The following is a 55802-nucleotide window of genomic DNA, read 5'->3' as shown; positions in this document are numbered from 1 at the left end:
TTGAACTCAAATAGGCCTGAATAATAAGATGCTTGTCACTTTCCAGATAGTAACCGTTCTTAAGTTTGACGATTTTCTTCATTTTTTACATTTTTTGTGTAAACCTATTTCAGGACAAGACACAGAGCGCAGGCCCTGGAGCGCAGCGGAAGGGCCAAGCGAGGGCGAGCCGCAGCAGGCCGCGCCTTCGGCCTTTGTCTCGCCGGGAGCGCCAGCGGACGGCAAAATCAAAAATGGAAGGCCAGGGGGGAGCGGGGGGCGGACAAAAATGGACAGCAAAGGGATGGCGGGCACAAAGGCCACCATGATTAAAAACAGCCCTTAGCCAGACCGGGAGCTGGACGAACGACGCAGGAGCGCAAAAAGACGTGACAGGCCGCAGCGCAGCCCCTGTAGCGCAGCGGAAGGGGCAAGCGTAGGACTGGCGCGTCTTTTTGCCGACTAAGCCCGCAGTGAGACCGCTTTACCTGCCAGGGCTTTATACTCATGCGTATAATTATATTATCCCGCCAGAACCTCCACTGTTACCTATTCTACGGCCTCATCATGCCGTGTAAACCCTATTCTTACCCGTGGTTCCTGTGGAGAGCTTAACAACTGTTTCAGATATTCAAAAACAAGCTCTATCTGCTCATCATGACCGGATACACGCTTTTCCATCTGTTCCAGTTTTAATAATATATCCTTATGCGTTAGTATCATTTCCCGCATCCGGGTAAAGATGCGGACGATTTGGATATTTACGGCGATGGCTCTGTCGCTGTTCAACACACTGGCCAGCATTACAGCGCCATGCTCTGTAAAGACATACGGCAGATTTGCGGAGAACTTCAGGTTTTTAAGGTGGTCGCATTTTGCGACCACCTCCTCCTTTTCCTCTGTGGTCAACTGGAACATAAAGTCCTCCGGGAAGCGTTTAAGATTACGTTTTACCTGCTCATTCAGCCGCTTTGTAGGAACACTATACAACTCCGCAAGATCTTTATCAACCATCACCCTTTTGCCTCTGATAAGCAGTATTTTGCTCATAATAGATTCGTCCGGTAACATTACCTCCTTGTCTGTTTTACTCATTACTGGTAACTTTTATGTTTAAAATAGATTTACTTACAACGGATGGAACCTGTTTACAGCTTCCTGTAGCCCTTCCAGCACATTCTGTTTATATGCTTCCGTAGAACTTACATATTTATGCCCTGCCAGATGCTGCACCTTTCTAAGATCATGCTGTTTCAGCCACTGTGTGATAACGCTGGTCCTTATCTGATCAAGGTTCTTTATCCTGCCGTTGATCTGCCGTAGCTGTTTTAACAGCGTTTGAGTAACACTATAAAAATTATGACCACCATCCCGCTGTACAAAAAGCTGATCCGTGATTACTCCTTCCGGTAAAAGCTGTTTTCTCACTTCATGCAGGTAGTCCATTATCTCATACACCTGGAAGCTCTCTAAGGTCATATTCCTGGCCGCAGTTCTTCGTTTGGCATGTATCATAATCTTACCTTCCCGTAACTGTAAATCAGATGTTTTTAGCGCTGCCACTTCCTCTACACGCAAGCCCTGATACACCAACAGGCTTAATATTACCCGGTTGCGCCTCCTGGATAAAATATTCATTTCCTGCGGTGGCAGCATCTTTCCGGGTTCATGAGTGATATTGATAGTGTAATGCTGATAAAGTTCTTCCAACTGTGTAGCGCTTAAAATATCATAATAAGCGCGGCGCTTAATACCCTGTACTTTAATACTACTGACGGGATTTTCTTTGACCATGCCTTCACTGATCAGCCACTCATAATACTTACGTACATGCGTTAGATATCCGGATACAGTTCTCTGTGATGCGCCACCCCTACTGCTCCATTTCATAATGTCCAGCATGTCACTATAGCTTATATCTTCCAGTTCCGGTATATTCTCCTTATCTGCCCACTGGCGCAGGTAATTAACTGCCCGGATAACCGTTTCAATGGTAGCAGTACTGTAACGCTTTATAACCAGGTATTCCCGGAACTTACTATAATCAGGTAGCATGTATATGAGGATTTTGCTGTTCTAAGAAGTGGGTGTATATCTGTGTGCTTTCAAGACTGGTATGACCTAAAAAGTCTTTGATACGCTCCAGTGTCATACCATTTTGTAGCAGATGTGTAGCAATGCTATGCCGCAGCGTATGCAGGTGTACATCTTTTAACTGTAGTTCCAGATTGCCAGATAAAGCGATCAGTAATTTCAGCCGCACCAACAATGCCTGGCCACCTAGCCGCCTGCCGCTATAAGTAACAAAAAGCGCATCCTGTTTCCCTGTAATAAAGTAAGGACGGGCATCATACAGGTATTGTTCCAGGTATTTAATACCCTGCTTTGTAACCGGAACAAAACGTTCACGGTAGCCTTTTCCCTTACGAACATGCAGCAGGGAGCTATAGAAGTGGATATCACCGGTATCAAGATGATAACCTTCGTTCCTTCTTAACCCGCAGCCATAGAACACTGCCAGCATTGCCCGGTCACGCTTCTGCATCGTTTCATAAAACTGGGCGCCTTTATCATGTTTACTGGATTCATAGGGCTGGTAAGTAGTTTCAAAAAGCAGCCTGATTTCTTCCTGTGTTAATACATCGGTGATAACACCTTCACCACTTTCAGTACGTATATCCAATCTGGGAAGCAGCAGCCTGCCACTCTGACGTAGATAGTCGCTGAACTTTTGTAATGCCTGTAAGTGTTTGTTCAGATAGCTATTACTCAACCCTCCACCACGGCGCTGATTAGACCGCCCTTTCAACTTATAATAATGATCTTTAAACAAGTGTATATCCAGCTGATGTAAACCTGCATAGCCTTTACTCTCCGCGTAGTAAAGCAGCTCCTGTACGTGATTAGGTAACTGATAAACAGTTTGATCATTATAACCCAACGCACTTAGCCACTCCCCGTAACTTTGGACAATATAACGGTAGGCCTCACTTTTTAAGTCAAGCTGTTTCATGATACAATAAGTTTTTGTGTGCGGTATGTATGCTCCGTATAGCGTGCGCCGTTAGGCTAACTGCTTCTTTCTCTTTCGTTTATCCGGCTCACTTATCTGATGGGCTGTTACTGAACTATTGAGCCCTTCCGTTACTTCATCCAGTACGGTAATAATACGTTGCTGTAATTGCTGGTATTCTTCATAGCTCAATACTTCATAATGATATGCCTTTGTGTAGCGGCTTTCCACCTGCCGTATATACCCCACTTGCAGCAGCGCTGCATGGTGCCGCTTTACCGTACTTAGTGGGATACGCATCATGGTACGGATGCCACTATTGGTAAAAGCCTTTTCACCATTGGACTCCAGACAGACTTTAAGCTGTTCAAAATAATGACGGGTAGCACCGCCCAACTCATCACTTTTACGCAACAATATGCCTTTCATCAGCTCATTAGCCTCTCTTATATCATCTATCGTAGTGGTAATATAGCGTTCGCCTGTAGCTTCATCTGTCTGTATATCCCGCTGGTACTGCTTATAAAAGGTAATCACTTCTATAAAGGCCAGGTAATGCGCATTAGTCCGGCGCTGTTTAAAAACCTCCTTCGGTATCTTTAACAGCTCTGCATAAGGGTTACGGACGGTAACAGGTTTTAATATACGCTGCACGTTCTGTAACAGGTAGCGGGCCTGTTGTTCTGCTGCACTGTTTACCCTACCTGCACTTAGTTTCCGCTGGTAATCCATGATCCTATCATCCTGTTCACTGCTTTCATCAAGATATAACAGGAAGCAGCGGTTAGCATTATCTTCATACAGGCTCTCATGGGTGGTGCAACCAGCAATACTAACAGGGCCATGTACTTTCAGGTGGATGGTTTTAGTATTACCGTTACGGTCTTTGATGGTAACGGTTTTACTGATACGCTGCTTACTTTGCAGCTCACGCAAGGGATACAGGGCAGACCATATACCGTCCAGATCTTCTATTAATATCAGTTTATGACCCAGCTCCCCTTTATCAAAATAATAAAAAGCATTCTCTGTTAAAGCGGTGATCTCGATCTTATCTTCATCAGGCATCAGGTCTCCGATCTTTTCCTGTAGATGGCTTTTACCGGTACCACTGCTGCCGAAGCTGATCACATGCAGCGGGCGGGTGGTTTTACGGCTGGTGAAGATCAGGTACATAATTAACCGGTTCAGTTCTTCACCTACCATGCCGCTGCTGCCGATCATTTCGTTGGTACGTTCCAGTAAGCCTGGCTGTTGTAAAAACTCCATAGCCTGCTGCTGCTCTGCTTCAGTAAGCACTTTCAGCGGCTTTACCTGTTCCTGCTTCCGGACTTCTATCTGTTGCAGGCGATAGCCTTCCAACTGATCCGTGATTTCTCCCAATGCCTGTACTACAGGACTGCTGCCAACTTCCAGCCGGTCGGCTATCAACCTGGATAGCTTTTCCACCTGGTGATGGTTATAAAGATCAAGGTTCTGGCGGATGGCAAGATTTGCAATATCAGGATGATCAAGATAGTGGTTGAACTTACGGTTCAACACTTCCACCTTCAACGTTACCCGCATCCGGTCTAAACCATCCAACCGGATACCACCCAGGATAGTAAACCCCAGTTCCTCCGTTTGGTAAGTAATGGCATCCTGATTGTCGATATTGATCTTAGCCATAAAAAATATTTTTTCTTCACCTATTGGTGACAAATATAATTGATAGGTAAATTAAAAACAAACTTTTCATTGTTGTTTTTCACCTATCAATAAACTAATTTTATTAAAACGCCGATCAATCAGGCATTTTCATCACTTATTAGGTATGGATTTAGGTAATAAAATAGTACAACTGCGTAAAGAGAAGGATCTTAACCGGGACGAACTCGGTAAGGCTGTAGGCACCTCCGGTGCTATCATTGGCCGTTATGAACGTAATGAGATTACGCCATCCGTAGAAGTGGCCGCAAAAATTGCGGACGCACTGGACGTTAGCCTGGATTATTTGGTGGGTAACACGACCTTTTTAGTGAAGGATAAAAAAATGCTCTATCGATTGGAACTGCTGGATAAAATCTCTGAAGAGGATCGCAATACTATTCTACGGGTGGTTGATGCGTTTCTAAAAGAAGCCCAGCTCACCACTACAGCTAAAAAATTAAAAGCATAAACATAAATAGCCGCAGGCATTGCCTGCGGCTATTTATGTTTATGCGCATTATCCTTTCTCGACGTTAGAAAAATCTAAAGATGCTCCTTATAATCTTTACAATTATCTTTTCCATTTTCCTCATTTTGGGGCTCTCATCAGGAATAATTATCAATAATACTATCAATAATCGTATTAATAAGATTTTGAAAAAGCATAACTATACCCTGATTTCCATTACAAATACTCGTAAAACTTTCAAATACAATAAGGAACAGTCAAAACTAACCTGGAAGAACTTCGCGATAATGGGATATTCAACAGCTAAATCAACCATATTCAAAGAAGTAAATTTCAATACTACTGATAATAAAAAAATCACCTCTTTAGTTGCCATAGATAGCCTATTTCTAATATCTCATAAAATATTCTTCGAAGTTAACTTAGACACTTTATTGTGTGATTCATAGACATCGTTTCAATTTTTCAGACCTCTGATCTGATGCATAATGTTGTATTCTAATTCTCTCTTTTAGTGGATCATAAGATGTTTCAACTTCATCCCAATAGGGCGTTTTGGGTGAAAGGGAAACCACTACTTCAACAGGTGTTTTGTCACGTAGAGAACTATGAGCTCTGTACCAGTTATAGTAGTGTTGCCAGTCCTTCAGCAGTTCTTTTAATTTAGGATCCTTTAGGGATACCGTAGAGTAAAATTCATCCAGATCGGTTCTTTGAGTTCGCTCCACTTTCCCATTTAAGTATGGCGAGTATGGCTTGATTGGTCGGAACTTTATGCCATATTCCATAAGCGTTTCCTGAAACTTATAGGAGAAAAACTCACGACCGCGATCTGTTTGTATTCTCTGGATTGGAAATGGCATTTGCTCTAGCATCACCTCTAAAAAGAACAAAGTGTTGGTTGCTGTTCGTCTTGAATAAAGCTCTATAACCTTATACCTACTGCAGTCATCTATGGCAGTGTATTGATATAGGCCAGGAGCTATTTTGCAAACATCTACCAAAACCCGGTCACCAGGTGTGGGACGATTATATCTGGTTATTTTCTTTCGGTAGATTCGCTTGAGCGAAAGGTATTTTTTATTATGCTTTTGGAGAACCTTATGAATAGATGCTAAAGAAAGATGGATACTATGAAGCCGTTTGAGTTCACTGGCAATTCTACGATGCCCCAACTTACGGTCATTACGCAGGCTTAATATGATTCCTTCATGGTATGCAGTAATTTTCTTGCCTGGAGAGTTTAAGGGCTTACGGCTAAGTTCTGTTAATCCATCCTCTCCGAACAATTCAAATCGCGTTAACCATTTCCGAAGTGTTGGCCTTGAAATACCACATTTCAAACAGGTTTTTCCTGCATTTTGACACTGCTGATATAACTTGATCCATCCTAGTCGTTTGCGAACTAATTCATCCATAATAAATGACTATTACAACGAGTATGGCATAACTACCATGTTACCAATATTCCATACAAATATATTGAAACGATGTCTATGAATCACACATTTTTTTAGTCAATTTAAAAAATGTTTAACAGTATCCGGCTCCAACGTTACAATCCTACGTGAATTCTCAATGGGTATGTATCCGAATTTATATGGTACTTTTAATTTCTTAAGCGAATCTTCTGATATATTAGAGGGGAAAGGTGCCGATAGCTGTAATATATATTTTTCAAAGCCAGGAATAACTTTTATACTTGTATCAATAATAGGTTTACCATGAAAGATTGTCTTTAATGATACCACTCCTCCGTTTTTTATTCTGGCTTTTAGGTATTTTTCGTAGTTATATTTTTCTTTATTTTGATAGGCCGAGTCAGAAAATATTAATTCATTATTGAACGTTATTAAAAGTTTTTCCCTTGGATACAACAAATATATACGGAGGTTAATATTGGCATGCCTCCCGTATATTGGTCCTTTCATTTTGCAAAATAAGAGGGGTCTTTAATCTCAATTAAATGTTCATTGCTTTTAAGATCATCCATAGAACTTATCTGCCGCAAATTCATAGTTGCTGTCACATTGTTTTTTCCAAAAAGCTTCTCGAACATCTTCGTCTCATGTGTGATCAACCCTTTCATATTAATATTACTACTGGAACTATTCATTATGGCTCCCTGGAATACTATATTATAGTGTAAACTGCCATCTTTATTTTTAGTAGTAGAAATGATCCAATCCCTTCCATCAGGGTCTATTTTTAATATGGGATTATTATCAACAAAAACATAAGGGGAGACGCTGGCATACTTTTCGGCGAAGGGATCAATAGAATGCCATCGACTGGACGATGAGTTATCACTCACTGCTTTATAAATACTATCACTATCAAGAAGTAGTATAATTTGTTTTGTTTTAATGTTCATTAATACAGTTCCGATCCGTTGAATAGTATCATTATCGAACGATTCAATATACTTTCCACCAGACAAGGTGTGGATGAGTACATCTTTTCCGATACTTTTAAAGGGGGTGTCTTGCTGTGCTTTTAGAGAGTAGCAGATAAGACATAACAGAATAGAGATTATAGATTTCATTTACTCAATTCTTTGATTGATGATTTACTGAATGATTATTGATCTGAATATGATACTGTAAGCTTTCCCGGAGTTCCTTATTAAACTGTTTGGTTTTCTCCTTTTCAACTGATTTAACCATGACTGATAGGCTTCGGGCGGCATAGCCTGAAATCCGAGATCATCAATCTGATTATATATATCCAGCATCTTTTGGTATTGATCATATATTTGTGGATACTGGTACAGTTTCTGGGGTGGAGGGTTGCCGGCTGCTTTTAGCATTGCCATTGTCTGATATGTTATCATGTTAGATTCGAGTAGGAGTGCATTCAAGTTCTGTGGATGCAGCTCTTTTACTTTGTTCATGGCCTGCAACACAAAATCGTCAAAACCGAATTTCTGCATATAACCCATAGTTAGGTCCATAACAATAAAGGCCATCAATTTTTTGCGATCCAGTGTGTCCATGTAGGTGCGTTGCTTGATGGAGCTCGTATTCATAAATCCAGACTGCATGATCCAGTTGTTTGATACTAATATGTCACTGGTTGTTTCAAAATTATAGGCTTTACCATTGCCATCTAAAAATTGTATGTAAGAATGTTCAGGTGCTATAGAAAGGTATGCTTTAGCTCCGAGTTCTTCTGCCAGCATAAGGTATACTAAGGGTAGCGAATGACATTGCCCCTTACCAGTATAAAGTAATTTGGATACAAACATATTCTCCCAATGATTTTCTCCTTTGTAGTCCTCGAAATCATAACGGAATGGAAGAATCTTTTTTAATTGGTTGGTCTTTTTGTCAAAGTATAACACTGTATCCGAAAAAATCTTCTGTATTGCATAATTCTTAGCCAGATTGTCTGTACTATCCAGCTTTTCCTTTCTAATTATGTACTTACACAGATCCGCTTTGGCTTTTATAAGGCTTCTGAACGTACCGAAAGGTATTCGCTGATCTAAATAGGCATTTTCTACAGTATACACTGCTTGGATTAGGGAAAATGTGTTGTCTGGAAGTGTCAACATTGATTCAAGCACACTGAGGGCGTCCCAATAACTCCGAGTAATGGCGTATGATGATATGACTTCATCTCTTTTGTTCTCAGTTTGCAGCTCTTTTAAAGCCTGTTGCACTTGGAAGGTGCTTTGAGTCTTTTCTTTTAAATTATTTACTTCGTGAATCAAGTGAACAGTGGTCGTCTGTTGAGCTTTGACTCCGGTAGTTAAAAAGTTGATGTTGTTAAATTGTGGCGTAAAAGGTAATCGTGATGAAGTGTCAATTGATTGCGCAGAAGATATCTTTACACATAATAAGGGTATGCTAACGATATAGGGCAAACAATATCTGGTTTTTAAGTTCATATACTTTGAGGGGCATCAAAATTATAATTGGATAAATATAAATATTATTTCAACTATTTAAAAGAAATTATCATATTGTATTGTTATTTGAAGATAGAAATAAGTATTTATAAAATCATATTGATAATCAATTGATTTATCGTATGGTCTTTGTATCTTATTAAGATTGGAGTAGTGCGACGCACTATGCCTAAGTTCTCTTTCCCGGTGGGTTTAATTATTCCAGAGTTAGACTTAAAAAGTCTTATAAATTGTTAAATATGAAATAGTTACGATGTTATTTGATGATTATGTGGGAATATCCCCTCTAGTTCAAAACAATTAATATCTATTTATGAAAGATTTATTAAGCATTTTAAAAACTGTAACTGCTACCTTTGTGTGGACATATAGTTAAGCTCTTTCCTTAACTTTGATTACAACGAGTAAAAAAGAAAGAAGGGGTTATGATAAATCCCTCAAATTGATGGCAGTAGAATTGCACAGAAGTGGCAAGGCAGCCGTAACTGTAGCAAAAGAATTGGGTAGAATGCTTCGTCGCTGGACCAGAGAGTTCAGTATGCATGATACCTGTAGTTTTCCTGGTAATGGGAAACAGGATCTGACGCCACAGCAGAAGGAAATCCAAGCCCTTAAGAAAGCACTCCAGGAAGCGGAAATGGAAAATCGGATACTAAAAAAGGCAGTGAGCATTTTCTCCAGGGAAGACAACAAATATTCAGGTTCATAAAGGACCATCAGGCAGAATTTGATGTCGAGAAGATGTGTAAAGTGTTCAAAGTAAGCCGTAGTGGTTATTATGCCTGGTCTACGAGAAAACCATCAAAACTTTGCATGGACAGGCAAGTGCTTTGCAAAAGAGTTAAAGATATCTACCTCAAAAGCAAAGGCCGATATGGCAGCCCAAAAATAGTTGCCGAACTTAAGTCTATGAGATTGCGTGCCTCCAGACCCAGAGTGGCCAGGATCATGAAGGACAAAGGGTTTCGCAGTATTATTACAGGTAAGTTCAAAGTATGCACGACAGATTCCAACCATACACTCGAAGTGTCTGCCAATATCCTCAATAGAGAATTCACTGCCACGGCACCCTCAGAGAAATGGGTTTCTGATCTGACTTACATCCGGACAAAAAACGGATGGCTTTACTTAACAGCAATCATGGACCTGTTTGACAGAAGGATTGTTGGATGGTCAATGAGTACAGGTATGACAGCCAGGGAGACTATTGTTACTGCCTGGAATATGGCGATTATAAATAGATCCGTGGCTCCAAATATGGTTTTTCACTCAGACAGAGGTGTACAGTATGCCAGTGAGGAGTTCAGAGATCTGCTAAAAGGTAACTCGGTACAACAGAGTATGAGCAGAAAGGGCAACTGTTGGGATAACGCAGTAATGGAGAATTTCTTCAAGATCCTTAAATCAGAAACCGGGCACCATACAGTATATGATTCAATAGATGTCGCAAAAAAAGAGCTGTTTGAGTTCATCGAAATATGGTACAACAGGCAGCGAAGACATTCAATATTAGGGTATTTACCACCCGAAGAATTTAGTAAATCTATTCTAAAAAAAGCAGCTTAATAAGTTGTCCATTTTTTTGTTGCAAATCCAGGTTACGTTTTTTTGAATATAATATTAAGGCCTACTAGCACTAGGTTCTTAAAATATAATTATAATATTAATTTTTTTTAATTATATTTGTTGATATCAATAAATATATAATGAATCAAGGAACAGTAAAGTTTTTTAATGAAGAGAAAGGTTTTGGTTTTATCGTACCAGTAAATGGTGATAGCGAAATCTTTGTTCATTCTTCCGGATTAATGGATAACATCTATGAGAATGATTCAGTAACCTACGACATCGAGCAAGGGAGAAAAGGTCTGAATGCGGTTAACGTTAAAAGAAGATAATTAGATTTATTTATAAATTAGTAATGCCTCTATCTTGCAAGGATAGAGGTTTTCTTTTTATAAGAGGAATTGTAAAGTTTTACCGCACCCATGTACAGGTATGCACTCTGGCAAATTTAAAGGGTGTCACCAAAGTTATCATTGAAGCTACGCTTATCGTTAAAAGTGAGCAGAAACTCGCCTATACCGGCAATGTTGTTTTTCTGTATCATTTTGTGTAATCTTCGGACGGACTTTGTAAAATTACGATTTCTGATTAATGACGTAATTCGGCATTTGGATTGCTTGGTTAATTTTCTCGTCGCGTGAAACCTTCACGGTTAATTTACATAATAAGTGGTTAGAAGTGTATTATGGCTTTAAAGTAGCTCTATAAGGTTAATAAGTTCCTTTATTACAGGAACAACCGGCGAATGTTTCATGCTTCGCCCTATTATGCCTGATGCCAGCATCGTATATCTTTTATTCAGTCTCTTTAATTGAGTAAAAACACTTGACCAAGGCTAGCCTATTTCGTATTGTGTTTTGGAAAAAAACGCAAAAAAAATATATTCGGATATATTACTTTTGCCGGAATGTTAGGTTGTAAGCAAATAGCCAGTCATTGATAGCAGACACTATGGACACAAATCTTTTTACGGTAATTATCGGTAGCGGAAGCTATATTCCTACCAAACGGATCTTAAATGATCATTTTTTAAATCATGCTTTTTATAATAAAGACGGCACCATACTATCTAAGACGAATACAGATATTGTCAAGCAGTTCGGTAAAATCACCGGCATACAAGAGCGACGATACGTTTCGGATGATCTGGTTGCTTCTGACATCGCAGGAGTCGCTGCAGAAGATGCCTTAAAATCATCCGGCATTAACCCTGAAAGCCTCGACTATATTATTGTTGCCCATAACTTTGGAGACGTGAAGGTAGAAAATCGCCGCAGTGATTTCGTTCCTGCATTGGCCTCAAGGGTAAAGCATAACCTGGGTATTATTAATCCCCTTACCGTTGCATATGATTTGACTTGGGGGTGTGCAGGATGGCTCCAGGGTATCATTCAGGCTGACTATTTCCTAAAATCAGGAAATGCGAAACGAGTGATGGTCATTGGTACAGAAACTTTATCCCGGATCTGCGATCCTCATGATAGGGATAGTATGATTTATGCAGATGGTGCAGGGGCTGTTATTTTGGAGGCCCAACATAGCTCGACACCTATTGGTATTCTTTCCCATGTGTCAAAATCTTATACAGATGACCTTGCTTACGTTTTACAAATGGGTTGCTCTTACAATCCCAATTTCGAAGGTGATGCAATGTTCCTAAAAATGAATGGACGTAAATTGTACGAGAATGTTTTAAAAACTGTTCCATTGACAATTAAGGATTGTCTTGATAAAGCCTCGCTCTCAATTTCTGATGTTAATAAGTTGCTTATCCACCAAGCTAATGAAAAAATGGATGAAGCGATATTCAGGGAACTTTTCAATCTATATGGGGTAGAGCAGGTGTCATCTACGGACATAATGCCGATGACAATTTCCTGGTTGGGTAATAGCTCTGTGGCAACCCTGCCTACGCTTTTTGATTTGATGAATAAGGGTAAGTTTGTTAATCAGCAGTTTACTAAAGGAACAAATATTGTATTTGCGTCCGTAGGGGCAGGAGTCAATATGAACGCTGTAACATACCGTGTTCCTTTTTAAACATTGCCATGACCTGTATCTCGGAGGCTATATCAAGCAATTTAATATTCAAATAATTTCAGCTAGTTTCTTGAGAGCAAAGATAAAAAGGTTCGAGTTTTGTACCATAGGGCTCACTATAAAGAGTAAAAGTAAATACTCTGACGTAATTAAAACCTTGTAGAAGCTGATTCTACAAAGTTTTTTTTGTTTTTAGTGGTAAAGTTGTGAAAAGATAGGGATCAAGTTGAAAAGTTGGGAGATAGGATAAATTGTGTGATTCATAGACATCATTTCAATTTTACTGACATCTGATCTGATGCATAATGTTGGATTCTAATTCTCTCTTTCAGTGGATCATAAGATGATTCAACCTCATCCCAATAGGGCGTTTGGGGCGAAAGAGAAACCACTACCTTGTAGTTTTTCCGAATTGTACATTGGTATTTAGTGAAGATACTTTTTACGATCATAATATATCTATGAGTTTTTCAATGGAGGGTACACATACAAAACCTCCGTTAACATTATTTGATGCCATACACGATGTATTGAGATTATTTTCCTTAGCTTTTACGTAGCAATTATGCTGATTCGAATGATTTCACAGGATACCTGGAAGTTTCTGACTACTACGGAGGCAGTACAATAAAAGTGTTCACCTAAAAAATGGTCCTTTGCATATGCATTTAAAAAAACGCTGTTTTCTTTACGTATTTATTTTTTTGACTTCTTGCTGCTTCGTTATCTACCAGGGTTGAGGAGGGAGTCGAAATATCCGCGAATCCTAGGGAAGAGAGGTATTTGTTTCCGAGTATGTTGCTCCGGAAAACCCTGTTAACGTCAACGATAATATATCCATCATATTCTATCTCTAAAGATGATTATTAAAATCATTATACGTTGAGCTGAGAAAAACGAACTGTAAGCAGGTGAATTCCTTTTTTATATTTGAACACCCTCACTAATTATATTTATATCTATCCGCGATTTTGCAACCGATATCCTGATCAGGATGGGTTGAGTTAAGTAATATATATCATGACAAGAGGAATATAAAAAAATTGATCCTTAATTTTAGGAGCTATACATTTGCTTTTATAGTTATACTTTTTTTAATTTATATTCGAGCGTTGAAAGAAGTCAGAACTCAATTATATTGTTAACTTTCTATTTGTTGTTTTTGATCTACATTTTAAAAAGATGTGGATTTTTCATCTTGATCTATAACTATGAAGCTATCATTTATCCTACTTGTAGTACCAGCAGCATTATGTTTACGCGCGAATGCGCAAACAGGCACCTTTGATAAGATTAACCTGAACTTGAATGGGAGTAGCAGTTTAATGACACTGGAGACAAAAGGTAAAGCCAGAATTGGCGGATTATTGGAAATTAAACCTGACGGAGATGAGTCAGGAGGCAATTGTTACGTCCGTTTTATTCCTACCTCAAAGATTTCCAATAATCCAAAAAAGTTTAACATGGTGTTTGACTGTTATGAAAATGTGGATATCAACAATTCCGCTATGGTTATGTTTGGAATGGATAATGACCAAATGCCAATCCCACAAAAATGGTTGCCTGGCTCTAATTCAGCTATTCTGCTCTCTACAAAAAATGGTAGCGGACAAACAAAGGATATTAAAATTTTTGCTGTCGATAACATCCAGGTGAATAACCTGATACCAGCCCTGACTGTTAAGGCTAATTCCCAGAATATCGGGATTGGTACTACAGATCCGATGGGATATAAATTAGCCGTTGCAGGAAAAATTCTCAGTGAGGAAGTACGAGTGAAATTGCAAGCCAACTGGCCTGACTTTGTATTTGCCAAAGATTATCAACTGCCCTCTCTTGCAGATGTAGCAGCCTATGTAAATAAGAACGGACATCTGGAAGGAGTACCTTCCGCAGAGGAGTTTGGTAAACAAGGAATAGAATTGGGTAAAATGAATACTATACTGCTGCAGAAGATTGAAGAAATGACCCTTTACCTGATTGATATGAAACAGCAGCAGGATAAGCTATCTGCGGAGAACAAATCCCTGAAGGAACGCCTGGAAGTACTGGAATGTAGCAACGGAAAATAATTAAAACTGCTGAAATACGTAATTGAACAATCGCTGCCGTAAACCCCCGGCAGCTCATTGTCTCGTGAATAATATTATTAATCCATAACATTATGTAAGAAGTATGGTACAAGGCCCCCAACCTTAAACAATAGGTTACAGTAATTAAAATTATATAAAGTGAGAGAATTTTTCGGTGACGCAAATATTATGATGGTCGAATATCCCAATAGTAGATACATTGTGAAATATATTCCATGGTTTCCCTTTGGTAGCAAAATGTTATCTCGATACAAGGTGACTGATTCTACCATAGTGCCCCCCTCCGGATGGATGGGATGAAATACCTGAACAGTTTAAAAAGAAAGATTAAATACAAGAAGCCGTTTAACCAAAGCCCGAAAGGTCTCTAATTGATATCAGAGACACCCTGTTTTTATTTAATAATCGGCCATCTATACACGGTGAATTTCTGTTAAGTCCTTCATGCATAGGAGACGATTCCATTATCTTTTTTTGTAACATGTGTTTGAAAGTAATAAGCGAAAATAAAATCATAATATAAATTTAATAAATAGCATTTTACAGATTAGTAATTTGCGATATGAAAAAGCCAACTTTACTAGGCCTTATGGCCATATTGACGTTATTATTAACTTCCTGGGGAAACGTCGGACACCAGACCGTCGGTAAAATCGCAGATGACCATTTGTCTAAAAAGGCAAGAAATGCTGTTCAACAGCTTTTAGGCGATAAGACATTAGCAGATGTGGCAACCTGGGCAGATGAGGTGCGTAATCAGGAAGAATTCAAGGAGACTGCCCCCTGGCACTTTTTAAATTTGCCATTGGGATTAGACCGCAACGCTTTCGAAGCGCAGGTTTTAGCAACAACTGAACAGAATGTATATAGCGCCCTCACACAATTGGAAAAAGAATTGGCAGATCCAGCTACCCCACAGGAGAAAAAGGTCACAGATTTAAAATTTATTGTACACCTAGTAGGGGATTTGCATCAGCCAATGCATATTAGCAGAAAAGAGGATAAGGGGGGTAATACTATCCAGCTCAATTATGAAGGTAAGGGAATCAATCTGCACAGTCTTTGGGATAGTAAACTGATCGGAACCCAGGGCTTAAGCTACCAACAGCTTGTAGAAGAACTTGATCACATTCGGACTGGTAAAATCAAAAGATGGCAGCGTGACCCAGCCATGGAATGGCTATGGGAAAGCTACCAGATCAGCAGTGAACTTTATGCCGAAGTTGATGCCTTGAACGGTCGTAGTATTGGTAATGAATATTATCAGCGACATATTCCTGTTATCAATGAGCGCATACAGCAGGCAGGTATACGTTTGGCCGGTATTTTGAACAGGCTGTTCAAATAATATTCATTAATAAAACTCATTCATACTGTCGGTTGCAGGTAACCTTAGCCGTCACAAACAAAGCAGCCTTCAGGTCGTTAGATCTGAAGGCTGCTTTGTTTACAGATTTTAATATCGATTATACTAAGTTGAATATACAGGTATGAATATTTTCGTCTGCTAATATCATGCAACAGCGATTATACTTTCATTAGAAGCATAAGCCCCAACAGCATTAATTGCCATTTGGGAAAAGGAAGGATGGGCATTTATTAAATCTTATGAATTTAAAGCTATTCTTATTATTAAAGCGTTTGGCTATCCTATTCAAAAGCTGTCATTAAAATAATAGGCGATAGATTTCTCCCGGTGAAGAATCGCCGTTTTAAAATTTTCAGATAAATAAAAAGCAGAATTTTTCAGATATTTTTTTCCAAAAACTTAATGCAATTGATTAAAACTAGATAAAACTTTTTTTTCTGTGACTAAGTCCTCCTGATTAAATTTAGGAAAAGGAACTGAATACATCTTGATAGTATCCGAAATGCCTGAAACATAATCATAGTACATACTAAGTTCGGCTGCTAAATCTGTTTTTTCAACAATTTTCCCTTCTAACGAATTAAAACTTTCTTCATTCGGAGAATCGGATTTTTTCACAAAAAGAATACGTCGGGCAATTGGGTTGCGATTATAATCCAATGCCATATATATGCCTCTTAAAAGTTGAGCGTTTTGATAAAAAGGTAGATGTAGGTATATGGTAACCAAGGCTAACTGTGATTCATCCGACTCATTAAGCATAATGTATAAATTTTGTCCATTAGCTATTATCGCAACACCTGTATTAACGAGGTTATATGCGCTTTTACGCATAACTTTTATTGATTTATTTTCTCCATTCGTTAAAATAAACGGTTCAATTTTTAAAGTATCACGAGCGGAAGATATGCTATAACTATCGTATAGCCCTAAATAACTGCAAGCAGCTTCATCTGTTTTCTGGGTAAAATTTTCCAGTGATTGGATGAATGTTTCTCCTGAAACTGTTTTTTTATCAAGGCTAAATAATTTCAGACTCTCATGTATCTGGGGAATAGATTTCAAAAGTCGTTTTCTGGAAATATTATTTACCTGAGAAAGTGCATAATTTAATGCTTCTTCATCGCCAAGTTCTTTTTGCTTGTTACCAAATGTCGGTAAAACGGTTGAGTATAGAGCTGACAAAACACTTGGCTGTAAATTGACATGGCCTGCAATGTCTTTCATTTTAACTCCTTTTTGACGCAAGACGTTTATCAGTTCATATACTTCCTCAAAAAATTCAACAGCCATAAACATTATTTAAGCTGGCAAAAGTATTTATTTATTGCTAAGAAATTCTTTTATTTATATGACCTAAGATGCTGGTAAACTCCATATTGACGATATTTTTCATATAACTTTTGTTAATGCAATAATGTGTATATCAAATAAATATTAAATAAATATTAACTTAATATTAAATGAATGTCAAATAATAAAATAACCAGAAATGTTCATACATTATTCATAATGCATTCATTCTTTAAATCTCATAATCTAGATACTTTCGAATCCGATAAACTTCAATAGTTATTATATAAATGTGTGTTTGCTTATGCGGCAATAGCGCCAAACTCAAAGGGTTCTTTGACTAGGTTATCGTAAGCCAGAAGTAATCAGCATGTTGCTTGAGCAATTACTATGGGTTCTTTTAGAAGCTCAGAGCTTAAGCTTCACCAAGCTACTCATATAATTGATGATTTAAAGGAAGTGCCGAGCATTATTGAAAACTAATAAATCTCCCATGAAATTATCTGCCAACCTCAGAAACCGGGCAGCAAACTGGCATCCCGGCTGGATTGCATTACTAGGTGGTCTTTCCGCTTTTGGATGCTATGCTTGTATGTACGCTTTCAGGAAAGCCTTCTCTGCCGGCACTTTTGACCGGGATCCCTTTTTTGGGATTAATTATAAAGTTTGCCTCGTGATAGCACAAATGATCGGATACATTTTCAGTAAACTTTACGGCATTAAGTTCATTTCACAAAGAGGGAAAAACAACCGGGCTAAATACATTCTTTTACTTATCGGTATTTCCTGGTTGTCGTTATGGGGATTCGCAATAATTCCGGCACCTTATAACATAATTTTTCTGCTGCTTAATGGTTTCCCTTTAGGTTTAGTTTGGGGACTGGTATTCAGTTATCTTGAAGGAAGGCAGACAACAGAATTTATGGGCGCCATGATGTCTGTCAGCCTGATTTTTGCTTCGGGTTTTGTTAAAACCGTTGCCCGAAATTTAATGCAGCATACCGGTATTAGTGAATATTGGATGCCCGTGTTTACCGGGGCCATTTTTATCATTCCTTTACTATTGTTCGTTTTCTGCCTGGAAATGATGCCGGAACCGAGTAAAGAAGATAAAATGCTTAGAACTGAACGTGTGCCTATGAACTTGGCCGAAAGGACTTCCTTCGTTTTAACTTTCTTACCCGGGATAATTTTAACCCTGGCAATTTATGTACTACTTACCTGCATGCGTGACATACGCGATAATTTTGAAGTGGAAATATGGGATGGACTTGGTATTCACAACAATAGTATTTACACGAAAATAGACACGTTTATCTCAATAGCTGTTCTGGTGATGATGGCTTTCCTGATTTTGATAAAAGACAACTTTAAAGCGTTTAGCATTATTCATGGAATGATAATAACCGGATGCCTGCTAATAGGTCTGGGCACTCTGTTGTTTAACAAGGCATATATAGGTCCCGTTGCCTGGATGGGATTGTTGGGGCTGGGACTTTACATGGCCTACGTTCCATATAACGCAATTTTTTTCGAAAGAATGATTGCTTGTTTTAATTATAAAAGCAACATTGGCTTTTTGATGTATCTGGCAGATTCAATTGGTTACCTCGGTAGCTTCTCTATTTTGCTGTTTCATGAATTTGGAAGTACAGCAATAGGCTGGACAATCTTTTTTAAAGACTCACTTATGGTAGTATCATGCTTAGGTGCATTATTAGGTTTGCTATCGTTGTTTTATTTCAGGAATAAGGCATATTTAACAACTACAAAAAGATCATTAACAGTCGAAAAATGAAAAACAATATCAAAGCAGCTTAACACACAAAGTGACAACTAAATAAAATTGCACAAAGCCGGGCCGGGTGCTGTTCCCATCACGTTTACACCTTTAATAATTTAACTGGCAACTTAAATTCATTACAAAGAAATTCAGGTTATTAATAAAACCACAGGAATATTCATACATTATTTATAACGTATTCATAATTCATGCTGATCCGGCAACATACTTTTGTGATGAATTGATATAATTCAGTATGGTCTACCCTTTGAAAAAGCAGGTAAAAGTAGATGATATCTTATGAGCAGAATGAACAAAAGAAAAAAGTTAAATAAGAAAAAAATATATTGAATATGAAAAAAGTAGAAGGTGTAATTATGGATTGGGCCGGAACGGCAATTGATTTCGGATGCTTTGCTCCCGTTGATGCGTTTGCCAAAGCTTTTGGTGACATTCAAATACCGATATCGGTAGAGGAAATTCGCATTCCTATGGGATTGTCAAAAAAAGAGCATATCAGGCAATTGTTGCAAATGCCACGCATTGGTGGCTTATTTGCAGAAAAGCAACAAAGGATGTGGAATGAAGAGGATGTGCTCAGTTTGAATCAGGCTTTTGAAAAACATTTATTTAGCCAACTATCTTGTTACACTACTCCTATACCTGGCGTAATAGAAATAATGAATCAATTAAGAGCGGATGATATAAAAATAGGTTCAACCACAGGCTATACGGCGGCTATGATGGAAATCGTTCGCCCTGAAGCTTTATTAAAAGGCTATCACGTGGATAGTTGCGTAACTCCAGACCTTTATCCGGCAGGACGTCCGGCTCCTTTCATGATTTTTCAAAACATGATAAATCTTAATGTACAATATTTGGATCGGGTAGTAAAAGTGGGTGATACGATAGAAGATATAAAAGAAGGAGTAAGAGCGGGGGTGTGGACCGTAGGTATTATTGTAGGTGGAAATATATTGGGCCTCACGGAAGAAGAAATGAAGCGTATACCCGAAAATGATTTGAAAGAAAGAATTAATACTATCAAAAAAGATATGCTGCAGGCAGGAGCAGACTATGTCATTAACACAATTGCAGAATTGCCGGAGATTATTCATTCAATAAACACTAAACTTTAAAATGGAACAACCTTATATTCTTCTTACTCCGGGTCCTTTGATGACATCCGAAACCGTAAAAAAAACGATGCTTCGTGATTGGTGTACGTGGGACGACGATTATAACATAAATATCGTTCAAGATATTCGGGCGAGATTGGTGAGTTTGGCTACTAAACAAACGAGCGATTATACCAGCGTATTATTGCAAGGCAGCGGAACTTTTTCGGTAGAAGGAACCCTAATCAGTACAATTCCTGCTAATGGAAAATTATTGATACTAAGCAACGGAGCTTATGGCGATCGTATGCAACAAATTGCGGAATATGCCAATATTCCTCATGATAAAATCACCTGGATCGAATCTGAAACAGTGTCTCCATCTAAAGTGGATGATTATTTAAGTTGCCACACCGATATTACACATGTTTCGTTTGTACATTGTGAAACAACTACGGGCATCTTGAATCCGCTCCAAGAAATATGTTCTGTGGTAAAAAAACATAATAAATGCCTGATCGTAGATGCGATTAGTAGTTTTGGTGGAATTCCCTATGACATCGGAGAATTGAAAATTGATTTTCTGATCGGAAGCTCTAATAAATGTTTACAAGGGGTTCCCGGATTTGGCTTTATCCTCGTCAGGAAAGAAGCCCTCCTTCAATGTAAAGGTAATGCCCGTAGTTTGTCTCTTGATATTTTCGCTCAGTGGGATACTATGGAAAAACAATCGGGAAAATGGCGGTTTACATCGCCCACCCATGTCGTTAGGGCGTTTAAGCAGGCATTGGATGAATTAGATGAAGAAGGTGGAATATCCGAACGCCATCGCCGCTATCAGGAAAATCATAAAATTTTAATGGAAGGCATGCAGGCCATCGGTTTTGAGCCCTTGCTTGATACGTTCTTGCAATCACCAATAATTAGTTCATTTCTCTATCCAACTCCTTCATTCTCTTTCAACTCGTTTTATAAGGAGTTAAAAGAAAAAGGATTCGTTATATATCCTGGAAAGATTTCAGAAAAAGAAACATTCAGAATCGGCACAATCGGAGAAGTTTACCCCGATGATTTTAAGAGATTAATAGCGGCAATTGCGACGATTGATGTATCTAAAAATCTTAAAGGTAATGGTAGTCAAAAATAGCTGGGTGATTTTAAAAAAATAATTGCATAACGTCATTGTTCATCTGAAGAGGAAAGCCCTGGAAGCCAACTTTTCAAGCAAAGCTGGATATTGATATGATAAAAAAGAGGTCGTCTCCATGTTTTCGCAAACATAAGAGACGACCTCTTTTTTATACATTTTTTGATATGCTTAACTAAAAGCATCTTCCATTAGAAAAAATGTATCATTTGATGAAGTTGAGCCTTTCCAAAATCCATCTCCAGAACCAGATAAAACTACTTTAGATTCTTTTGTTTCGACCGATGGGTATATAAAATATCAAAAGAGGCTGGCTCAAAAATATGAGCAGCCTCTTTTTCCATCGATGACTTATAAAATAATGCTTGAAATAAAGGTTTATTATGCCTTCTATGTCTTCAACTATTTCATTTCTCTCTAATAAATCACCTCATGGACATGATTCAGATTCTCTTCTTCGTCGCCATCGCCGAAGTCGATGCCAGGGACGAAATTATGAATGGCATTTAGCATATCCTTCGGTGCCTGCCAAACTTTGTTTCCCCCCACATAAGTGGCGTCAATAATAATGTCCTTAATTGCATCGGGCGAAACTTTGCGCGGGTCTTTCCGCAGTACCACAAAATCGGCTAGTTTGCCGGGAGTGATGGAGCCTTTTTCTTTCTCTTCGAAAGTAGTATAAGCACCGTCGATAGTCCATACTTTAATTGCTTCTTCAACAGTAACACGCTGATTACCTCCGTACACGATGCCGTTTTCGCCTTTGCGGGTAACCATATCCTGAATACGCAACATCGGATTGGCTGCAGATACAGTGGCATCAGAATGGCCGGCTACCGAAATGCCCATGTCAATTGCGGTACGGAAAGCATGCGTCATCTGAAGCCGTTTTTCACCATAAGACGCCAACTTATCCCCATGCTCCCACATATAGGAGTGGAAGACAAGGATGACGCCGGCTTTCCTGGCTCGTTCAAGAAGCGGTAAGGTGATGATGCTCGCGTGCTCAATGCGGTGGCGCGCATCAGGCCGTGGATTCTTAGCCTGGGCATGTTCTATGGCAGTAAGCACCATGTCGATTTCACGATCGCCATTCGAGTGGGTGGCTGTCTGGAATCCCGCGTCGTGCATGGCTTGAAATGCTGAATCGAGCCTTTCCTGAGAGCGGGCAGGCGGAATACCGTAGTAGTCTGCCCTGTCGGAATATGGCTCTGAGAGCCAGCAGGTACGGCCGCTAAGCGAGTTGCCGTGAAAAACCTTGATCGATGTTATGCGCAGATGATCATCGCCGAAGCCGCTTTTTATACCAGCAGCTTTAAGTGAAGGAACGTTGGACTCAGAAAACATGAAGGCCATACGGATGGGGGCACCAGCAGCGCGCACGGCATCATACAATCGGAACGATTGAGGGCTTCCACCGGCTATACCGATGCTGGTAATACCTACTCTCGCATAGTTGCGGAAACACTCGAGATAACCCTCTACCTGGGCATCAAACGGAATACGCGGTTCGGAACCGTTACCCATACCTCTCAACAACCGACTCGCAGATTCCTCGATGATGCCATTTGGCGTGCCATCGGGATCGCGGCCTAAAGAACCGCCGGGAGGGTCCTGTGTGTCTTTGGTGATACCTGAAGCCTTCAGGATATACGAATTGACAACGGTGATGTGCCCTGACGAGTGGGAAATTGAGATAGGGTGCTCAGTGGAAACCTTGTCAAGATCATACCGGGTTGGGTGTCGGCCTAACTTAGTATCCTGATAGCGCACACCTCTTACCAACTGGCCGGGAGGCGTCTTGTCTGCCTTAGCTTTTAATACGGCAATAAGCTCATCCATGTTATGGACTTTCTCAGGACCAAGCCAGGGAACGTAATAAGGTGAGTTTTCGTCGTAGACACCGGAGGGGTGGAGGTGAGTATCGTTGAATCCGGGAGTAACTGTCATCCCTTTAAGATCGATAATCTTCGTGGATGGCTTAGCCATACGGCGGATTTCGGCGTTCGTCCCAATCGCAGAGAAGCGGCCGTTAGTGACAGCGAAAGCTTCTGCATAGGGACGAGCGGGATCCATAGTAATTACTGTCCCGTTAATATAGATTACGTCATCACCGCCGAAACGCACTACGCTTGTTGCCCATGAGTTGTGGCTTAACAAGAATACTGCTAGCGTGAATAGTACGAATTGAGTTATGCTTTTCATTTATCTGATATCTGTTTATTTTATTATTAATTGCCCCATGGATTTGGTACTATATTAGAGTTCGCGTCTATTTCCACGATCGGAATCGGCAATATGCACCTGAAGTTATTCCAGTCAATTACTTTTGCGTAATCTGGCAAAAACATTTTGCTTTCTGCATCATCCGCCCTGAAAATTGTCAGGCCATTTCTCAACAGATCGAATGCACGATGCCCCTCACCGAAAAGTTCTTTTCGTCTTTCTTCCAATACTTTTTCCAGCGTAACCACGTCTGTAATGCTTTTCGCGGGATTTTCCCTCTTAACGATTGCATTAAGATAGCTCACAGCTTTATCGTTCTGATCACCCAGTTTCGCAGCTGCTTCGGCAGCATTAAGATATGCTTCCGAAAGACGGTAAAGCGTTACATTCGATTCTGTTGGTGCGCTGCCACCATTGGTATATTTAAGTATAAACGCTGGAAAAGCACTTGCATAATTAACTCCTTTACGCAGCATGGTGAGTCTCACATCATTCGGATCAGCACTCAACAGGTTGTAGAACGACTGTGTCAGTCCGATTTCGTGATATGCATTCGATGTATTTGCTGCACACCAGTTGGGGATGCCATCTGAACCGGTATTTTGCGCGGCGTTGTTAACAATTTCAAAAAGGCTCTCGGTAGAATACTTTGTTTGCCATTGCGTCGGGTAATTGGTGTTTGTATAGAGGGCATAACCTGCTGCCTGTGCTCCAGTGATGCATTCTTCTGCTTCACGCAGCGCATTTACATTGTCACCCTTGTAGAGGTACACCCTGCTGAGCAATAATTTTGCTGCCCATCTGTTGAAACGCGCACGGGAAGCGGTTCTGTCTGTTGATAATAACGGAATGGCAGCCACTAAATCGGGAATTATCACTTGTTCATAACACTCGGCAACAGTGCTCCTTACAGGTTTAGCGTCAGCTGCCAGGGGGCTTGTTACGATGCAGGCGCCCAGGGAAGCTCCGTTGTTTTTCAAATAAGGATATCCGTATACCCTGCAAATATCGAAATGTGCCAGCGCCCGCGCCATAAGCGCTTCGCCCTTAATATAATTGCGCTCTGTCGTTTGTGCCGGCGTAACTTCAATATGGTCTATCAACGAAAGGAGATTGTTGGCAAGACGTATCACCGCATATGGTTGACTCCATAACTCTGAGGGAGCATTTTGCGGGTTATAATCATAACGATAGGTTGCACCACTACGCGTACTGCTATTTCCCCATGTCCGTATATCGTCGCCGCAGATGTCGGCATGCCACATCATTCTTCCCCCATAATAACTGGAACGTTGCATCTGATAATATACGCCGTTAATTGCCGAACGGGCATCTGTAACAGTTTTAATAGCGACACTCGATTCTATTTTGTTGCTGGGGAGCAAGTCCAGCCAATTCTTTCCACAGGATGAAAGAATAATCATCATCACTGCGATCAATAGTTTATTATAAATCGTTTTCATCTGTGTATATTTTAAAGAGTTAGATTGATACCAAAAGAATAAGATTTTAAAGGCGGAGTATTGTACCACATTGATCCATCATCTGGTACTTCAGGATCATACCCCTTGTATGCAGCGAGTGTCCAAAGGTTTTGTCCGGTGAAATAAACACGCAGTTGGTTTACCTTCATTGCATTGGTCCATTCCTTAGGCATGCTGATACCTGCAGACAAATTTTTTAGCCTGATATGGTCAGTAGAGTGGATTCGACGGGAATTGTGATACGCTCCCATACTGTAGGTGGTTGAAGTGCCGGGTATCCATGCTTCATATTGGGCATTGTCGCCTGGTTTTTTCCAGCTATCTCTGTAAAACGTTGGAATCTGATTGATGAGCGCATCTGCAGCTCCGCTGTTCTCTGTTTTATCGCCAGCCCTGTCATACGAATATCCTCCCAGTGTAGATGAAAAAGTAAAACTGAGGTCTAATAACTTCCACTTGAAATTGTTCGAGAATCCTATAATAGCTGTAGGGAACGGCGATTTGTAAGGAATACGGGTCGCTTTACTGCCATCGTCTGTCACGGCACGATTAATTGTCCCGTCCGGAAGTTTATTGTTCATGAAAAACATGGCACGGCCATTTTCCGGGTTAATATGCGAGAACTCAATCACATAGTATTGATACAGCGGAAGCCCTTTTCTTCGAATCGTATAGGAACTTATTACATCTGCATCAGTACCATCCATTTCTAGTATCGCATTTTTATTGTGCGAGATATTGAACTGCGTATTCCATGTCAAATCTTTCCTTTTGATATTCTGCGTATTTACGGTAAATTCAACACCCCTGTTTCTCATACTGCCGATATTGGTTGTGTAGGAAGAGAAACCAGTTGTCCGTGAAACTGGGAGATTCATAAACAAGTTCTTCGTGGTTCTGTCATAAAGTTCAACAGTCAGGTCAACCCTGTTTTTGATCGATAAATCAAGCCCTGTATTCAAAGTATAGTTACCTTCCCACACCAGCTTTTCATTGGCAATATTACCTGCCATCAATGCTGTGCCGCCATTATATGAATTTGTTGAAGCAAGACTTAAATAAGAATATGATCCAGAAGGTCTATTGCCATTGACGCCATAAGAAACGCGTAATTTACCGTTTGTGATAAGATCACTGATGCTTTTCATGAAATCTTCCTCTGTAAACTTCCATCCGGCAGAAACCGACCAGAAGTTACCCCACCGGCTACTAGGATGTAATCGTGAAGTACCGTCGCGACGAAAACTTCCTCCCACATAATATTTGTATTTCCAGTTATAATTCGCTCTCGAAATATAAGACACCATTCGATCCTGCGAAAAATATCCGCCGACACTTACCGGTACTGAACCGTTACCGATCTCGGTATAGTCGTAGTTTAGGAAGCCTGTTGCCTGACCATTCAAAGAATTATCATAGCTATCCATAACCTCAAATGCAAGCAAAGCGTCAAGATTGTGGTTATTGCCCAATGTCTTTACATAATTGACATTAGACGACCAAATCCTTCGGCGGTATTCATCATAGATTTTATCAGTCGTACCGTTAAGCGTTGGCTGGTTGGCATTTATCGGATGGTCCCACTTGTCGCCTCTGGATAAGGTAAAATCATAGCTATACGTTGATTTTAATGTGAGTTCCGGTAGTGGTGTCAATTCCATGTACATGGTATTGAACGCTCTTGTAACCTGCTGTTGGTTCTTGTTGTATTTATAAAATGGAACAATATTCCGGGATGTTCCGCCAATAAGAACGGTATTGAATGTGCCGTCCTTGTTGTATACGGCATCTGAAGGCGTATTTTTTATGAAGGCGGCATACATAGGCGAAGTATACCAATTCTCATCATATCCAAGGCCTTGTTTCATATCCGAAAACATCAGGTTATCTCCCAGACGGAGCCATTTTTTGGCGTCATATTTAACATTCACCCTGCCAGTATAGCGGTCGAGGTCCGCAATTTTCTGTATACCTTTTGAATTGGTATGGCTGAATGAAGTATAATAAGTCATCTTGTCTGACCCACCAGACACGGATAATTCCTGATTATTTTGCGAACCTTTCCTAAAAGCCTCTGTCCTCCAATCGGTCCATCCCGACCATGGCGCTACCGCCCAGCGTGGAATATCTCTGCTTGAATCGGCTTTAGCCATTCCATTGGCGTATGCTATTGCATCTGCCTCTGATAATTTGTTCACATACATACCTTGACGTACATAAGAATCGTATATGAATTGACGTCTTTCTTCTCCTCCCATTACCGGGCGATAGTTGTAGGCAAAATCAGAGCCACCGAAGTCGGATGAAAAACTTATCCTTGGCTTGTTTTTACTACCTTGTTTGGTGGTAATAAGAATAACACCATTAGCTGCTCTCGAACCCCATAACGACGCGGCGGCAGCATCTTTGATAATGGTGATGTTGCTGATGTCGGAGGGGTTGAGCGTTGACATAATTTCCGTTCCTCCTCCGAGGCTACCCGATCGTCCTGTACTATTGATGTCGCCCGAAATCACAGGAACACCATCTATTACCAACAATGGGCTGTTGGATGCGCTGTATGACCCATATCCCCTGACTCTTATGGTGGAAACACCACCCGGCTGACTAGAAGTGGTGTTTACGGCTACTCCGGGGGCATTGGCCTGAATCATGGAGGCCACAGTTCGATTGGGCATTCCTTCCGTATTGTCCGCTTTAATCATCGAAGTCGAACCGTCGCTGTGGAATTTCTTTAAATCGCCAAATCCTGTGACCACTACTTCGTTCATCTGTTGCAAGTCATTAGTGAGTTCGACATTAATAATACGTTTGTCGAGCACTGTAATATCATAAGTCCGGTACCCTATGTACGAAAATGAAAGAACAACATTGGTATTGGGGACATTGATGGAATACTTGCCGTCGACATTTGTGACCGTCACTATCTGAGTTCCTTTTACCGAGACATTTACGCCAATCAAAGGCTTTCCATCTGTATCGGTTACCTTACCAGACACGGTTATTGATTGTTGCTGTACCAACTTTACACTATCCATGCCTGTATTACCTGCAGCGAAAAGATTTGAGATATTTAGCCAGGTAAAAATCAGGTAAAATGGTACAATCTGGATAATTTTTCCAAATTCCTTTTTATTTATCATACTTATTAATTATATTTATTTTTTTATATGTTGGCTTCTATGAAAGATTAACAAGTGCTAATTTGTTCATCTAGGAGTGTTCCTCCACCTGTTTATGATAAAGCAAGAGAATATTTTTCATCAGCGAAAGATGGGATTGAATATTATCCAATTCATTTCCCAGATCGAATTTTAAGAACACCAAACGGTTCAGTTATGGGCAGGTAATGTAGCAAAGCGTTCACTCACCTTTATTATCGCTCATACATTGTTCAATAGGCTAGCTAGGCAGGATAATCTTTTTCTCTTGATTTCACATACCCAATACATAATGCTTATTTGTTTTTAAAAAATTATTTATTTGTACAACATTAACCATCCGATTAAATAATAAATTTGTCAAAGCCACCTTTAAGTTAGCCTCTATGGCTTCATAAGCATATATAGAGATAACGAACTATTGTAGTTTATCGAATACGAAAATACCCAGCTTATGAAATTTAAAGAATGAATGCATCATGAATAATGTATGAATATTCTGTGTTGTTTCATTATTTGACATTCATTTAATATTCACTTAATATTTACTTAATAACTAGTATTGTTACGTACAAAGGTTATATGAAAGTATTGTCAATATCGAGTTTGCCGGAACAGTTAGGGCAATAAAATTCCTGCTCTCATATTGCTATGAAAGGAAATAAAGGCATACGATTGCTGTCGCCGGGTGCCAGCGATGATATATTGCTCATATAATACATCAAAGAGCGTCTCATTAATAAATAAGGCGCTTTTTGATGTCCGCCACGCATATGCCGTTATTTGAAATAGTAATGATAGATTTCATTAACTTCGCCGCCGCATTTTGTATAAGCCTCTGTAAATGCCAACTATTTTTAATATACCGGCTTTATATTAGACATCCAGCGTAAGCAACAACATGCCACAGATTTTTCTGCGGCTTTTTATTTGTAACAGTTAATAAATCATGCATAGCCCGGCTTTTGAAAATTCAGTATTCTGCCCATTTAAGGATGCAGTATCAGCACATGCATTAGCTGCGGGGCTTACCTTTTCTGTGGATAATGAAAAGCATCCGCTTTGCATGTTGGCGGCAGAAGAATTACAATCGCATTTACGTCGTCAACAAGAGTGGAGCCATAACTTTGGCTTCACTGCAGATGTTGCTGGGGCCGTAATAGGAAAAATGTTTGGTGTATTAGTGGTACGAACATCCGCTCAACAACTCGGTTATTTGGCAGCCTTTTCTGGCAAACTTGCAGGAGGAAACCATCATACAGGATTTGTTCCACCTATTTTTGATGGTGTGGCAGCAAGTGGCTTCCTGAATGAAGGAATGACGCAACTAACGTATATTAATCAAAAAATCAGAAGTCTGGAGCAATTGAGCCAAGAGGACCATAAGGAAGAGATACAACGGTTAAAAGCACTGCGTAAGGATCATTCCGTTTCATTACAGAAAAAAATTTATGATCAATACCATTTCATTAATAAAGCTGGAATATCAAAGAGTTTGGTGGAGATTTTTGAAAACGCTGCTTATAAAAACCCTCCTGCAGGGGCAGGTGAATGTGCTGCTCCTAAACTCTTACAATATGCGTTCCGCCACCATATGGAACCCTTAGCGCTGGCAGAGTTTTGGTGGGGGCTATCTCCCAAGTCGGCTACCTGGAAGCATGGCCAATTTTACCCTCCTTGCCACGAAAAGTGCGCGCCAATATTGGCACATATGTTAACATAATCGTACTCCCGTTAAGGGGATACGCAACTCAAAAATTGTACAACGTAAAACAATCCATTCTTTTAAAGTAATGGCTTAATACCCGCAAGATCATGAAATTATAAGAGGTTGTATCAACAGCGATACAACCTCTTATAACCTCCGAAAACCTCCCACTACCAAGTTGATCACGCCGGTACCATACCATGTGGGTCAATGACAAATTTTTTCGCTGCTCCTTTATCAAAATCGTGATATCCCCTGACAGCATCGTTCAGGGTAATTACTTCTACATTAACAGCGTCAGCTATCTTGATCTTATTGTACAGGATAGCATTCATGAGTTGACGATGGTATTTCATTACCGGGCACTGACCGGTATGAATGGAGTGTGATTTAGCCCAACCCAATCCGATACGTATACTCAGGCTGCCTTTTTTAGCAGCTTCGTCCACCGCGCGGGGATCACCGGTAACATACAGCCCCGGAATGCCTAACTGTCCGCCTGCGCGGGTTACTTCCATAATGGAATTAAGTACGCTGGCGGGTTGTTCTACATTGCTGTCGTGGCCATGTCCTTTGGCTTCAAAACCCACACAGTCTACTGCGGAGTCCACTTCAGGAACACCAGTGATGGCCGCAACCTGGTCAACTAAAGAAGCATCCTTTTTCAGATCTATTACTTCGCATCCAAAGCTTTTAGCTTGTGCAAGCCTTTCATCGATCATATCACCTACAATAACTATGGCCGCTCCCAGTAAATGGCAGGAAGCTGCGCACGCCAGGCCTACAGGTCCGCCACCGGCAATATAAACGGTACTGCCTGGGCCTACGCCTGCGGTAACAGCGCCGTGGAAGCCGGTAGGGAAAATGTCTGTCAGCAAGGTGAGGTCTTTTATTTTCTCCATAGCCTGGTCGATGTCCGGAAATTTAAGGAGATTGAAATCCGCATAAGGTACCATCACGTATTCAGCTTGTCCGCCTACCCAGCCACCCATGTCCACATAGCCATAAGCAGCGCCAGGCCGGGTATCGTTTACATTCAGACAAATGCCTGTTTGCCCTGCCTTACAATTGCGGCAGCGGCCACAGGCAATATTAAATGGCACCGATACCAGATCGCCTACTTTAATAAACTCTACATCCCTGCCCGCTTCAATAACGAATCCCGTGATCTCATGGCCTAATATAAGGCCGGAAGGAGCGGTGGTACGACCCCGTACCATATGTTGGTCGCTCCCACAGATATTGGTAGACACGATTTTCAGGATGACTCCGTGTTCGCATTTACGGTCACCTAAAGCAAGGCGGGGATAATCAATCTCCCTCACTTCAACAACGCCAGGTTCTATATAGGCAACCCCATGATTCTGAGACATAAGATAATTTTTTATGTTATTGAATAGCATCGGCGCCAGCCTGCGCCACAATATGATCATTTTCTACTGCATCTCCCGATACACCTATTGCACCGATAATTTCTCCTTGCGCATTTTTGATTAACACGCCGCCAGGGAAAGTAATGAGTCCGCCGTTGGAATGTTCAATATTATAAAGAGGACCTCCCGGTTGGGATAGTTTTCCGATTTCGCCGGTAGGCATGTTAAAGTACCTTGCTGTACGAGCTTTTTTCTGCGCAATATCTATTGAGCCTAACCAGGAGCCGTCCATATGAACAAACGCAACAAGGTTGCTACCTGCATCTACAACGGCTATATTCATAAGGGTTTTGATTGCTACGGCTTTTGCTTTAGCTGCGGCAATAGCCGCTTCTGCCTGTTTTAACGTGATATTCATAATTGGTTTTTTGGGTGAAAGGAAACACTCAATGTTAGGCATATCTGTAGTAGGGTAATTGAACAATTGTCTTTATTTATATAACAATGCTATTTTTCTGTCGTTGCCAGATGAGAATTTATCGATAAATTTATAAGACAAAGGAAACAGGCGGTTTGCGTTTTTTGATCATTATAAAATATTTAATAATGAACCAGATATGCCACCTCGCACCAATTAACCTGAGTGATGCCACCTCCCTGGATACAATGGTAGAGCACCGCCGTGTATTTAACCTCCGGCATTGTGAGCTGAATATCTTTGAAACGCACCATCGTTGCCGTAATGTAGCCTTATCTTACAATGGACTCGTGGTTTCCAGTATGATGCGTGGTAAGAAGATGATGTCGCTTTCGGGTTCCAAAGAATTCTATTTTTTGCCGGGAGAAAGTGTGATCCTGCCAGAAGGGGTGTCTATGAAAGTAGATTTCCCCGAAGCAGATGAAAGACATCCTGTGCAATGTGCTACCCTGGCGCTCGACTGGGATATAGTGAATAAGCACCTCGCTTTCCTGAATGAACAGTATCCCAATAAGGAAACATCTTTTGAATGGAAACTAAACTTTGCACAGTATCATTTCTCCAATAACCAGGAGCTGGCCAGTAGTATTAATAAACTGATCAGTATTAGTATGGAAAGCGACCTGGCAAAAGATGCATTGGCGGACCTTTCCCTGAAATTTTTATTGCTGCGGATTATCCGGACACAAAACCTGGCTACTATCAATGATACCGCTATCCATAGTCATCGTTTTACACCGGCTGTACAGTATATAAAAGAGCATTTAACGCAAAAGATCAGTATCGATGTCCTGGCACGGGAATCCTGTATGAGCAAATCAGTTTTTTTTCAGGCTTTTAAAGAGCAGTTTGGGATTTCACCCCTGGAGTATGTGCTGCGGGAGAGAATCCAGCAGGCGAAGCAGATAATGGCTGATGATACACTGAGTATTACAGATGTGTGTTATCAGTCGGGGTTTAATAATCTGAATTATTTTATCAAATTGTTTAAGCGATTAGAAGGAGTAACCCCCAAGGAGTATCGGAAATGAAATATTGTACATTTTTAATCTGAAGAACATTTTTCCAAACTTCCGGGAAGCGTTTTTAAACTAAAGGAAAACAACTGGAAGATACCCCCTGCCGATGCCCGTTAGGTGTAATAAGTGGTATGTAAAGCGGTAAGTGCTAGCAGCTCATTGGTTACCCTGGCACGGGTAAGGGCAAATTTGAGAGCTTAGATCAGAATAGGCTAGTAGGGTTAAAAGATTCACCTAGGGATAAATTTATCCCCTATGGTCTATTTTTGTACCTATATTTATCTTTGTAAAAGAATAGATACAGTATGTACGAGAAAAAAATATCAGTTCCCCTGACATGTGGACTCACACTTACCAAAGAAGTATTGAATGGTAAATGGAAGGCCAACCTGATTTATGCAATATCGCAAAGTATAAAGCGGCCAAGCGATATTTTGAGAGCGATACCCGATGCCACCAAGAGGGTGCTTAATTTACAGCTAAAAGAGTTAGAGGAATATACTATTATTAGTAAGAAGATTTACCATCAGCTACCGCCAAAAGTTGAATATTCCCTAACGCCGTTAGGAGAATCGCTTATGCCGATTATTGAGGCGATGAATAATTGGGGCGAACATAACAGGCCGTTACTCGAACAGGTAATCGGTCGCACAGGTAATAATCATGAAGAGGTGGAACAAGGAATGTAAATAAGCCTGAGGTTGTAGTTGTTTGACTTTTCCTATTGACTATCAATCTGTTAATATTGGTAAAATATAAAAACAAATACAAATTATATAACAATCGATCTGGAAAAACACCTACTTTTGTAGCGAAATGAAAAAGTTCCTTACGCTCATATTAGCTGTCTTGTACATGGGGCCTTCCACCGGAGCTACCTTCCATATGCATTATTGTATGGGAAAGCTGGTTGGAATGGAGCTTTGGCATGTAGACAATAATAAATGTAGTAAGTGCGGCACCGAAGCTCATAAAATATGCGCTAAAAAGTGTTGTAAGGACGAGCATAAAACAGTGAAGCTGGAGAAAGATCAGAAAGCCACTGAAGATGCTGTTCACCAAATGCAGCTGATAGCCGTTGCTACTCCTGTTTCTTATATTGGGCTACCACAGGTGCATTTTGTTTCTGTGGTAGAAGCATATCCTATCTGTAATGCACCACCCCGAAGTGATAAAGTACACCTCCATATATTAAACTGCACTTTCCGTATCTGATTCCCACCTCTTCCAAGGCGTATCTTACTTTATTGGATCCCTTCATTTTATTCTTAGTCCGCCTGGTATTTAACGATAATAATTATTTGAACTGCTTTATAACGCATACAATATAGTATATGCGGGATAATTGCTGCATTTGTCTTTGAAAAAAACAGACATGGTACATCGCATTATTGAATGGTCATTGCGCAACAGGTTTGTTGTTTTAGGAATGGCGGCAGTATTGTTTGCCTGGGGGCTTTTTGCCGTGAAGAAAAACCCTATTGATGCTATCCCTGATTTATCAGAAAATCAGGTGATCGTATTTACAGAATGGATGGGACGAGCTCCGCAATTGATAGAAGACCAGATTACCTACCCGCTGGTAACCAATCTGCAAGGGCTTCCCCAAATAAAATATGTGCGCGGGACATCTATGTTTGGTATGAGTTTTATCTATATCATCTTTAAAGATAACGTAGATATTTATTGGGCAAGAGAAAGAGTGCTGGAAAGACTAAGTACTATCTCCCGTACACTGCCTGTTGGTGTTATACCACAGTTAGGACCAGATGGCACCGGTGTGGGACACGTTTTATGGTATACTTTAGATGCCCCTAATATGGATTTAGGAGAGCAACGGGCATTACAGGACTGGTATGTAAAATTTGCCCTTCAAAATGTGGAGGGGGTAAGTGAAATTGCTTCTTTTGGCGGATTCCAAAAACAATATCAGATCACAGTAGATCCTAACAAGCTACTCTATTATCGTTTATCCGTTGCTGAGGTCATTAATGCCGTCCGTACTAATAATAATGAATCCGGTGGACGAAAATTTGAATTGAGTGACATTGGATATATTATCAAAACTTCCGGTTATTTAAAGTCTATACAGGAAATAGAGAATATTCCTGTTAAAACGCAAAACAGTATTCCTATTCGGATAACCGATGTTGCTGCGGTGCAAATGACTGGCGAAACCCGCCTGGGCATATTCGATCAGGATGGCGCAGGAGAAAGGGTTGGCGGTATTGTCGTTATGCGTTATGGAGAAAACGCAGCTGCTGTAATAGATAAGGTTAAAGCCAAGATGAAAGAAGTAGCCAAGGGCTTTCCTGATGGTGTAAAGTTTGATATTGTTTATGATAGGGGGAAACTTATTCAGGAATCGGTTGATTCAATTAAACATACACTCCTTGAAGAAATGATGGTGGTATCTATTGTAGTAATCATTTTCCTTTTCCACTGGCGCAGTGCTTTAAGCATCATTATACAGATTCCCATTACACTGGCCGCCAGCTTCATTCTTCTGAACGCCTTTGGGATTTCTTCCAACATCATGTCGCTAACGGGTATTGCCCTGGCCATTGGGGTTATTGTAGACAATGGTATTATCATGAGTGAGAATGCGTATAAACATTTGGCCGAAAAGTATGCCCAGTGTGAAGAACAGCAAAAAAACACACAACTATGAACTGGCTAAAAAATAAAATGAAAAAGTCACCGCAATGGATAACCGAAGAAGAGCGGTTAAAGGTAATAGAACAATCCAGTAAGCAGGTGTCCCGTGGGGTGTTTTTTGCTACGATCATTATCATTACTTCTTTTCTGCCGGTATTTATGCTGACAGGCCAGGAAGGCAAGCTATTCCATCCACTGGCATACACGAAAACATTTATCATGATAGTGGATGCCTTTTTGGTAATTACGCTGGCTCCAGTGCTGATCTCTTTCTTTATGAAAGGGAAATTCAGACCGGACCATGATAACCCGGTGAACAGGGTGTTGGAACGAATTTATGAACCCGTGATAAAAGGCGTACTAAAATGGCGTAAAACTACCATAGCAATCAACATTATTGCGCTGGTGATCACCATTCCCTTGCTAAAAAGTCTGGGTAGTGAATTTATGCCACCACTTGATGAACAAAGTATATTGTTCATGCCTGTTACACTACCTGATATTTCCAATTCAGAAGTAAAGCGCATTTTACAGGTGCAGGACAAGATTATTAAATCTGTCCCGGAGGTAGACAAGGTATTAGGTAAAGCAGGACGCGCCAGTACGGCTACGGATAACTCGCCTATCAGTATGATTGAAACTATTATTATGCTGAAGCCCAAAGCGCAGTGGCGCCCGGGTAAAACCAAGAAAGATATTATCAATGAACTGGATGCTAAATTGCAAATTCCCGGTGTTGTTAATGGATGGACACAACCCATCATCAACCGTATCAATATGTTGGCAACGGGTATTCGTACTGATGTTGGTGTAAAAGTATATGGACAGAACCTGGACACTATTGCAGCTGTATCCGAACGGGTAAAGAATGCACTCGAAGGTACACCGGGCATCATGGATTTATATGTGGAGCCAGTTACAGGAGGTAAATACCTGGATATTGATATCAAAAGATCGGAGCTAGCGCGTTATGGCCTGAGTGTAGATGATGTAAACCAAACAGTAGAAACTGCATTGGGTGGTGCACCTATAGGAAATACCATTGAAGGCCGGCAACGGTTTTCTATTAGTGTACGTCTGGCGCAGGACTACCGTAATAGTGTAGAACGTATCAGGCGTATCCCACTTATGTCACCGTCCTTTGGTGAAGTACCGTTATCATCCGTAGCCGACGTTGATTTCAAAGATGGCCCACCAATGATTGCTTCCGAGAACGCTATGCTTCGCGGTGCCGTTTTATTCAATGTACGTGGCCGTGACCTGGGAAGCACTGTAAAGGAAGCCATTAACAAAATGAGCGATGCTAAGGGTATTTTGCCACAAGGTTATTATGTAGAGTGGAGTGGTCAATATGAAAACTTGATACGGGGTCAGCAAACGCTGATCTGGATTGCACCTGTGGTATTGGCGATCATTTTCTTTTCCCTATATTTTGCCTTTAACTCCATCCGGGAAGCAGTCCTTAGCCTTATTACCATTCCTTTTGCTTTAATCGGCGGCGCCTATATGATTTATTTCTGGGGCGTGAATTTGTCTGTTGCAGTGGCAGTAGGCTTTATCGCATTATTTGGTATAGCAGTGGAAACTGGTATTGTAATGGTGATATACCTTAATGATGCTATGCTGCAGCTGGTGAAGCAAAAAGGAAATTCTGCTGAAACGATTACTAAAGAAGACCTGCGTACACAGGTGATCTACGGTGCCGCGAAACGTTTACGCCCTAAGCTGATGACTGTTTGTGTATCACTATTCGGCCTCGTGCCGGTACTATGGTCCAGCGGTGTTGGTACAGATGTGATGAAGCCCATTGTGTTGCCAATGATTGGTGGCGTACTTACGTCTTCCACTCATATTTTACTGGTGACACCGTTGATCTTCTTATTATCTAAAGAGTATGAATTACGTAAGTACGGAAAATTGCAGATCCATGAAGTACATCATTAAATATATAGTATGGTTGCTATTACTGATGCCTGTGCAATTGCTTGCGCAGCAGATACCTGTATTGCCTTTAGATAGCATATTACTTCGAATTGACCGTAATAATATATTACTGCAAACATACGGGCTAAGAGCAGAAAGTTATCAATACAGTGCCGACGCTGCTACCGCCTGGATGGCACCCATGGTAGGGATAGGAACGTTTATGACGCCATACCCCGGCCAAAAATTGATAGACGACAGGGACAAGGGCAGCCTGATGCTGCAGCTGGAACAAGATATTCCCAATCCTGCCAAACTGAATGCAAAGAAGCGATACATTGCCTCTCAGAGTAATATTGAACGTGCTAACCGGGATATTACGCTGAATGATTTTAAGGCCCAGGCGAAACGTCTTTATTTTAGTTGGCTGATCGCAGAACAACGTATTACCGTATTAGAGGAAAATGCGAAAATTCTGGTGATGATGAAAAAAATTGAAGAGGTCCGGTACCCATATAATCAATCACAATTAAGCAGTGTATATAAAGCTACTGCAGCGATTGAAGAAAACCATAACAGGATTCATTTGCAGGAGGGAGCCATCGCTAAGGCAAGATCATGGCTCAATAGCCTGATGAATGCGCCGGGCAATCAGGATTTTGAAATAGACGCTTCTTATTTGCCTGATTTTGTAGCGGCGCCATCTTATGATACTGCCTCACTGGCGGCAGTTAGAAAAGATGTGTTTAAAATGGATCAAAGTATCCATTCTATGGAATTGAGTGTAGAAAGCATGAAGCGGGAGAAGAAGCCTGATTTTAAAGTACGTTTCGACCACATGAAACCACTGGATGGCATGATGCCGAATGCTTTCAGTGCCATGGGTATGATAAGCATCCCTATTGCCCCGTGGTCATCCAAAATGTATAAGTCTGGTATAAAGGCCATGCAATATAATGTTTTGGCAATGGAAAAGGAGAGGGCTGCTATGTTGCAGGAAACACAGGGCGTATTGTATGGTATGCAGTATGAGATAGTATCTATGCAAAAGCATATTGCTGCTATGGAAGAAAAAATTATCCCTGCTTTACAGCAAACACTTGATGTCAATTTTCTCAATTACCAGGAGAACAAACTGGCATTAACCAATGTGATCGACTCATGGGAAGCACTTACCATGATGCAGTCGGATATACTGGACGAAAAATTAAAACTCTACGAAATGATAGTGGATTATGAGAAACAGTTATATCGTTAAAATATTATTTGGGGCAGCTATTGCTTTAATAGGGCTCGCTGCCTGCAAAAGCAAGCCTGATAAGGAGGCGCATGCTGATCATAAAGTTGGGCACCTCTATACCTGCCCTATGCATCCGCAAATAATCAGGGACAAGCCTGGCAAATGTCCTATATGTGGAATGGACCTGGTATTGAAAGACGCTAATAAGGAATTAGTTATTGACAGTAGCATTGCCAGATTGACAAAGCCAGTGAATACACAGGTAATTGCTACTATTCCTGCCATTAGTCCTGAAAGTAATACCCGCATTTATTCATCTGAGGTGAGTGGTGTTATTACCTATGATACCCGGAACCAAACCAGTATCTCCAGTAGAGTAGGCGGGCGTATAGAAAGATTGCTGATTAAGTATAATTATCAGCCGGTAAGAGTGGGACAGCTTATTATGGAAATTTATTCACCGGATCTTGCAGCTGCTCAGCGGGAGCTACTCTATGTTGCAAGGAATACTGATAACATGCTTCCACAGGCTAAGCAGCGGTTACAGTTGCTGGGGATGCAACCTGCTCAGATTAACCAGGTGTTGAAAACCGGGAATATATTATATCGGATTCCTGTGTATAGCAACAGCAGTGGTTACATCTTGGAGAAATCTGCTACAGCTGCCAGCCCCATCATTTCACCCGCTCCTGTTGAAGGTGTTGCAATGGGAGGAATGGAAGAGAATGTACAAGTGGTGGGCGCAGTGCCGGCCACTCCTGTTGCCTCACCGGTGTTGCTCAGAGAAGGGCAGTATGTAAATGCAGGGCAGTCACTATTCACGATTTATCAGGCTAAAGACCTGATTGCGGAATTTGCTTTTCCGCCACAACTGGCTGCCAGAATAAAGAATGGACAAAAACTACTGTTTTATCCTATCATTAATAATAAGGCCTTGCAGCCAGGCAATATCGGTTTGATTGAACCGGCTTTCCGTAATGGGGAAAATTTCACATTGGCAAGGGTTTATCTGGATAATAATAATTATCAGGTAGGGCAGTTGCTTCGTGCAATTGTTCCTATTGTTTATACAGAAGGATGGTGGCTGCCTAAGAAAGCAGTCTGGCGGTCAGGAAATAAGTCCGTTGTTTTCAAAAAGGAAAATGATGGATATGTTCCGGTGGCTGTGCAAACAGGTGTAGAAACAAAAGACATGATACAAGTAATTACGGATATCGGTGATTGGAAAGTAGCGACTAATGCGGCTTACCTGGTTGATAGCGAGAGTTTCATTAAAGCAAAAAAATAAAATGCAACAATAACAATATGGAAAGGAAACGATTTATAAGGACAGTTGCGTTTGTTTCGTTGATGCCAGTACTGTTGTTGGCTGCCTGCAAAGAAACAGCCAGGAAAGGTGTATCAGCAGATGGCAAGAAACAAACTTACACCTGCCCCATGCACCCGCAAATAGTTCAGGATAAGCCAGGTACCTGTCCTATATGTGGAATGGACCTTGTTCCATTTGACAAAAATAATAAAGAAGCCTCGCTTACATTGAGTGAGAGCCAGATAGTGCTGGGGAATATCACTACAATGGCAATAGATATAGGGACTTTATCAAACTTTAAACAGCTGAACGGCCGGTTGGTATCTGATCCTGAAAAAACAGCCGTTATTTCGAGCAGGGTGCCGGGCCGCATAGAAGTATTATACGTAAAGGAAACAGGTGTAAAGGTGAACAAGGGCCAACCTTTGTATAAAATATATTCTGAGCAGTTAGCTTCTTTGCAACAAGAATATCTGCTTGCTGTTGCTCAGGTAAAACAATTCCCGGAAGATGTCCGGTTTCAACAAATAGAAAAAGCGGCACGGCAAAAGTTGGTTTTATACGATCAAACAGATGCGCAAATAAACCAGTTGCTTCAGTCGAAAAAGGTGAGTCCTTACATCATTTATCCGGCAACTGTTAGCGGAGTGGTGTCCGAACTATCCGTATCAGAGGGGCAATATGTATCAGAAGGCGGAGCTATTATGCGCTTGGAAGGCTATCAGCAATTGTGGGTAGCAGCAGATGTTTACCCGGCAGAGGCATCTGCTATTCATATAGGTCAATCTGTTAAAGTATTGGTTGCGGGTTGGGAAAACGAGCCACAAACAATGACCATCCAGTTCATCAACCCGTCTTTACAAAGTGGCAGCCAGTTAATGCAGATAAGGGGCACTGTTCCTAATCCGGATAATCGCTGGCAGCCGGGATTACAGGCCGGTGTTTTATTGCCGGTGAAAAGTAAAGGAGATGTACTGAGTTTACCAGTAGATGCAGTAATAAGAGATGGCAAAGGCTCGCATGTTTGGGTAGAAATAGCCAGAGGGAAATTTGAGCCACGCATGGTAGAATTAGGCATGGAGAGCTTTAATGCTGTGGAAATTACCAATGGCTTAAAGGAAGGAGATAAAGTGGTGGTAACAGGCGCCTATTTATTGTATTCAGAATATATCCTGAAAAAAGGATCTGACCCTATGGCAGGCATGGTAGGTATGTAGAACATAATTATTAATTTCTCTCATCAATTAAAAAATCAAACAAATGAAACCGATAATTAAGTGGGCAATACTAGCATTGATAATTATTTTTTTTGCAGCATGTGGTGGCAGTAACACAGGAAAGAGTGAAAACAAAGATACTGCAAGCACCAGAATGGATGAAAACAGTATTTCCGTGGCAGTTATTCAGCTGAAAGATGATAAGCTGAATGCTGTTTATCAACATTACGTGCATCTGACAACAGCGCTCATCAACGGAGATGATGTTGAAGCCAAAATAGCCAGCAATGCGATAGAAACAGGAGCCAAAGAGATCGCAGGCGGTAAAGGAATAGAGATGGCTGCCGCTAAAATAATTGCTGCAAAAGATATTGAAGAACAGCGGGCTGCCTACTCGTCTTTGAGTAGTGACTTTATTTCTCTCGTGAAGAAATCGGGACTAAACAGTGGTGAGTTATATGTAGATTTCTGCCCCATGGCCATGAATGACAAAGGTGCTTACTGGCTGAGCGAAAATAAGGAAATAAAAAATCCTTATTTAGGTGAAAAGATGATGACATGCGGGGATATAAAAGATAGTATCAAATAACAATGCCATGGTCATTGAATTGATATATTATAAGGAGAGAATATTGTTGCTGCATAACCTTATAGCGCAATATATAGAAAACATTGCCAGAAGCCTAAGGAAATTGTTAAAAAAGTGATTTTTTGCATTTTTTTCATTGCAAAAAATCACTTAATCGAAAGTAATCCACAGCTACCTTTGCAACGCAAAATAATGTATGGATTTGTAACCTTATGTTTTTATCCAACTATAAAGAGCAAAAGTTGTCAAAAAGAGGTTTAACTCATTATGTAGACATTAAAAATTGGAGGGCTGCTGTAAAATATCCCTCAGGTAACCCAGGATCATATCTACATCGTAAGATGTTCCTGCTAAAAATGCGCTTTAAATAAATATGGAAAATATTACATTAAAACCAACCTGGTATATCAATGATGCCGCTTTCGACTGGCTGTATCCGGAAAGGATACAACAGTTGTCAAGGGGGCACTGGACCCCAATGGAAGTAGCAAGAAAAGCGGCTAAATTTTTAGCTGCCGGAACTGGAAAGAAGATCCTCGATATCGGAAGTGGTGTTGGTAAATTCTGCCTTATTGGAGGTTATCATTTTCCGGAAGCAACATTTTATGGTGTGGAACAGCGGAAGGAATTATATCATTTTGCGTTGGCCGCCAAGGAACTTACTGCCTCCGGGAATGTAAATTTCATTAATAGTAATTTTACGCAGATTGATTTGGAAGATTATGACCACTTCTATTTTTACAATGCTTTTTTTGAAAACCTGGTTGATGAAGGGCAGATTGATCAGCAAATCGAATATTCCACAAGCCTGTACAATTACTATTCGCGTTACATGTTCAATGCACTGGAGGATAAGCCTAGCGGTACCAGGTTAGTGACATTTCATAGTTTAGAAGATGAAATACCGCCGAGCTACCAGTTAGTGGATGCCACGGTTGATTTTCTATTAAAAATGTGGATTAAAAGATAACATCAGTTAATCAAAATAATAAATGATGAAGGTAGAAAAATTGGTGCCGGTAGTAATAGAAGAGTTGAAGGTGGCGCAGGATAACAATCACATAGAAAAAATTATATCAGCAGCAATTGCCGATATTGAGCGTAATGCAAATGCAGACACGGTTAAACTTTTTGTTTTGCAGTTACGTACGTGGCTTGAAAATTTATCGCCGCTTGATTGGGACAGTACTCAATGGGGATGCTTACGTTATGCGTTTATATTCCTGCAGAACTATTCGATAGTTGAAGTGGATAAAAATTGATTACCCAGATCTGGCCTAATGTATCTGAATAAATAGCCATCAACGTTTATTCATTAGAAATTTCAATTAATTTATTCACATTCAGGACTATAATTTTTCGCCCTTTTGTTGCTAAAATTCCTGCTTCCTTAAATTCGGTGAGTACTCTAACTACATTTTCCCGGGCGGTACCTACCAAACTGGCCAGATCCTCCCTGCTAATATTTATTGCTATTGGCATGCCTTCAACAAAATTTACTTTATATTTTTCCCGGATAACAATTAACTGAATCGCCAGCCGTTTTCGCACTGTTTTTTGAGCAAACATTGTCAGGCTGTTGGCCAGTACTGCAAACTCATGGCTTAAAGCCTTGAGGAGCCTGCTATTTAATACGGAAGAACGTTCTATTGCAGTTAAAAAATCTTCTTTAGGAATAAAAGTGATAGTGCTCTCTTCCATAACAGCTGCTGAGTCCGGATAGCGATCCCCCGAAAGGATGGCATGATACCCGATCAGTTGACCTGTATTGGCTATATAAATAATTTGTTCTTTTCCCTCATTGTCTACTTTATACTTTTTAACCTTCCCCTTGCTGATATAAAATATTCCAGAAGGGTATGCTCCTTCCCGAAATATGACTTCATTTTTTTTATAAATCTGTTCGCTTTTGTGAGCAGTCAGCAGTTCATAATCGGCAAGAGGTAAGTCGGCAAAGATGGACTCACTTTTAAAATCCCAATTATCTATTGGAAAAATTCCCTTGATACTCATATCTCCCAAAATTAAGGCTTTTAAAATTGAAAAAAATCACTTTCTGGACTGTTAAAACTTACCGCAAAGAGATGAATAGAGAGATACCTTTGCAGGATGAATTTGGCAACACCACCTTTTTTATCAGGCCATCAGGACAAATGGTTTCATTCGGATACTCACTTTCACCATCTTTACCCCCTTTATATACAAGCATTGGCGCAAAAGCATTGGACTCCCTTGAGCGTGGTTAAAAAAGTGTCTGATTTCCTGGCCGTTGAGCCAGGTGTAAAGATCCTGGATATTGGTAGCGGATCAGGTAAGTTTTGCCTGGGAGGTGCCTATTATAACCCGGAAGCTTTTTTTTATGGAATTGAGCAGCGCAATGATCTGATATTTTATGCTACCATTGCGAAAGAAATGCTTGGTTTTAATAATGTCAATTTCATGCATGGCAATATCATCAAGCTTGATTTCCGTCAATATGACCATTTTTATTTCTTCAACTCCTTTTATGAGAACCTTCCCGGTACCTATAAAATAGATAATAAACTTACCTATTCAAGGTATTTGTATAATCATTATAACCGCTATTTAAGTAGTCAGTTAAAAAAGATGCCCGTGGGTACAAGGCTTGCTACATATCATTGTTTAGAGGAGGAGGTACCGGAGGGATATAATTTAGTGGGTACAGATGTAGATCTCCTGCTGAAGTTCTGGATTAAAGGCTAGCGCTTGTCCTGTATTCTTATACATTTCGATGGCACAACGTAGCTATTTTTCACAGTCTGCTATATGACTTATCTGCCAGTATCGTTTCACTTCTTTCAATTGCCTTGGTGAAAGTGGTGACTACATTGGCTTTTCCTATACTGAAAAGCAAGCGCGATTTTTTTAATTCTTCATATACTTTCCCATCCTGTACTTCAGATAAGATGAGCTTTGTTCCCCGGTGCTTCATATCTCTATTTACATCTTTCAGGGTTTGAATACCTGTTGCATCTATTATAGGAACTTGTCTCATCCTGATGATTAATACCTGGAGCTTACCTTCAATAATTTTGCTGGCATCTTTAAATTTGTAGGCTGCACCAAAAAATAAAGGACCAGTAATTTCAAATACTTCTACACCCGCAGGTATGGTAAAATGATTAATAGATAAAGGGTCACTGTCTGATTTATCACCATTTAACTGTTTGGTCAGCATGCTAACATTACTGAACCGGGCCATTTTTCTCACGAAAAGGAAGGTAGAAAGTATTATTCCGATTTCAATGGCTACAGTAAGATCAACAATAACGGTAAGCAGGAAAGTTACTATTAATACTGCCGCATCACTATGGGGCCCCTTTGTTATAGCGATGAAATTTTCCCATTCACTCATGTTGTAAGTTACTACAACAAGAATACCTGCTAAAGTGGCCATAGGTATGAGCGCAGCCCATTTGCCAACAAAAAGCATGATCAGAAGCAGTGTTAATGCATGAACAATGCCCGCAATAGGTGTGCGGCCACCGTTCTTAATGTTAGTGGCTGTTCTTGCAATTGCTCCTGTAGCAGGAATACCACCAAAGATGGCTGAAAATATATTGGCAACCCCTTGCGCAACCAGTTCTATATTGCTTTTATGTTTACCACCAATCATTCCGTCAGCAACAATAGCAGAAAGTAATGATTCAATACCACCCAGTAATGCAATCGTAAAAGCAGGCTGTATTAATTGTTGAATCGTGCTAAAATCAAGATGAGGGAAAGTAGGTGAAGGTAAAGAAGTGGGAATGCTTCCAAATCTGCTGCCAATTGTTTCTATGGGTAAATGTAATAACGCGGTGGCTAATGTTGAAAGAATAATAGCAACAAATGATCCCGGAATCTTATGGGTAACTTTAGGCCATAGAAAAACAACCAGCGTAGTGAAAATGGCAATAAGGAGGGAATAATAATTGATGGATGAAATATTTTTACCATAAACGATCCATTTTTCAATAAAATCAGCCGGTATTGCTGTTATCTTCAATCCCAGAAAGTCTTTAATCTGCGAGGAAAAGATGACGAATGCAATACCGCTGGTGAAACCTACTATTAGAGGATAGGGAATAAATTGTATCACAGATCCCAGGCGCGCTATCCCCATAATCACAAGCATGATCCCTGCAATAAAAGTGGCTATAATAAGGCCGTTAACACCATGTTGTTGTACAATCCCATATACTATAACAATGAAGGCGCCGGTTGGACCTCCAATTTGAACCTTGCTACCTCCCAACGCTGAAATGATAAAGCCCGCTATCACAGCTGTATAAAGACCCTTTTCGGGTGATACGCCGGAAGCGATGCCAAATGCAATTGCCAGTGGCAATGCAACGATACCAACAATTAAGCCGGCCAGCAAGTCCCTTACAAACTGCGCGCGAGTATACCCTTTTAATGTTTTGAGTAGTTCAGGAGTAAACATATCAAGTACTTAAAACATGGACTGTAACAAACATTATGATTTCAATTGCTTTTTCAGATTTTCATTTGCACTCACGGCCTCCGGATCGTGGTATACATAAAAGTTCAGGTATACGGTCCTGGATAAACGCATCAGGATAGGCATCACCACTGTAAGTAAAATTCCATTAACAATAAGCCAATAATAAATACTATTATCTCTCCACGTTATACCAAAGATCAGCCAATACCAGATCAGATTAAATATAGAAAATAGTACGGCCAGTACATAGCTGATGTATCCAGTTCCATACCAAAATCCTATTTCCAGTTCTGTTCTCTGACTGCATGCAGGGCAATGGTCATGCATGTCGAGTACTTTCTTTAACTGATAAGGGTTATTGTTTTTAAATAACTGTCCTTCTCTGCACCTGGGGCATTTATTTTTTAAAATGCTAGTAATAAAATTTGATTGTTTCATCAAAGTGTTTTTCTGTTATCTTCAGTTACTATCAAATAGTCACTTTGGTTTGTATTAACCGCTGATAGGCTTCAGGTGATAGAAGGGGTTCCTGCGAACCGAATTTCATAGGAGTTACAAAAAATATCCAGCCTTTATCCTGCGGGCTCTCAATAATAAGGTTTAGATTTCCGGTGAGTTGTTGGTTTTGCCCCAGAAATTTGCAGTTAACAGGCGCATATACAGGGATAATTTGCTCTGCAGCATGGATTTCAGCAATTAATGTTCTTTTTTCAATAATGCCTTTTATATTAAACCATTTTATATTTGTAATCGTTTTAATTCCTTTAAGTCTATATGCAGAAATCCCAACAAACCCAACACTGCCATTACAATCAATCCACTCATGGTTTTGGGTGAAATTGATTCTTGGACGAGAAATAATTGATACTTTCATATTGCAAAGGTACCTTTGAAGGGGCTTGGTTTTACTGATACTTTTCAATTAAAAAGCTGCAAAAAATCACTTTTTCTATTAATTAGTCAATTTATGAGTTTAGCTGGTCTGTTTCCGATTGATAAATGGAACTTCAAGTCAGCGTCTATTTTAAATAATCTGCCTGGTGATGAATATGCCTATCTCTGCTCCAATATGCTGGAACAACGATACAGTAAAGGGGAAGTTATATTCAGGGAGGGAGGCGCTGCATCCGGTATTTTCTTCGTTAAAAAGGGGAAGGTAAAAAAATATAAGGTTGATAAAGCAGGAAAAGAACAAATTATATACGTTGCTAATGCAGGCGAACTAATAGGATATCATGCTATTTTAGCAGATGAACGTTATCCGGATTCCGCAGCAACTTTAGAAGAAAGCCTTATCGCATTCATTCCTAAAGAAGATTTTTTAGGCGCATTGGAAAAATCGACAGTTCTGCCTCGCAGGTTGCTTAAAACCCTGAGTCATGAGTTTACTGTTCTGACAAATAGTATTTCCGTTTTTGCGCAGCGATCAGTCAAAGAAAGGCTGGCTATTACACTTATTGTATTACGTGAGAAGTTTAAAGCGGAAACTTTACCTGGGGAAGAGATTATGATTAATATATCGAGGAGTGATTTGGCCAATATGGTAGGAACAGGGAATGAGAATATAGTGAGATTTTTGACGGAATTTAAAGCCGCTGGTGTGCTAACTACCTTAGGCAAAAAGATTTGCATCAATGATATAAGAGAACTGATTAAATTATCCGGTTGCGGTAATGAGTAATCACCTGTATTAGCTTCTTGTTAATGATGATGCCACAAAAAGGTGCCACCAGGATAATCCGGGGAACAAGAACCAATATTTATACAGATATCGTATCTTGCGGAATATATTTTTTAATAATAAGGGCTGGTAGCTGTAATGTAATTACAGCCAAAAGTAAAGACGATTATGGATTTTGGAGCCAACTGGCAGTTTTATGATCAACTGGATCTTTCCTTAACCCCTGATGAGTGGATCACCAAAGAGGTACTAAAAGGAATACCAGGGGAAAGCACTTTAAGAATAGGTACCTCCGGGTGGAGTAGAAAAGAGTATGCGGGTACGTTATATCCTAAGGGTATACGGGAAGCAGGGGTATTAACAGAATACAGCCGGATATTCAACTGTGTGGAATTAAATGCCACTCACTATAAAATCTATGGCCCTGATGCTGTCCGCAAATGGGTGGAAAAAACCAGAGGCCGCGATTTCAAATTTTGCCCTAAGGTGCCGCAGGTAATAAGTCATCACAGTACCTTGTTAAACGCCGGAGAGGAAACGGCTGCCTTCCTGGAAGGTGTGCGTGCGTTTGAAGATCAGTTGGGCCCTATATTCCTGCAACTAAGCGAATATTTTTCTCCTGTACGCAAACAAAACCTCTATAAATACCTGGAACAGTTGCCCAGAGATCTGAAGTTTTTTGTGGAGGTAAGACATCCGGATTGGTTTGGTATAGCCGCCGAACGCCGGGAGTTTTTTACTACCCTGCATCAACTTGGGATCGGTGCTGTAATTACAGATACGCCAGGTCGCCGCGACTGCCTGCACATGGGCCTTACCACTCCTGACCTCTTTGTGAGGTTTGTTACACAAGGAGGGCACCCATTGGATATAACACGCTTACATAAATGGAAAAAGCGCCTGGAGGAATGGCAACAAAGCGGGCTGCAGGAAATCTATTTCTTCCTGCATGTGCACGACGGTAAATTTGAAGCGGATTTCTACCGGGAAGTGCAGAAACTTTTCGGACTTACAAGTCAACAAACGCAAATGTCTCTTTTTTGATGAGCTACTCCAAGTTCCGGTTGTTAATATTTTTAATAGATGGATAGCAAAAAGTACATGTGAAATTAAACCGGTTGCCTATTGTGCAATCATGTTTTCATAAATTACTTTGCTGCCATATAAAAGACAAAGTACCGATGATAATACCACCAGTGTACTTTGTAAAGTTTTCGCATGCATTATTTTCTTGGAAAAAGGAATGCTGAATAGGCCCGCAGCCACTAACATGCCTACCACAGAACCACCTCCGAAAATCAAGAGATATAACAATCCGTTTATTGGTTCTTTAGTTTTAAGCATTACCATCACTACCAGGGCGCCGCTGCCGGCCAGTCCGTGCACAAGCCCTACGCCATAAGCAAGTGAATGGGCATGATGGTGTGCTGTTGAGTCTCTGCTATTATGTACATGCAGATGCTGATGAGTGCCATGGCCATCATGGGTATGCGTATGGGTATGCAGCAGTATCTTTTTGGTGACTAGTTTATATAACCTATACAATCCAAGCGTAATCAGCATGCCGCCTACAGTGGCTTCAAAGTAATGAAAATAATATGCTTTGATATTCATTCTAAAAGCAATCATCATCAACCCAATAACACAAAGTGTAGAGGTATGTCCCAATCCCCAGAATATACCATCTTTCAGGGCTTGTTTTATTTTATTGCGTTGAGATACGATATTACTCACAGCAAGGAGATGATCTGTTTCAAATGCATGCATGAAGCCTGCGTAGATAATGATAAATAAAGGAAAAGGAAGCATATATTTTGTTCTATATGAATTTCATAAATTATAAAACACAATCCGGTGATTTCCGGTATCGGCCACTACTAACTTATCTCCGGAAACGCTGATGGAAAAAGGCCAGTATAAGCGTTCGCTATGCTCTTTACCGGCTTCCAGGTGTTCTCCTATTGTCTCAAAATTTAAGTTGCCATAAAGATCTGTTGCCGGTTGATTATTTTCTACCGGAATAACTTTAAAGAAGAGTATCCGGCTGTTACCTGTATCAGCCAGCCATAACGCTCCATCCTGCATGAATATATCATAGCACCAACTTAAGGTATGGGCCTGCGGTGTTAAGCGATATTGATTTTGTCCGCCACTTTGCAGATCCGGTTGCCCGATAATGATATCAGCTGTTTGGGTAAAGGCATCCTGCCAGTTACGCCATATCAACGTTCTGTAATATTGTGTATCGCTGATTGCCAAAACACCTTCTGGGGAAACCTTTATGGAATAGGGCCACAGCGCATGTTCATGGTCATAGTCTTTTTCTTCAAAGCTATTTTTGCCGATTACCTTATCAGCCGCCTGATAATCTTTCACTGGGATAGTGTTATAAAATAATACTCTTCTATTGCCGGTATCTGCAATCCACAAGTGCTTGCCATCACTCCATACACCATAAGGCCAGTATAGGTTTTGTGCAGAAGCAACTGTTCCAACTCCGGCAACGTTCGGCAAGTTATGCTGCATATCTGGCTGTCCGATAACTACATCCGCCGGTTGTCCGTTCCTTACAGGGAATTGCTGCCATATCAATACGCGATGATTCCAGGCATCTGCTATGATCAATTTATTTCCGTTGCTCCATATACCAGACGGGTATAATAAAGTAGCACCGTTTATTTCTCCACCGGCATTCCGTTGAGAGTCCGTGATAGCCGATTGTCCTAATACAATATCAGGTTTTGCATAAGTAGTGGTGGGTATTTTATGCCAGATAAATACCCTGTTTTGCGCGGTATCGGCAACTATTAATTTGTTACCAGCGATGTGTACCCCTCTCGGTGCTAAGAAAGGGTTGCCTTCATCACCATAAAAAAATAAGTCGGCCTTATGTTTCGTTTGTGCATCACGGTTTTTATCTTTTATATTTATTGTCAGGTTTTCCATACAGGTTTCCTTTATTGTTGTTGCTTTGTGGGAATATGATGTTACGGTTATCCTAACTCAACATATTCTCGGCAATTGCTCACCGGCAAGCATATTGACGACTCTTCTGCCCCCAATGCTACTTTGCATGAGTACTTGTTTAGGATGCGCATCAACTACTTCACCAATGATCGCAGACATTTCTCCATGTTCCCATTCCTGCAATTTTTTCAAAAAATCATCTCCGATATTTTTATCTACAATGGCTACAAACAGTCCTTCGTTGGCAACATATAACGGATCAAGTCCCAACATTTCACAGGCGCCATATACTTCTTCCTCTACCGGAATACTTTTTTGAACAACATCAATTCCCAATTTGGTATCCCGGGCTATTTCGTTTAATACGGTTGCCAAACCACCACGGGTAGGATCTCTCAACAAATGTACCTGCTCACCGAATTCATTCAGTAACGCAGATACAATACCATTTAATGGCCTGGTATCGCTGGTAATAGTCGTTTCAAACTGCAGGCCCTGTCGCAGGCTCATAACAGCAATACCATGGCGGGCTAACGGACCGCTTAAAATAATTTTATCACCTGGTACCACCTGTTGAATAGCAATGTTTGTTTTTGTGAGTACGGGTCCAATACCGGTGGTATTAATGAAAATTTTATCGCCCTTTCCCCGTTCCACTACTTTGGTATCGCCGGTAACGACTTGAACACCGGCTAATTCACAGGCTGATTTTATACTTAATAGTATTTGCCAGAACTCCTTCATTGTTAATCCTTCTTCCAGGACAAATGCCAAGGATAAATATTTAGCTGTAGCGCCGCACATAGCGAGGTCATTAATCGTTCCATTCACAGCGAGATCGCCGATGTTACCACCCGGAAAAAAAACAGGTGTTACTACGAAGGTATCCGTACTCATGGCTACTTTTCCGCTGAGGTTAAAAATGGCGCCGTCATGTTTTTGATCCAACAGGTCGTTTTGTAGCAATTTTAAAGCGCCACTTTCCAATAATTGACTGGTTAATGTGCCGCCACTTCCATGACCTAAGGTGATCATATCAAAATCAAATTTGGGCATCGGGCATTGCAATTCCATTTTTATACTTTCAAGCATCGATTTGTATTGTGGATGAGGGGTAAATGTTGTTTGCCGTAATATGCACTCCGTTTTAATCGTAAACCGTTATGCAACGGCTGTATTATCTACCTGGAAAAAGTGATAATAGGCTACACAAGCGCCTTCGCTACTTACCATAGGAGCGCCTAAAGGCTTCGTTGGAGTGCATTTTTTTCCGAAATTGGGGCATTGATGCGGCTTTATTTTTCCTTTCATGATATCGCCAGACAGGCAAGTGGGATCTTCATGCGCTTCGTTTATGGTAATGTTGAACTTTTCATTGGCATTATAGGCATGATACTTTTCTTTTACTTCATATCCACTGAAAGGGATATTGCCAATGCCTCTCCATTCCCGGTGGGTTACTTCAAATACTTCGTTAATGATAGCGATGGCATTTTTATTGCCCTCTGGCATAACGATTCTCGTATACTGGTTTTCCAGTTTGTATACACCAGCTTCCAATTGTTTTACCGTCATTAAAATCCCTTCGAGTAAGTCAACCGGCTCAAAACCAGTAACAACAACCGGTATTTTAAATTTATTGACCAGCGGATAATATTCATGAATGCCCATAACGGCACAAACATGTCCGGCGGCCAGAAAACCGTCAATTGCACATTCGGGATCGCTCATGACGGCGTTTATAGCAGGTGGCACCAATACATGTGAGGTGAGTATGGAGTAGTTTTTAATGCCTTCCCGGTGAGCGTGAATAAGCGATAAAGCGTTTGCTGGTGCTGTAGTTTCAAACCCCACCGCAAAAAAAACGACTTCCTTTTCCGGATGCTCGCTGGCGATTTTTACGGCTTCCAACGGCGAATATAAAATACGTACATCGGCCCCTTTAGCTTTGGCCTCCAACAAGCTCATGTCACTTCCCGGAACGCGGATCATATCGCCGAATGAACATAAAATTACTTCATGCTTCATTGCCAGATGAACAGCTTTATCTATTAAATTCACTGGGGTTACACATACCGGACAGCCAGGCCCATGTATCATTTGTATGTTTGATGGTAACATGTTCAAAAGGCCATTCTTCACCAGCGAATGGGTTTGCCCACCACATACTTCCATGATGTTCCAGTTCATTTTAACAACTTGCTTAATCTCTTTAAGCAATGCTTCCACTATTTCCGGCGACCGGAATTCTGATACATATTTCATGACAACCAGTTTTAAGCATTTACATCATATAATTCATCCAGTTCCCCTGCCTCTTTCAAATAGCCAAATACTTTATTGGCTTCTTCTTCATTCACTATACTAAGCGCTACGCCTACATGTACAAGAACGTAATTGCCCACTTCGGCCGTAGGTACCATTTCTAGCGATGCTTCCTTGATAATACCACCAAAGGATACTTTTGCCATTTTTACTGTTCCATTATGGAGCAGTGATATAGACTGTATTTTGCCCGGAATTGCTAAACACATTATTTTATAATTATGGATGATTAATGATAACAGACCTTCGTAGTCTGTAAATTCGTTGTTGCTGCTTTATTAATAAAATTATCTTTCTTCCCGATTTCATTGTCATGGTACACAAATTGACCAAAAGAGATGTTTTCATCGTTGGGAGACAGATGAATATGGAAATGTAGGCGATGAGTATTACCATACACTAACTTTATCCAATCAACTAATAAGGTGTTTTGGAAAACACCTCCACTAAAACAAATAGTGGATGTCTTCATATATTGGGCCACTATACCTATAAGGCAAACCAGGGAATAATGAAATTTGGCTGCGATATATTTTTTTTCTTTCCCCGTTTTAATATCTGTGATGATGCTTTGCATGAAAGATGCTGTAGGTATACGGTTGTAATGCGCACCTTCACTAAAATAAGCTGTGTCCATCACAAAACCATTTTCAGCGATATATTCCTCAGCAAGCACTTGTAGTAGTAAAGCAGCTTCGCCTTCATAAGTTTGTTTGTCGCAAATGTTAAGTAAGGAAGCTACTGCATCAAATATTCGCCCAACAGATGAAGAAAATAACTGGGTGGCATTAATAAGCGATTGGTAGTTATTCCATTCAATAGCAGTGAATTTGTTTTTTATATTATTGTATGCCGGCCAGCAGTTATTGGTGGCACATAATGCAGATATCCTGGGCTCCAGTGCTGGTTTATCTCCGGCGATAACCGGGAAATAATCGAAATGGTAACAGCGCACTATCTCCCTGTTTTTATACACGAAAAATTCCCCACCCCATATGTTTCCATCGTTCCCCAAACCTGTGCCATCCCAGATAACGCCAAGAACGGGTTGTCCGGGAGCGTCAATCAGCTCATTCTCAGCCAGCACGGCGGCAAAATGGGCTTCATGATGTTGAATAAATTTTAATTCAGCATGGTATTTTTCAGAGAGCTCGATGGCGTATTGATGTGAAAAATAAGCAGGATGTTTGTCTGTAATAATTGTATCCGGTTTAGCATCATATAATTGTAACCAGTTTTCAATTGTTGCTTGATACATCTGTTGCGACTCGTAGCTTTCGCCGCTTCCTAAAAATTGGCTGAGAAAAACATGTCCATTGGCGGTGGCGGTGAAACTGCTTTTCAGAAAGGCGCCGGTGGCCAGCATACAGCCATTCTTTATAGATTTATAAGGTAGAAAAGAAGGAGCATATCCCCGCGACCTCCTTAATAAAATCTGTGTTCCTGTTTGTGCAGACACCTGTATTACACTGTCATCCTGCGGAATAATGATTTCGCGATTATGACTCACTACATAATCCGCTATTGTAAATAAATGCGCCAAGGCATCTTCATCCTTGTAAATAATGGGGGAGCCTGAAATATTGGCACTTGTTGCGATTAACGGTTTTCCATAATCGGTAATTATTAGATCCAGTAAAGGGTTATAAGGAAGCATTACTCCCAATCGTAGTAAGCCAGGTGCAATACTTTCCTTCGCTGGATGGTTCGCTTCCTTTTTAGGATATAGCAGCACAATAGGTGCGGCCGCACTTTCCAGTAAAGATTGCTCTGCTGCATTAATTTGGAAATCCTGCAGGGCAGCCGATATTGTTGGATATAAAATAGCAAACGGTTTTCGCGGCCGGTGTTTCCTGTTCCGTAATGTTTGAATAGCAGTGGTATTTTGTGCATCGCATAATAATAAATAACCGCCTATGCCTTTTACTGTAATGATCTTTCCATCGGCGATAATTTTTTTTATGTGAGATAAGACCGTTTCCGAATGATTAGAGATAATAGAGGCATTATTATCCTGCAAACAAAGATGTATCCCACAATGATCACATGAATTAGTCTGAGAGAAAAAACGTCTGTTGGTGATATCATGATACTCCTGTTCACAAGTGTGGCATAAGGGGAATGAGGACATAGCCGTGCTGTGTCTTTCATAGGGCAGTTGCTTAGTGATACTATACCTGGGACCGCAATGTGTGCAGGTAATAAATGGATAACGATAACGGCGGTTGTGTATGTCATGTAACTCCCTGCGGCAATCGGTACATAACGCTTTATCAGGAGCTATGAATACCTTTTTTTTACATTGGTCTGAAGCGACAACTATAGAAAAATCAACAAACGATTCATCGGAGACGCAATGCATTTCGGATGAAGTGACGATCGCCTGTGCTGGAGGATATTGTTTCAGTTTGTTGAAAAAGATATATGCATTAACTTCATCCGCGTTAAAAAAAATGTGTACCCCATCGTTTCCGTTTTTTACATACCCTGTTAGTTCCATCGCC

At 40.5% G+C, this 55802-nt stretch carries 49 protein-coding genes and 2 pseudogenes (1 of these 51 cut by a window edge); 27 read left to right on the top strand and 24 right to left on the bottom strand.

Going from position 1 to position 55802, the window contains the following annotated elements:
* Positions 1-528 precede the first annotated feature (528 nt).
* The 4 genes from ACDQ55_RS16625 to ACDQ55_RS16610 are packed head-to-tail and all read right to left on the bottom strand — an operon-like array spanning position 529 to position 4660.
* Complete coding sequence (locus ACDQ55_RS16625; RefSeq protein WP_420982576.1) at positions 529-1074, bottom strand: ORF6N domain-containing protein; 546 nt, start codon at positions 1072-1074, stop codon at positions 529-531.
* Between the two features lie 33 nt (positions 1075-1107).
* Positions 1108-2034, bottom strand: a complete 927-nt coding sequence (locus tag ACDQ55_RS16620) for a tyrosine-type recombinase/integrase (RefSeq protein ID WP_420982575.1) — start codon at positions 2032-2034, stop codon at positions 1108-1110.
* Positions 2024-2992 carry a tyrosine-type recombinase/integrase gene (locus ACDQ55_RS16615; RefSeq protein ID WP_420982574.1) on the bottom strand — a complete coding sequence of 323 codons (969 nt, stop codon included), beginning with the start codon at positions 2990-2992 and terminating at the stop codon, positions 2024-2026. Before ACDQ55_RS16615 ends, ACDQ55_RS16620 begins: the two co-directional genes overlap by 11 nt.
* 51 nt (positions 2993-3043) lie before the next feature.
* On the bottom strand, positions 3044-4660 hold the full coding sequence (locus tag ACDQ55_RS16610; RefSeq protein WP_420982573.1) for a hypothetical protein: 1617 nt from the start codon (positions 4658-4660) through the stop codon (positions 3044-3046).
* Between the two features lie 145 nt (positions 4661-4805).
* Between ACDQ55_RS16610 and ACDQ55_RS16605 the strand changes: the two genes are divergently transcribed.
* A complete protein-coding gene (locus tag ACDQ55_RS16605; protein WP_420982572.1) occupies positions 4806-5150 on the top strand; it encodes a helix-turn-helix domain-containing protein in 345 nt (114 codons plus the stop codon).
* Between the two features lie 443 nt (positions 5151-5593).
* Here ACDQ55_RS16605 and ACDQ55_RS16600 read toward each other — a convergent pair whose 3' ends face one another.
* The 4 genes from ACDQ55_RS16600 to ACDQ55_RS16585 all read right to left on the bottom strand — a co-directional run bounded on the left by ACDQ55_RS16600 (position 5594) and on the right by ACDQ55_RS16585 (position 9018).
* On the bottom strand, positions 5594-6568 hold the full coding sequence (locus ACDQ55_RS16600; RefSeq protein ID WP_420982571.1) for an IS481 family transposase: 975 nt from the start codon (positions 6566-6568) through the stop codon (positions 5594-5596).
* 99 nt (positions 6569-6667) lie between these two features.
* Positions 6668-7081 carry a hypothetical protein gene (locus ACDQ55_RS16595; RefSeq protein ID WP_420982570.1) on the bottom strand — a complete coding sequence of 138 codons (414 nt, stop codon included), beginning with the start codon at positions 7079-7081 and terminating at the stop codon, positions 6668-6670.
* Positions 7078-7695: a hypothetical protein gene (locus ACDQ55_RS16590; RefSeq protein WP_420982569.1), complete on the bottom strand. Its 618-nt coding sequence runs from the start codon at positions 7693-7695 to the stop codon at positions 7078-7080. The genes ACDQ55_RS16595 and ACDQ55_RS16590 overlap by 4 nt, the downstream gene beginning before the upstream one ends.
* Positions 7696-7719: 24 nt before the next feature.
* Positions 7720-9018 carry a hypothetical protein gene (locus ACDQ55_RS16585; RefSeq protein WP_420982568.1) on the bottom strand — a complete coding sequence of 433 codons (1299 nt, stop codon included), beginning with the start codon at positions 9016-9018 and terminating at the stop codon, positions 7720-7722.
* Between the two features lie 436 nt (positions 9019-9454).
* Here ACDQ55_RS16585 and ACDQ55_RS16580 point away from each other — a divergent pair, with 436 nt between their 5' ends.
* From ACDQ55_RS16580 to ACDQ55_RS16555, 6 genes are all read left to right on the top strand, one after another.
* Positions 9455-9772: a transposase gene (locus ACDQ55_RS16580; RefSeq protein ID WP_420982567.1), complete on the top strand. Its 318-nt coding sequence runs from the start codon at positions 9455-9457 to the stop codon at positions 9770-9772.
* Positions 9757-10629, top strand: coding sequence for an IS3 family transposase (locus ACDQ55_RS16575; protein WP_420982580.1), 873 nt, complete (start codon positions 9757-9759; stop codon positions 10627-10629). Before ACDQ55_RS16580 ends, ACDQ55_RS16575 begins: the two co-directional genes overlap by 16 nt.
* A gap of 140 nt (positions 10630-10769) precedes the next feature.
* Positions 10770-10961 (top strand): cold-shock protein, encoded by a 192-nt coding sequence (locus tag ACDQ55_RS16570; protein WP_420982566.1) that lies wholly within the window; start codon positions 10770-10772, stop codon positions 10959-10961.
* Between the two features lie 619 nt (positions 10962-11580).
* The gene (locus tag ACDQ55_RS16565) at positions 11581-12669 is read left to right on the top strand and encodes a 3-oxoacyl-ACP synthase III family protein (protein WP_420982565.1); all 1089 of its coding nucleotides are present in this window, start codon (positions 11581-11583) and stop codon (positions 12667-12669) included.
* Between the two features lie 1211 nt (positions 12670-13880).
* Positions 13881-14741 (top strand): hypothetical protein, encoded by an 861-nt coding sequence (locus ACDQ55_RS16560; protein ID WP_420982564.1) that lies wholly within the window; start codon positions 13881-13883, stop codon positions 14739-14741.
* A 583-nt stretch (positions 14742-15324) separates the two neighbouring features.
* Positions 15325-16110, top strand: a complete 786-nt coding sequence (locus ACDQ55_RS16555; RefSeq protein WP_420982563.1) for a S1/P1 nuclease — start codon at positions 15325-15327, stop codon at positions 16108-16110.
* A 420-nt stretch (positions 16111-16530) separates the two neighbouring features.
* Here ACDQ55_RS16555 and ACDQ55_RS16550 read toward each other — a convergent pair whose 3' ends face one another.
* Entirely contained in the window at positions 16531-17424 is an 894-nt protein-coding gene (locus ACDQ55_RS16550) for a hypothetical protein (protein WP_420982562.1), read from the bottom strand.
* A gap of 493 nt (positions 17425-17917) precedes the next feature.
* Here ACDQ55_RS16550 and ACDQ55_RS16545 point away from each other — a divergent pair, with 493 nt between their 5' ends.
* The 3 genes from ACDQ55_RS16545 (at position 17918) to phnW (ending at position 21472) form a co-directional block, all read left to right on the top strand.
* Positions 17918-19222, top strand: a complete 1305-nt coding sequence (locus tag ACDQ55_RS16545) for a DUF5690 family protein (RefSeq protein ID WP_420982561.1) — start codon at positions 17918-17920, stop codon at positions 19220-19222.
* A gap of 338 nt (positions 19223-19560) precedes the next feature.
* Positions 19561-20346, top strand: a complete 786-nt coding sequence (gene phnX, locus ACDQ55_RS16540) for a phosphonoacetaldehyde hydrolase (RefSeq protein ID WP_420982560.1) — start codon at positions 19561-19563, stop codon at positions 20344-20346.
* Between the two features lies 1 nt (position 20347).
* Entirely contained in the window at positions 20348-21472 is a 1125-nt protein-coding gene (gene phnW, locus ACDQ55_RS16535) for a 2-aminoethylphosphonate--pyruvate transaminase (protein WP_420982559.1), read from the top strand.
* A gap of 417 nt (positions 21473-21889) precedes the next feature.
* On the opposite strand, the gene ACDQ55_RS16530 is transcribed toward phnW, so the two are convergent.
* The 3 genes from ACDQ55_RS16530 to ACDQ55_RS16520 are packed head-to-tail and all read right to left on the bottom strand — an operon-like array spanning position 21890 to position 28325.
* On the bottom strand, positions 21890-23677 hold the full coding sequence (locus ACDQ55_RS16530; RefSeq protein ID WP_420982558.1) for an amidohydrolase: 1788 nt from the start codon (positions 23675-23677) through the stop codon (positions 21890-21892).
* Between the two features lie 26 nt (positions 23678-23703).
* Complete coding sequence (locus tag ACDQ55_RS16525) at positions 23704-25161, bottom strand: RagB/SusD family nutrient uptake outer membrane protein (protein WP_420982557.1); 1458 nt, start codon at positions 25159-25161, stop codon at positions 23704-23706.
* 11 nt (positions 25162-25172) lie between these two features.
* Positions 25173-28325, bottom strand: coding sequence for a SusC/RagA family TonB-linked outer membrane protein (locus ACDQ55_RS16520; protein WP_420982556.1), 3153 nt, complete (start codon positions 28323-28325; stop codon positions 25173-25175).
* Positions 28326-29292: 967 nt separating this feature from the next.
* Between ACDQ55_RS16520 and ACDQ55_RS16515 the strand changes: the two genes are divergently transcribed.
* Positions 29293-30066 carry a pseudouridylate synthase gene (locus tag ACDQ55_RS16515; protein WP_420982555.1) on the top strand — a complete coding sequence of 258 codons (774 nt, stop codon included), beginning with the start codon at positions 29293-29295 and terminating at the stop codon, positions 30064-30066.
* Positions 30067-30233: 167 nt separating this feature from the next.
* Here ACDQ55_RS16515 and fdhA read toward each other — a convergent pair whose 3' ends face one another.
* Positions 30234-31424 (bottom strand): formaldehyde dehydrogenase, glutathione-independent, encoded by a 1191-nt coding sequence (gene fdhA / locus ACDQ55_RS16510; RefSeq protein WP_420982554.1) that lies wholly within the window; start codon positions 31422-31424, stop codon positions 30234-30236.
* Positions 31425-31440: 16 nt separating this feature from the next.
* Positions 31441-31842 carry a GlcG/HbpS family heme-binding protein gene (locus tag ACDQ55_RS16505; RefSeq protein ID WP_420982553.1) on the bottom strand — a complete coding sequence of 134 codons (402 nt, stop codon included), beginning with the start codon at positions 31840-31842 and terminating at the stop codon, positions 31441-31443.
* A 188-nt stretch (positions 31843-32030) separates the two neighbouring features.
* Here ACDQ55_RS16505 and ACDQ55_RS16500 point away from each other — a divergent pair, with 188 nt between their 5' ends.
* From ACDQ55_RS16500 to ACDQ55_RS16450, 11 genes are all read left to right on the top strand, one after another.
* Positions 32031-32933 (top strand): AraC family transcriptional regulator, encoded by a 903-nt coding sequence (locus ACDQ55_RS16500; protein WP_420982552.1) that lies wholly within the window; start codon positions 32031-32033, stop codon positions 32931-32933.
* 293 nt (positions 32934-33226) lie between these two features.
* A complete protein-coding gene (locus ACDQ55_RS16495) occupies positions 33227-33610 on the top strand; it encodes a winged helix-turn-helix transcriptional regulator (RefSeq protein ID WP_420982551.1) in 384 nt (127 codons plus the stop codon).
* A 127-nt stretch (positions 33611-33737) separates the two neighbouring features.
* A complete protein-coding gene (locus ACDQ55_RS16490; protein ID WP_420982550.1) occupies positions 33738-34136 on the top strand; it encodes an HYC_CC_PP family protein in 399 nt (132 codons plus the stop codon).
* Positions 34137-34275: 139 nt separating this feature from the next.
* The gene (locus ACDQ55_RS16485; protein ID WP_420982549.1) at positions 34276-35592 is read left to right on the top strand and encodes an efflux RND transporter permease subunit; all 1317 of its coding nucleotides are present in this window, start codon (positions 34276-34278) and stop codon (positions 35590-35592) included.
* Positions 35589-37523 carry an efflux RND transporter permease subunit gene (locus ACDQ55_RS16480; protein WP_420982548.1) on the top strand — a complete coding sequence of 645 codons (1935 nt, stop codon included), beginning with the start codon at positions 35589-35591 and terminating at the stop codon, positions 37521-37523. The genes ACDQ55_RS16485 and ACDQ55_RS16480 overlap by 4 nt, the downstream gene beginning before the upstream one ends.
* Positions 37507-38760 (top strand): TolC family protein, encoded by a 1254-nt coding sequence (locus tag ACDQ55_RS16475; RefSeq protein WP_420982547.1) that lies wholly within the window; start codon positions 37507-37509, stop codon positions 38758-38760. The genes ACDQ55_RS16480 and ACDQ55_RS16475 overlap by 17 nt, the downstream gene beginning before the upstream one ends.
* Positions 38738-40030, top strand: coding sequence for an efflux RND transporter periplasmic adaptor subunit (locus ACDQ55_RS16470; protein ID WP_420982546.1), 1293 nt, complete (start codon positions 38738-38740; stop codon positions 40028-40030). Before ACDQ55_RS16475 ends, ACDQ55_RS16470 begins: the two co-directional genes overlap by 23 nt.
* A 17-nt stretch (positions 40031-40047) precedes the next feature.
* A complete protein-coding gene (locus ACDQ55_RS16465; protein WP_420982545.1) occupies positions 40048-41268 on the top strand; it encodes an efflux RND transporter periplasmic adaptor subunit in 1221 nt (406 codons plus the stop codon).
* 43 nt (positions 41269-41311) lie between these two features.
* Entirely contained in the window at positions 41312-41857 is a 546-nt protein-coding gene (locus ACDQ55_RS16460; protein WP_420982544.1) for a DUF3347 domain-containing protein, read from the top strand.
* A gap of 373 nt (positions 41858-42230) precedes the next feature.
* Complete coding sequence (locus tag ACDQ55_RS16455; RefSeq protein WP_420982543.1) at positions 42231-42827, top strand: methyltransferase; 597 nt, start codon at positions 42231-42233, stop codon at positions 42825-42827.
* A gap of 22 nt (positions 42828-42849) precedes the next feature.
* Positions 42850-43119, top strand: a complete 270-nt coding sequence (locus tag ACDQ55_RS16450) for a hypothetical protein (protein WP_420982542.1) — start codon at positions 42850-42852, stop codon at positions 43117-43119.
* 46 nt (positions 43120-43165) lie between these two features.
* Here ACDQ55_RS16450 and ACDQ55_RS16445 read toward each other — a convergent pair whose 3' ends face one another.
* Positions 43166-43870, bottom strand: a complete 705-nt coding sequence (locus ACDQ55_RS16445) for a Crp/Fnr family transcriptional regulator (protein WP_420982541.1) — start codon at positions 43868-43870, stop codon at positions 43166-43168.
* Between the two features lie 26 nt (positions 43871-43896).
* Between ACDQ55_RS16445 and ACDQ55_RS16440 the strand changes: the two genes are divergently transcribed.
* From ACDQ55_RS16440 to ACDQ55_RS16430, 3 genes and pseudogenes are all read left to right on the top strand, one after another.
* Positions 43897-44103, top strand: coding sequence for a hypothetical protein (locus ACDQ55_RS16440; protein ID WP_420982540.1), 207 nt, complete (start codon positions 43897-43899; stop codon positions 44101-44103).
* Positions 44096-44581: a methyltransferase domain-containing protein gene (locus ACDQ55_RS16435; protein ID WP_420982579.1), complete on the top strand. Its 486-nt coding sequence runs from the start codon at positions 44096-44098 to the stop codon at positions 44579-44581. The genes ACDQ55_RS16440 and ACDQ55_RS16435 overlap by 8 nt, the downstream gene beginning before the upstream one ends.
* An 8-nt stretch (positions 44582-44589) precedes the next feature.
* Positions 44590-44685: pseudogene (locus ACDQ55_RS16430) on the top strand (hypothetical protein); the annotation flags it as partial.
* A gap of 20 nt (positions 44686-44705) precedes the next feature.
* Here the strand turns inward: ACDQ55_RS16430 and ACDQ55_RS16425 are convergent.
* The 3 genes and pseudogenes from ACDQ55_RS16425 to ACDQ55_RS16415 form a co-directional block, all read right to left on the bottom strand.
* A pseudogene (locus ACDQ55_RS16425) lies at positions 44706-46304 on the bottom strand (SulP family inorganic anion transporter); the annotation flags it as partial.
* Positions 46305-46337: 33 nt separating this feature from the next.
* Positions 46338-46763, bottom strand: a complete 426-nt coding sequence (locus tag ACDQ55_RS16420; RefSeq protein ID WP_420982539.1) for a DUF983 domain-containing protein — start codon at positions 46761-46763, stop codon at positions 46338-46340.
* 31 nt (positions 46764-46794) lie between these two features.
* The gene (locus ACDQ55_RS16415) at positions 46795-47199 is read right to left on the bottom strand and encodes a hypothetical protein (protein WP_420982538.1); all 405 of its coding nucleotides are present in this window, start codon (positions 47197-47199) and stop codon (positions 46795-46797) included.
* Between the two features lie 93 nt (positions 47200-47292).
* Here ACDQ55_RS16415 and ACDQ55_RS16410 point away from each other — a divergent pair, with 93 nt between their 5' ends.
* Together ACDQ55_RS16410 and ACDQ55_RS16405 are read left to right on the top strand one after the other, a co-directional pair.
* On the top strand, positions 47293-48006 hold the full coding sequence (locus tag ACDQ55_RS16410) for a Crp/Fnr family transcriptional regulator (protein WP_420982537.1): 714 nt from the start codon (positions 47293-47295) through the stop codon (positions 48004-48006).
* A gap of 168 nt (positions 48007-48174) precedes the next feature.
* Positions 48175-49050, top strand: a complete 876-nt coding sequence (locus tag ACDQ55_RS16405; protein ID WP_420982536.1) for a DUF72 domain-containing protein — start codon at positions 48175-48177, stop codon at positions 49048-49050.
* A gap of 78 nt (positions 49051-49128) precedes the next feature.
* On the opposite strand, the gene ACDQ55_RS16400 is transcribed toward ACDQ55_RS16405, so the two are convergent.
* The 6 genes from ACDQ55_RS16400 to hypF all read right to left on the bottom strand — a co-directional run.
* On the bottom strand, positions 49129-49773 hold the full coding sequence (locus tag ACDQ55_RS16400) for a sulfite exporter TauE/SafE family protein (RefSeq protein ID WP_420982535.1): 645 nt from the start codon (positions 49771-49773) through the stop codon (positions 49129-49131).
* Positions 49774-49836: 63 nt separating this feature from the next.
* A complete protein-coding gene (locus tag ACDQ55_RS16395) occupies positions 49837-50952 on the bottom strand; it encodes a hypothetical protein (protein WP_420982534.1) in 1116 nt (371 codons plus the stop codon).
* 57 nt (positions 50953-51009) lie between these two features.
* On the bottom strand, positions 51010-52065 hold the full coding sequence (gene hypE, locus ACDQ55_RS16390; protein ID WP_420982533.1) for a hydrogenase expression/formation protein HypE: 1056 nt from the start codon (positions 52063-52065) through the stop codon (positions 51010-51012).
* 69 nt (positions 52066-52134) lie between these two features.
* A complete protein-coding gene (gene hypD, locus ACDQ55_RS16385; RefSeq protein ID WP_420982532.1) occupies positions 52135-53238 on the bottom strand; it encodes a hydrogenase formation protein HypD in 1104 nt (367 codons plus the stop codon).
* A gap of 11 nt (positions 53239-53249) precedes the next feature.
* A complete protein-coding gene (locus ACDQ55_RS16380) occupies positions 53250-53507 on the bottom strand; it encodes a HypC/HybG/HupF family hydrogenase formation chaperone (RefSeq protein WP_420982531.1) in 258 nt (85 codons plus the stop codon).
* A 20-nt stretch (positions 53508-53527) separates the two neighbouring features.
* A protein-coding gene (hypF, locus tag ACDQ55_RS16375) for a carbamoyltransferase HypF (protein WP_420982530.1) crosses the window boundary here: on the bottom strand, positions 53528-55802 show its 3' portion. The gene runs 77 nt beyond the window's last position; the window shows 2275 of its 2352 coding nt (coding positions 78-2352); its start codon lies beyond the right edge, outside the window; it ends in the stop codon at positions 53528-53530.

The organism is Chitinophaga sp. 30R24, from assembly GCF_049056765.1.
Classification (GTDB): Bacteria; Bacteroidota; Bacteroidia; order Chitinophagales; family Chitinophagaceae; genus Chitinophaga.
This window is presented reverse-complemented; position numbering and strand designations above follow the sequence as displayed.

Coding starts and splice junctions, on each gene's coding strand:
- ACDQ55_RS16625 (WP_420982576.1), bottom strand. CDS start 1,074: ATGAGTAAAACAGACAAGGAGGTAATGTTACCGGACGAATCTATTATG.
- ACDQ55_RS16620 (WP_420982575.1), bottom strand. CDS start 2,034: ATGCTACCTGATTATAGTAAGTTCCGGGAATACCTGGTTATAAAGCGT.
- ACDQ55_RS16615 (WP_420982574.1), bottom strand. CDS start 2,992: ATGAAACAGCTTGACTTAAAAAGTGAGGCCTACCGTTATATTGTCCAA.
- ACDQ55_RS16610 (WP_420982573.1), bottom strand. CDS start 4,660: ATGGCTAAGATCAATATCGACAATCAGGATGCCATTACTTACCAAACG.
- ACDQ55_RS16605 (WP_420982572.1), top strand. CDS start 4,806: ATGGATTTAGGTAATAAAATAGTACAACTGCGTAAAGAGAAGGATCTT.
- ACDQ55_RS16600 (WP_420982571.1), bottom strand. CDS start 6,568: ATGGATGAATTAGTTCGCAAACGACTAGGATGGATCAAGTTATATCAG.
- ACDQ55_RS16595 (WP_420982570.1), bottom strand. CDS start 7,081: ATGAAAGGACCAATATACGGGAGGCATGCCAATATTAACCTCCGTATA.
- ACDQ55_RS16590 (WP_420982569.1), bottom strand. CDS start 7,695: ATGAAATCTATAATCTCTATTCTGTTATGTCTTATCTGCTACTCTCTA.
- ACDQ55_RS16570 (WP_420982566.1), top strand. CDS start 10,770: ATGAATCAAGGAACAGTAAAGTTTTTTAATGAAGAGAAAGGTTTTGGT.
- ACDQ55_RS16565 (WP_420982565.1), top strand. CDS start 11,581: ATGGACACAAATCTTTTTACGGTAATTATCGGTAGCGGAAGCTATATT.
- ACDQ55_RS16560 (WP_420982564.1), top strand. CDS start 13,881: ATGAAGCTATCATTTATCCTACTTGTAGTACCAGCAGCATTATGTTTA.
- ACDQ55_RS16555 (WP_420982563.1), top strand. CDS start 15,325: ATGAAAAAGCCAACTTTACTAGGCCTTATGGCCATATTGACGTTATTA.
- ACDQ55_RS16550 (WP_420982562.1), bottom strand. CDS start 17,424: ATGGCTGTTGAATTTTTTGAGGAAGTATATGAACTGATAAACGTCTTG.
- ACDQ55_RS16545 (WP_420982561.1), top strand. CDS start 17,918: ATGAAATTATCTGCCAACCTCAGAAACCGGGCAGCAAACTGGCATCCC.
- phnX (WP_420982560.1), top strand. CDS start 19,561: ATGAAAAAAGTAGAAGGTGTAATTATGGATTGGGCCGGAACGGCAATT.
- phnW (WP_420982559.1), top strand. CDS start 20,348: ATGGAACAACCTTATATTCTTCTTACTCCGGGTCCTTTGATGACATCC.
- ACDQ55_RS16530 (WP_420982558.1), bottom strand. CDS start 23,677: ATGAAAAGCATAACTCAATTCGTACTATTCACGCTAGCAGTATTCTTG.
- ACDQ55_RS16525 (WP_420982557.1), bottom strand. CDS start 25,161: ATGAAAACGATTTATAATAAACTATTGATCGCAGTGATGATGATTATT.
- ACDQ55_RS16520 (WP_420982556.1), bottom strand. CDS start 28,325: ATGATAAATAAAAAGGAATTTGGAAAAATTATCCAGATTGTACCATTT.
- ACDQ55_RS16515 (WP_420982555.1), top strand. CDS start 29,293: ATGCATAGCCCGGCTTTTGAAAATTCAGTATTCTGCCCATTTAAGGAT.
- fdhA (WP_420982554.1), bottom strand. CDS start 31,424: ATGTCTCAGAATCATGGGGTTGCCTATATAGAACCTGGCGTTGTTGAA.
- ACDQ55_RS16505 (WP_420982553.1), bottom strand. CDS start 31,842: ATGAATATCACGTTAAAACAGGCAGAAGCGGCTATTGCCGCAGCTAAA.
- ACDQ55_RS16500 (WP_420982552.1), top strand. CDS start 32,031: ATGAACCAGATATGCCACCTCGCACCAATTAACCTGAGTGATGCCACC.
- ACDQ55_RS16495 (WP_420982551.1), top strand. CDS start 33,227: ATGTACGAGAAAAAAATATCAGTTCCCCTGACATGTGGACTCACACTT.
- ACDQ55_RS16490 (WP_420982550.1), top strand. CDS start 33,738: ATGAAAAAGTTCCTTACGCTCATATTAGCTGTCTTGTACATGGGGCCT.
- ACDQ55_RS16480 (WP_420982548.1), top strand. CDS start 35,589: ATGAACTGGCTAAAAAATAAAATGAAAAAGTCACCGCAATGGATAACC.
- ACDQ55_RS16475 (WP_420982547.1), top strand. CDS start 37,507: ATGAAGTACATCATTAAATATATAGTATGGTTGCTATTACTGATGCCT.
- ACDQ55_RS16470 (WP_420982546.1), top strand. CDS start 38,738: ATGAGAAACAGTTATATCGTTAAAATATTATTTGGGGCAGCTATTGCT.
- ACDQ55_RS16465 (WP_420982545.1), top strand. CDS start 40,048: ATGGAAAGGAAACGATTTATAAGGACAGTTGCGTTTGTTTCGTTGATG.
- ACDQ55_RS16460 (WP_420982544.1), top strand. CDS start 41,312: ATGAAACCGATAATTAAGTGGGCAATACTAGCATTGATAATTATTTTT.
- ACDQ55_RS16455 (WP_420982543.1), top strand. CDS start 42,231: ATGGAAAATATTACATTAAAACCAACCTGGTATATCAATGATGCCGCT.
- ACDQ55_RS16450 (WP_420982542.1), top strand. CDS start 42,850: ATGATGAAGGTAGAAAAATTGGTGCCGGTAGTAATAGAAGAGTTGAAG.
- ACDQ55_RS16445 (WP_420982541.1), bottom strand. CDS start 43,870: ATGAGTATCAAGGGAATTTTTCCAATAGATAATTGGGATTTTAAAAGT.
- ACDQ55_RS16420 (WP_420982539.1), bottom strand. CDS start 46,763: ATGAAACAATCAAATTTTATTACTAGCATTTTAAAAAATAAATGCCCC.
- ACDQ55_RS16415 (WP_420982538.1), bottom strand. CDS start 47,199: ATGAAAGTATCAATTATTTCTCGTCCAAGAATCAATTTCACCCAAAAC.
- ACDQ55_RS16410 (WP_420982537.1), top strand. CDS start 47,293: ATGAGTTTAGCTGGTCTGTTTCCGATTGATAAATGGAACTTCAAGTCA.
- ACDQ55_RS16405 (WP_420982536.1), top strand. CDS start 48,175: ATGGATTTTGGAGCCAACTGGCAGTTTTATGATCAACTGGATCTTTCC.
- ACDQ55_RS16400 (WP_420982535.1), bottom strand. CDS start 49,773: ATGCATGCATTTGAAACAGATCATCTCCTTGCTGTGAGTAATATCGTA.
- ACDQ55_RS16395 (WP_420982534.1), bottom strand. CDS start 50,952: ATGGAAAACCTGACAATAAATATAAAAGATAAAAACCGTGATGCACAA.
- hypE (WP_420982533.1), bottom strand. CDS start 52,065: ATGCTTGAAAGTATAAAAATGGAATTGCAATGCCCGATGCCCAAATTT.
- hypD (WP_420982532.1), bottom strand. CDS start 53,238: ATGAAATATGTATCAGAATTCCGGTCGCCGGAAATAGTGGAAGCATTG.
- ACDQ55_RS16380 (WP_420982531.1), bottom strand. CDS start 53,507: ATGTGTTTAGCAATTCCGGGCAAAATACAGTCTATATCACTGCTCCAT.